47 protein-coding genes, 1 tRNA gene and 1 pseudogene (2 of these 49 cut by a window edge) are annotated in these 57,671 nt (G+C 72.4%); 16 read left to right on the top strand and 33 right to left on the bottom strand.

Annotated features, from left to right (window positions below; genetic code table 11):
* Window positions 1-572: the 5' portion of a response regulator gene (locus AB0D28_RS01260; RefSeq protein ID WP_013287522.1), read on the bottom strand. 49 nt of this gene lie to the left of the window's left edge; 572 of the gene's 621 nt are visible here — the first part of the coding sequence; it begins with the start codon at window positions 570-572; its stop codon lies off the left edge, out of view.
* An 81-nt stretch (window positions 573-653) separates the two neighbouring features.
* On the opposite strand from AB0D28_RS01260, the gene AB0D28_RS01255 reads away from it, so the two are divergent.
* Both AB0D28_RS01255 and AB0D28_RS01250 read left to right on the top strand, forming a co-directional pair.
* Window positions 654-736 (top strand) — tRNA-Leu (locus tag AB0D28_RS01255).
* 98 nt (window positions 737-834) lie between these two features.
* Window positions 835-1,518 carry a transcriptional regulator gene (locus tag AB0D28_RS01250; protein ID WP_357380931.1) on the top strand — a complete coding sequence of 228 codons (684 nt, stop codon included), beginning with the start codon at window positions 835-837 and terminating at the stop codon, window positions 1,516-1,518.
* A 36-nt stretch (window positions 1,519-1,554) separates the two neighbouring features.
* On the opposite strand, the gene AB0D28_RS01245 is transcribed toward AB0D28_RS01250, so the two are convergent.
* Window positions 1,555-2,730 carry a PLP-dependent aspartate aminotransferase family protein gene (locus AB0D28_RS01245; RefSeq protein WP_357380929.1) on the bottom strand — a complete coding sequence of 392 codons (1,176 nt, stop codon included), beginning with the start codon at window positions 2,728-2,730 and terminating at the stop codon, window positions 1,555-1,557.
* Window positions 2,731-2,813: 83 nt separating this feature from the next.
* Between AB0D28_RS01245 and AB0D28_RS01240 the strand changes: the two genes are divergently transcribed.
* Together AB0D28_RS01240 and AB0D28_RS01235 are read left to right on the top strand one after the other, a co-directional pair.
* Window positions 2,814-3,293, top strand: a complete 480-nt coding sequence (locus AB0D28_RS01240) for an Lrp/AsnC family transcriptional regulator (RefSeq protein WP_357380927.1) — start codon at window positions 2,814-2,816, stop codon at window positions 3,291-3,293.
* Between the two features lie 61 nt (window positions 3,294-3,354).
* On the top strand, window positions 3,355-4,350 hold the full coding sequence (locus AB0D28_RS01235; protein ID WP_357380925.1) for an LLM class flavin-dependent oxidoreductase: 996 nt from the start codon (window positions 3,355-3,357) through the stop codon (window positions 4,348-4,350).
* 167 nt (window positions 4,351-4,517) lie between these two features.
* On the opposite strand, the gene AB0D28_RS01230 is transcribed toward AB0D28_RS01235, so the two are convergent.
* The 6 genes and pseudogenes from AB0D28_RS01230 to AB0D28_RS01205 form a co-directional block, all read right to left on the bottom strand.
* Window positions 4,518-6,785, bottom strand: coding sequence for a cellulose binding domain-containing protein (locus tag AB0D28_RS01230; protein ID WP_357380923.1), 2,268 nt, complete (start codon window positions 6,783-6,785; stop codon window positions 4,518-4,520).
* Window positions 6,786-7,380: 595 nt separating this feature from the next.
* Window positions 7,381-8,265: pseudogene (locus AB0D28_RS01225) on the bottom strand (sulfite exporter TauE/SafE family protein); the annotation flags it as partial.
* A gap of 132 nt (window positions 8,266-8,397) precedes the next feature.
* Entirely contained in the window at window positions 8,398-8,868 is a 471-nt protein-coding gene (locus AB0D28_RS01220; RefSeq protein WP_357380921.1) for an Rrf2 family transcriptional regulator, read from the bottom strand.
* Window positions 8,869-8,939: 71 nt separating this feature from the next.
* Window positions 8,940-9,818, bottom strand: a complete 879-nt coding sequence (locus AB0D28_RS01215; RefSeq protein ID WP_151501499.1) for an acyl-CoA thioesterase II — start codon at window positions 9,816-9,818, stop codon at window positions 8,940-8,942.
* Window positions 9,815-11,263: a pyruvate kinase gene (gene pyk / locus AB0D28_RS01210; protein WP_357380918.1), complete on the bottom strand. Its 1,449-nt coding sequence runs from the start codon at window positions 11,261-11,263 to the stop codon at window positions 9,815-9,817. The genes AB0D28_RS01215 and pyk overlap by 4 nt, the downstream gene beginning before the upstream one ends.
* Window positions 11,264-11,541: 278 nt before the next feature.
* A complete protein-coding gene (locus AB0D28_RS01205; RefSeq protein WP_013287532.1) occupies window positions 11,542-11,907 on the bottom strand; it encodes a YciI family protein in 366 nt (121 codons plus the stop codon).
* Between the two features lie 175 nt (window positions 11,908-12,082).
* Between AB0D28_RS01205 and AB0D28_RS01200 the strand changes: the two genes are divergently transcribed.
* Both AB0D28_RS01200 and AB0D28_RS01195 read left to right on the top strand, forming a co-directional pair.
* Window positions 12,083-12,949, top strand: a complete 867-nt coding sequence (locus AB0D28_RS01200; protein WP_357380915.1) for an aldo/keto reductase — start codon at window positions 12,083-12,085, stop codon at window positions 12,947-12,949.
* 90 nt (window positions 12,950-13,039) lie between these two features.
* The gene (locus tag AB0D28_RS01195) at window positions 13,040-14,632 is read left to right on the top strand and encodes a GMC family oxidoreductase N-terminal domain-containing protein (RefSeq protein WP_357380913.1); all 1,593 of its coding nucleotides are present in this window, start codon (window positions 13,040-13,042) and stop codon (window positions 14,630-14,632) included.
* 114 nt (window positions 14,633-14,746) lie between these two features.
* Here the strand turns inward: AB0D28_RS01195 and AB0D28_RS01190 are convergent, their stop codons facing one another.
* The 4 genes from AB0D28_RS01190 to AB0D28_RS01175 all read right to left on the bottom strand — a co-directional run bounded on the left by AB0D28_RS01190 (window position 14,747) and on the right by AB0D28_RS01175 (window position 19,420).
* Window positions 14,747-15,550, bottom strand: coding sequence for an alpha/beta fold hydrolase (locus AB0D28_RS01190; RefSeq protein ID WP_357380911.1), 804 nt, complete (start codon window positions 15,548-15,550; stop codon window positions 14,747-14,749).
* Window positions 15,551-15,718: 168 nt separating this feature from the next.
* Complete coding sequence (locus AB0D28_RS01185) at window positions 15,719-15,982, bottom strand: DUF6244 family protein (protein WP_073830945.1); 264 nt, start codon at window positions 15,980-15,982, stop codon at window positions 15,719-15,721.
* A 148-nt stretch (window positions 15,983-16,130) separates the two neighbouring features.
* Window positions 16,131-16,907: a hypothetical protein gene (locus AB0D28_RS01180; protein WP_357380909.1), complete on the bottom strand. Its 777-nt coding sequence runs from the start codon at window positions 16,905-16,907 to the stop codon at window positions 16,131-16,133.
* Window positions 16,904-19,420: an FtsK/SpoIIIE domain-containing protein gene (locus AB0D28_RS01175; protein WP_357380907.1), complete on the bottom strand. Its 2,517-nt coding sequence runs from the start codon at window positions 19,418-19,420 to the stop codon at window positions 16,904-16,906. The genes AB0D28_RS01180 and AB0D28_RS01175 overlap by 4 nt, the downstream gene beginning before the upstream one ends.
* A 182-nt stretch (window positions 19,421-19,602) precedes the next feature.
* On the opposite strand from AB0D28_RS01175, the gene AB0D28_RS01170 reads away from it, so the two are divergent.
* Window positions 19,603-21,015 carry an alkaline phosphatase PhoX gene (locus AB0D28_RS01170; RefSeq protein ID WP_357380905.1) on the top strand — a complete coding sequence of 471 codons (1,413 nt, stop codon included), beginning with the start codon at window positions 19,603-19,605 and terminating at the stop codon, window positions 21,013-21,015.
* Window positions 21,016-21,308: 293 nt separating this feature from the next.
* Here AB0D28_RS01170 and AB0D28_RS01165 read toward each other — a convergent pair whose 3' ends face one another.
* Complete coding sequence (locus AB0D28_RS01165; protein ID WP_357381174.1) at window positions 21,309-21,509, bottom strand: DUF397 domain-containing protein; 201 nt, start codon at window positions 21,507-21,509, stop codon at window positions 21,309-21,311.
* On the bottom strand, window positions 21,506-22,273 hold the full coding sequence (locus tag AB0D28_RS01160) for a DUF5753 domain-containing protein (RefSeq protein ID WP_357380903.1): 768 nt from the start codon (window positions 22,271-22,273) through the stop codon (window positions 21,506-21,508). The genes AB0D28_RS01165 and AB0D28_RS01160 overlap by 4 nt, the downstream gene beginning before the upstream one ends.
* 124 nt (window positions 22,274-22,397) lie before the next feature.
* On the opposite strand from AB0D28_RS01160, the gene AB0D28_RS01155 reads away from it, so the two are divergent.
* Window positions 22,398-22,745: a hypothetical protein gene (locus AB0D28_RS01155; RefSeq protein ID WP_357380901.1), complete on the top strand. Its 348-nt coding sequence runs from the start codon at window positions 22,398-22,400 to the stop codon at window positions 22,743-22,745.
* Window positions 22,742-23,011: a hypothetical protein gene (locus AB0D28_RS01150; protein ID WP_357380899.1), complete on the top strand. Its 270-nt coding sequence runs from the start codon at window positions 22,742-22,744 to the stop codon at window positions 23,009-23,011. The genes AB0D28_RS01155 and AB0D28_RS01150 overlap by 4 nt, the downstream gene beginning before the upstream one ends.
* Before the next feature lie 420 nt (window positions 23,012-23,431).
* Here the strand turns inward: AB0D28_RS01150 and AB0D28_RS01145 are convergent, their stop codons facing one another.
* From AB0D28_RS01145 to AB0D28_RS01120, 6 genes are all read right to left on the bottom strand, one after another.
* On the bottom strand, window positions 23,432-25,678 hold the full coding sequence (locus AB0D28_RS01145; RefSeq protein ID WP_357380897.1) for a DUF262 domain-containing protein: 2,247 nt from the start codon (window positions 25,676-25,678) through the stop codon (window positions 23,432-23,434).
* Between the two features lie 44 nt (window positions 25,679-25,722).
* On the bottom strand, window positions 25,723-27,195 hold the full coding sequence (locus tag AB0D28_RS01140; protein WP_357381172.1) for a class I SAM-dependent DNA methyltransferase: 1,473 nt from the start codon (window positions 27,193-27,195) through the stop codon (window positions 25,723-25,725).
* Window positions 27,196-27,200: 5 nt separating this feature from the next.
* Window positions 27,201-28,694, bottom strand: coding sequence for a restriction endonuclease subunit S (locus tag AB0D28_RS01135; RefSeq protein WP_357380895.1), 1,494 nt, complete (start codon window positions 28,692-28,694; stop codon window positions 27,201-27,203).
* Complete coding sequence (locus tag AB0D28_RS01130) at window positions 28,691-32,182, bottom strand: DEAD/DEAH box helicase family protein (protein ID WP_357380893.1); 3,492 nt, start codon at window positions 32,180-32,182, stop codon at window positions 28,691-28,693. The genes AB0D28_RS01135 and AB0D28_RS01130 overlap by 4 nt, the downstream gene beginning before the upstream one ends.
* A 176-nt stretch (window positions 32,183-32,358) precedes the next feature.
* Window positions 32,359-35,037, bottom strand: coding sequence for a hypothetical protein (locus tag AB0D28_RS01125; RefSeq protein ID WP_357380891.1), 2,679 nt, complete (start codon window positions 35,035-35,037; stop codon window positions 32,359-32,361).
* Between the two features lie 114 nt (window positions 35,038-35,151).
* Entirely contained in the window at window positions 35,152-35,937 is a 786-nt protein-coding gene (locus tag AB0D28_RS01120) for an SGNH/GDSL hydrolase family protein (protein ID WP_357380889.1), read from the bottom strand.
* Between the two features lie 197 nt (window positions 35,938-36,134).
* Here AB0D28_RS01120 and AB0D28_RS01115 point away from each other — a divergent pair, with 197 nt between their 5' ends.
* Window positions 36,135-37,670 carry a M1 family metallopeptidase gene (locus AB0D28_RS01115; protein ID WP_357380887.1) on the top strand — a complete coding sequence of 512 codons (1,536 nt, stop codon included), beginning with the start codon at window positions 36,135-36,137 and terminating at the stop codon, window positions 37,668-37,670.
* Window positions 37,671-37,722: 52 nt separating this feature from the next.
* On the opposite strand, the gene AB0D28_RS01110 is transcribed toward AB0D28_RS01115, so the two are convergent.
* The 3 genes from AB0D28_RS01110 to gltB all read right to left on the bottom strand — a co-directional run bounded on the left by AB0D28_RS01110 (window position 37,723) and on the right by gltB (window position 44,576).
* Window positions 37,723-38,250 carry a hypothetical protein gene (locus tag AB0D28_RS01110; protein WP_357380885.1) on the bottom strand — a complete coding sequence of 176 codons (528 nt, stop codon included), beginning with the start codon at window positions 38,248-38,250 and terminating at the stop codon, window positions 37,723-37,725.
* Window positions 38,251-38,413: 163 nt separating this feature from the next.
* Window positions 38,414-39,919, bottom strand: a complete 1,506-nt coding sequence (locus AB0D28_RS01105; protein WP_357380883.1) for a glutamate synthase subunit beta — start codon at window positions 39,917-39,919, stop codon at window positions 38,414-38,416.
* Window positions 39,912-44,576 (bottom strand): glutamate synthase large subunit, encoded by a 4,665-nt coding sequence (gltB, locus tag AB0D28_RS01100; protein ID WP_357380881.1) that lies wholly within the window; start codon window positions 44,574-44,576, stop codon window positions 39,912-39,914. Before gltB ends, AB0D28_RS01105 begins: the two co-directional genes overlap by 8 nt.
* A gap of 145 nt (window positions 44,577-44,721) precedes the next feature.
* Between gltB and AB0D28_RS01095 the strand changes: the two genes are divergently transcribed.
* Entirely contained in the window at window positions 44,722-45,564 is an 843-nt protein-coding gene (locus AB0D28_RS01095; protein ID WP_357380879.1) for a GNAT family N-acetyltransferase, read from the top strand.
* A gap of 28 nt (window positions 45,565-45,592) precedes the next feature.
* On the opposite strand, the gene AB0D28_RS01090 is transcribed toward AB0D28_RS01095, so the two are convergent.
* Window positions 45,593-46,780 (bottom strand): NAD(P)/FAD-dependent oxidoreductase, encoded by a 1,188-nt coding sequence (locus AB0D28_RS01090; protein WP_357380877.1) that lies wholly within the window; start codon window positions 46,778-46,780, stop codon window positions 45,593-45,595.
* Between the two features lie 11 nt (window positions 46,781-46,791).
* Window positions 46,792-48,024: a prolipoprotein diacylglyceryl transferase gene (gene lgt, locus AB0D28_RS01085; protein WP_357380875.1), complete on the bottom strand. Its 1,233-nt coding sequence runs from the start codon at window positions 48,022-48,024 to the stop codon at window positions 46,792-46,794.
* Window positions 48,025-48,126: 102 nt separating this feature from the next.
* On the opposite strand from lgt, the gene AB0D28_RS01080 reads away from it, so the two are divergent.
* A complete protein-coding gene (locus AB0D28_RS01080) occupies window positions 48,127-48,663 on the top strand; it encodes an NUDIX hydrolase (protein ID WP_357380873.1) in 537 nt (178 codons plus the stop codon).
* Between the two features lie 110 nt (window positions 48,664-48,773).
* Here AB0D28_RS01080 and trpA read toward each other — a convergent pair whose 3' ends face one another.
* From trpA to trpC, 3 genes are read right to left on the bottom strand one after another with little or no spacing between them, the layout of a single operon-like run.
* Window positions 48,774-49,577: a tryptophan synthase subunit alpha gene (gene trpA / locus AB0D28_RS01075; protein ID WP_013287551.1), complete on the bottom strand. Its 804-nt coding sequence runs from the start codon at window positions 49,575-49,577 to the stop codon at window positions 48,774-48,776.
* A gap of 4 nt (window positions 49,578-49,581) precedes the next feature.
* A complete protein-coding gene (trpB, locus tag AB0D28_RS01070) occupies window positions 49,582-50,808 on the bottom strand; it encodes a tryptophan synthase subunit beta (protein WP_357380870.1) in 1,227 nt (408 codons plus the stop codon).
* A gap of 35 nt (window positions 50,809-50,843) precedes the next feature.
* Window positions 50,844-51,647 (bottom strand): indole-3-glycerol phosphate synthase TrpC, encoded by an 804-nt coding sequence (trpC, locus tag AB0D28_RS01065; protein ID WP_357381170.1) that lies wholly within the window; start codon window positions 51,645-51,647, stop codon window positions 50,844-50,846.
* Window positions 51,648-52,091: 444 nt separating this feature from the next.
* Between trpC and AB0D28_RS01060 the strand changes: the two genes are divergently transcribed.
* On the top strand, window positions 52,092-52,367 hold the full coding sequence (locus tag AB0D28_RS01060) for a hypothetical protein (protein ID WP_357381168.1): 276 nt from the start codon (window positions 52,092-52,094) through the stop codon (window positions 52,365-52,367).
* Here AB0D28_RS01060 and AB0D28_RS01055 read toward each other — a convergent pair.
* The 4 genes from AB0D28_RS01055 to AB0D28_RS01040 form a co-directional block, all read right to left on the bottom strand.
* Window positions 52,360-52,917, bottom strand: coding sequence for a Trp biosynthesis-associated membrane protein (locus AB0D28_RS01055; protein ID WP_357380868.1), 558 nt, complete (start codon window positions 52,915-52,917; stop codon window positions 52,360-52,362). The genes AB0D28_RS01060 and AB0D28_RS01055 overlap by 8 nt on opposite strands.
* Entirely contained in the window at window positions 52,914-54,467 is a 1,554-nt protein-coding gene (locus AB0D28_RS01050) for an anthranilate synthase component I (RefSeq protein WP_357380866.1), read from the bottom strand. The genes AB0D28_RS01055 and AB0D28_RS01050 overlap by 4 nt, the downstream gene beginning before the upstream one ends.
* A complete protein-coding gene (gene hisI, locus AB0D28_RS01045; RefSeq protein WP_357380864.1) occupies window positions 54,464-54,877 on the bottom strand; it encodes a phosphoribosyl-AMP cyclohydrolase in 414 nt (137 codons plus the stop codon). The genes AB0D28_RS01050 and hisI overlap by 4 nt, the downstream gene beginning before the upstream one ends.
* 81 nt (window positions 54,878-54,958) lie before the next feature.
* Entirely contained in the window at window positions 54,959-55,348 is a 390-nt protein-coding gene (locus AB0D28_RS01040; RefSeq protein WP_051611426.1) for a MerR family transcriptional regulator, read from the bottom strand.
* 109 nt (window positions 55,349-55,457) lie between these two features.
* On the opposite strand from AB0D28_RS01040, the gene AB0D28_RS01035 reads away from it, so the two are divergent.
* From AB0D28_RS01035 to AB0D28_RS01025, 3 genes are read left to right on the top strand one after another with little or no spacing between them, the layout of a single operon-like run.
* Window positions 55,458-56,180: an ABC transporter ATP-binding protein gene (locus AB0D28_RS01035; protein ID WP_357380861.1), complete on the top strand. Its 723-nt coding sequence runs from the start codon at window positions 55,458-55,460 to the stop codon at window positions 56,178-56,180.
* Window positions 56,177-56,932: an ABC transporter permease gene (locus AB0D28_RS01030; protein WP_357380859.1), complete on the top strand. Its 756-nt coding sequence runs from the start codon at window positions 56,177-56,179 to the stop codon at window positions 56,930-56,932. Before AB0D28_RS01035 ends, AB0D28_RS01030 begins: the two co-directional genes overlap by 4 nt.
* On the top strand, window positions 56,929-57,525 hold the full coding sequence (locus AB0D28_RS01025) for a TetR family transcriptional regulator (protein WP_357380857.1): 597 nt from the start codon (window positions 56,929-56,931) through the stop codon (window positions 57,523-57,525). The genes AB0D28_RS01030 and AB0D28_RS01025 overlap by 4 nt, the downstream gene beginning before the upstream one ends.
* Window positions 57,526-57,568: 43 nt before the next feature.
* Here AB0D28_RS01025 and AB0D28_RS01020 read toward each other — a convergent pair whose 3' ends face one another.
* Window positions 57,569-57,671, bottom strand: partial view of a DUF2470 domain-containing protein gene (locus tag AB0D28_RS01020; RefSeq protein WP_357380855.1) — the end only. Its footprint extends 629 nt past the window's final position; 103 of the gene's 732 nt are visible here — the last part of the coding sequence; its start codon lies off the right edge, out of view; its stop codon occupies window positions 57,569-57,571.

Raw genomic sequence — 57,671 nt, 5'->3', positions numbered from 1 at the left:
CGCTCGGCGACCTCCTTCATGGTCATCCGGTGGTCCATCGCGGTGCGCTGGATCCACTTGAACGCCTGCGGCTCGGTCATGCCGTACGTGGTCATCAGCGCGCCCTTGGCGCGCTCGACGGTCTTGCGGATCTCCAGCCGGTCGGTGAGGCCGGCGACCTCCGACTCCAGGGCGGCGATCTCCGAGTAGCGGGACAGCGCGATCTCCACCGCCGGCACCAGGTCGCTCTTCTGGAACGGCTTGACCAGGTACGCCATCGCGCCCGCCGCCCGTGCCCGCTCCACCAGGTCACGCTGGCTGAACGCGGTCAGGATGATGACCGGGGCGATGCGCGCGCCGGCGATCCGCTCGGCGGCGGCCAGCCCGTCCATGATCGGCATCTTGATGTCGAGGATGACCAGGTCGGGCTTGAGTTCCTCGGCGAGCTTGACGGCGGTCTCGCCGTCGCCGGCCTCGCCGACCACCTCGTAGCCCTCTTCGACGAGCATCTCGGCCAGGTCCAGCCGGATGAGCGCCTCGTCCTCGGCGATCAGAACGCGCTTGCGCTCGGCGTCCGCCTGCATCTCGCCCACGAGCCACTCCCACCATCGATCCCGGCACGGTCACCACCCATGCTCCCGCATGAGCCTAGTCGGGTACAGTTACCGCACCCCGCCGGGATGGTGGAACGGCATACACGGAAGTCTCAAACACTTCTGCCCGAAAGGGCTTGCGGGTTCGAATCCCGCTCCCGGCACTCTTGTCATACAGGTGTTCGAGGATGTTGCCGTGCATCCTCCCGAAATGCGGGCACGAGCCCGCGCCCTTCGCGCCCAGGGTCACAACATCCGTTCGGTGGCCCGCAGCCTCTCCCTGCCCTACACCACGGTCTGGCACTGGTGCGTCGACCGACCAGAGCCGGCGATCTTCGGAAGCGCCGTCCGCTGCTTCCGGTGCCGCCCCAATCCGGACGCTCCACCCGACCATGCCTCCTACGCCTACCTGCTCGGGCTCTATCTTGGTGACGGACACCTGGTCACCACGGACCGGACGCCGGTGCTCCGCATCTACTGTGCCGACGCCTGGCCGAGCCTGATCGAGAAGTGCGACGCAGCGATGCGGGCGGTGTTGGCCAACAAGGTGCAGCGCATCCAGAAGCGCGGCTGTGTCGCCATACAGAGCACAGCACTCCATTGGCCGTGCCTGTTCCCCCAGCACGGACCGGGCAAGAAACACGAGCGCCCGATCGTCCTGGCCGCCTGGCAGCGGAGCATCGTCGAGGCCCACCCGGGCGACTTCCTGCGGGGACTCTTCCACTCCGACGGCTGCCGCTTCACCAACCGGGTCGTCGTTCGCGGGAAGCAGTACGTCTATCCCCGCTACATGTTCTCCAACCGCTCCACCGACATCATGGCGCTGTGCCAGTGGTCCCTCGACCTGCTCGGCATCGCGTGGCGGATGAATCTGCCGTGGTCCCTGTCAGTCGCCCGCCGGGAGGCGGTCGCCGCCCTCGACCGGCACGTGGGCCCGAAGTCGTGACCGGACGACACCGCGGACGCGCTCTGCCGGGCGACGTCAGATCCGCGACAGTGCCCGCGCGAGGTCCGCCCGCAGGTCCTCCGGGTCCTCCAGGCCCACCGAGACGCGCAGCAGCCCGCCGCAGGGCTTCGCGTCGCCCTCGACCGGCCGGTGGGTGAGCGAGGCCGGGTGCTGGATCAGCGTGTCGACGCCGCCGAGCGACACCGCGTGGGTGATCAGCTCGCAGGCGCCGGCGACCTCGGCCGCGGCGGGAGCACCGCCGCGTACCTCGAAGGCGAGCAGGCTGCCGGTGCCGGACATCTGCCGGCCGACCAGCCCGGCCGGGTCGTGCAGCGACGGGTGGTGGACGCGCTCGACGGCGGGGTGCCCGGCGAGCCAGGCGGCGAGCTTCTCCGCGCCGGCCTGCTGTGCGCGGACGCGCAGCGGGAGGGTCTGGATACCGCGGTGCAGCAGGTACGCGCCGAGCGGGTGCAGGACGGCACCGGTGACGGCGCGGACCTGGCGCAGCCGGGCGGCCCACTCCGGTGCGCAGGCGACGACGCCGGCGAGGACGTCGCCGTGGCCGCCGATGCTCTTGGTGGCGCTGTGCAGCACGAGCGCGGCGCCGTGGCGGGCGGGCTGTTGGAGCACCGGGGTGGCGACGGTGTTGTCGACGAGCAGCGGGACGTCACCGGCGGCGGCGGCGAGCGCGGCGATGTCGACCAGGTCGAGGCTGGGGTTCGCCGGGGTCTCGACCACGACCACTGCGGTGTCGGGCCGGATCGCGGCGGCCACGTCGGCGGTGGTGGCCCAGGTGACCTCCGTGCCGAGCAGGCCGGTGGCGAGGACGTGGTCGGTGCCGCCGTAGAGGGGGCGGACGGCGACGACGTGCCGCTTGCCGTCGCGGGTGGCGGCGAGCAGGGTGGCGGTGAGCGCGGCCATGCCGCTGGCGAACGCGACCGCCTCGGCGGTGCCTTCGAGCTGGGCGAGCGCGGTCTCGAACCGGGCCACAGTGGGGTTCCAGAGGCGCTGGTAGACGGCGCTGCCGCCGGCCGGGAGGGTGCCGCCGGTGGCGAGTGTCTCGTAGTCGTCGCCGCCGCCCGCGACCGAGGGCAGCGGGTTGGTGGTGGACAGGTCGATCGGCGGGACGTGGACGCCGAGCCCGGCGAGGTCGGCGCGCCCGGCGTGTACGGCTGCGGTGTCCACGGAAGTCATGCCGGAAGCGTCGAACATGACGACGGCACAAGGCAATACCAGCGAAGAAGATTCTGGTGATCACGCTTTCGCCCGGGAGCGATTCGGTGAAGGATGGTCACATGCCTGCCGCACCGAATGATCTACGGCCGTTCGCCGGCCTGGACGACACCGACCGCGCGATCCTCACCGAGCTGGCGGCCGACGGCCGGCTGCCGAACAACGCGCTGGCCGAGCGGGTGGGGGTGGCGCCGTCGACGTGCCTGACCCGCACCCGGGCGCTGCGCGAGTGCGGGGCGATCCGCGGGTTCCACGCGGAGGTGGACCCGGCTGCGGTGGGCCTGCCGTTGCAGGCGCTGGTCTCGGTGCGGCTGACCGCGCACGAGCGGGCCGCCGTGGACGCGTTCCGGGCCCGTTCGGTACGGCTGCCGGGGGTGGTGTCGGTGTTCCACGTGGCCGGCGCGGACGACTACGTGCTGCACGTACGGGCGGCCTCCGGGGACGCCCTGCGGGACTTCGTCCTCGATCATCTCGCAGTCGACCCGGCGGTGCAGCACACGCAGACCAGCCTGATCTTCGAGCAGGCCCGGGGTATGGGGTAGCGCACCCGGCGGAACAATTCCGGCACGTGGCCTGTTGCACCACGCTGTGATCGACGTACCCATGTCTGTTCTTGATCTTGCCCCGGTGGCGGCGACCGGCAGTGCCGGTGAGGCGCTGCGGCACACCACGGAGCTGGCCCGCCGCACCGAGGAGCTGGGCTACCGCCGGTTCTGGGTGGCCGAGCACCACAACATGCCCGCCATCGCCAGCTCCGCGCCGGCCGTGCTGCTGGCGCACCTGGCGGCGAACACCAGCACGATCCGGCTCGGCTCGGGCGGGGTGATGCTGCCCAACCACGCGCCGCTGGTGGTGGCCGAGCAGTTCGGCACCCTGGAGGCGCTGCATCCGGGCCGGATCGACCTGGGCATCGGCCGCGCCCCGGGCACCGACCAGGTGACCGCGCTGGCGCTGCGCCGCACCATGGAGGGCCTGTCCGCCGAGCACTTCCCGCGTGAGCTGGCCGACCTGATGAACTACTTCTCCGGCGCCGAGCCCGGCCCGATCACCGCGACGCCGGGGCGGGGCCAGTCGCCGCAGGTGTGGCTGCTCGGGTCCAGTGGCTTCAGCGCGCAGCTGGCCGGCCTGCTCGGGTTGCCGTTCTCGTTCGCGCACCACTTCAGCTCGCAGAACACGATCCCCGCGTTGCGGCTCTACCGGCAGCACTTCCGGCCGTCGCAGTGGCTGGACCGGCCGTACGCGATGGTGGCGGTGAACGCGGTCTGCGCCGAGACCGACGAGCGGGCCGAGTGGCTGGCCGGACCGGCCGGGCTGTCGTTCCTGAAGCTGCGGTCGGGGCGGCCGGAACCGCTGGTCACGCCGGAGGAGGCGGCGGCGTACCCGTACTCGGAGTTCGAGCGGGAGTTCGTCGCCCAGCGCCGCGACGGCCAGGCGACCGGCTCGCCGGAGACGGTGGCCCGGCAGCTCGGTGAGTTGCTGGAGCGCACCGGCGCGGACGAGCTGATGCTCACCACGATGGTGTACGACGTGACCGACCGGATCCGCTCGTTCGAGCTGATCGCCGAGAAGGTGGCCGGCGGGCTGCGCCGGGACGCCTGAAACACGCTCTTCATAGCCACGTCACCGCACCGTCGCGTGGGACGCATAACTTTGTCCCCGGTGGTGGTACGGCATTCCCGGTCGGGACGGGTCGGGAATGCTGCGGTGTGGTGCACCGGGTCGCCGGCGGAGCGGATTCCGCGGCCGGCGACCCGGTGCCTGCCGTTTCAGCGCAGGTAGATGTTCGGGGCGGGCGGTGTGCTCATGCCGTCGCCCAGCTGGAAGCCCGGGTGCGGCGGCTGGTTGTAGGCGGTGTTCTGCCAGGCCACTGCCACGCGGTACTGCGGGTCGTGCATCAGCGTGGGCAGGCGCAGGCCGGTGGTGACGGGCGTGCTGTAGATCCGCAGCGCGGTGCTGTCGGAGGTGCGCCAGACCACCTCCTCGCGCCAGTCACCGAGCAGGTCGGCCGAGAGCGCCGGGGTGGACTTGGTGCCGTTGTTCGAGGCGACGCCGCTGCCGGTGAGCAGCCGGGTCTCCCCGCCGGTGCCGTACTTGTCGATCTTCGTGGCGTCGAGCAGCTCGCGGACCGGGTCGCCGTCCCACCAGATCAGGAAGTTCGCCGACGACGGCTTACGCCCGACGTTCTGCCCCCTGGTGTTCAGTAGCCCGTCGACAGCCGACGACCAGGACTCCGCACCCGGGCTGCCCGCCCAGATGTCGCCGGAGACGCCGCGGCCGTTGTCGCCGTTCGGTGCGGTCTGCCAGATGATCTGCCCGGTCCGCGCGTCGGCCATCCAGGAGCTGGGCTTGCTGCCGTCCTCGTCGACCTTGAACACCTCCAGGCCCGCGCGGGCCGGGTCGAGGTCGCCGACGTGCAGCGCGTCGCCGTGGCCGTTGCCGGTGGAGTAGAGCAGCCGGCCGTTGTCGTCGATGGTGGCGGCGCCGTACACGATCTCCTGGCGGCCGTCGTTGTCCACGTCGGCCACGGAGAGCTGGTGGTTGCCCTGCCCGGCGGCGGCGCCGTTGCCGGAGGCGTTCGAGTCGAACGTCCAGCGCTTGCGCAACGTGCCGTCGCGGAAGTCCCAGGCCGCGATGACGGCCCGGGTGTAGTAGCCGCGCGCCATGATCAGCGAGGGACGCTGCCCGTCCAGGTACGCGGTGCCGGCGAGGAACCGGTCGACCCGGTTGCCGTACGAGTCGCCCCAGGACGAGACGGTGCCGCGCGGCGGGTCGTAGTCGACTGTGGACAGCGCCGCGCCGGTGCGGCCGTCGAACATGGTCAGGTACTCCGGGCCGGCGAGCACGTAGCCGCTGGAGTTGCGGTGGTCGGCCGAGCCGTTGCCGATCACCTGGCCGGTGCCGGAGCGGGTGCCGTCGGCGGTCTTCATGGCCACCTCGGCGTCCCCGTCGCCGTCGTAGTCGTACACCTGGAACTGGGTGTAGTGGGCGCCGGCGCGGATGTTGCGGCCCAGGTCGACGCGCCACAGCCGAGTGCCGGTGAGCGTGTACGCGTCGACGTAGACGTTGCCGGTGTAGCCGGACTGCGAGTTGTCCTTGGCGTTCGACGGGTCCCACTTGAGCACGAACTCGTAGCGGCCGTCACCGTCGAGGTCGCCAACGCTCGCGTCGTTCGCCGAGTAGCTGTAGCCCTCCCCGGCCGGGGTGGTGCCACCGGGCGGCGGCTGGATCGGCACGTCCAGGTAACCGTTGGCGAACTGGAGCGCCGGGGCGGACGCCGCCTGCTCGGCGCCGTTCACCACGGCCCGCACGGTGTACGCCGAGCCGGCCGCCGCGCCGCTGTCCAGGTACGTGGTGGCGCCGGTGATCGGGCTTCCGTTGACCTTGGTGCCGCCCCGGTAGAGGTTGAACGAAACCCCTGTGATCTCGGTGCCGAGCAGCCGCCAGGAGACCAGGTTCCCGTTTCCGGAGCGGACGCTGACCAGCCCTCGGTCGAGGTCCTCCATCTGCTTCGCCCCGGCCGGCGGGGTGGTCGGCGGGGGTGTGGTGGGTGGCGGCGTGGTCGGCGGCGGGGTGGTGGGTGGTGGCGTGGTCGGCGGTGGCGTGGTGGACGGCGCGCCGGTGCAGGCGGTGCCGTTGAGCGTGAACGCGGCCGGGACCGGATTCGACGCGTTGTTCCACGAGCCGTTGAAGCCGAAGTTGGCGGCGCCGCCGGTGCCGAGGGCCGCGTTGTAGCCGGCGTCGCGGGCGCTCACCTGCGTGCCGGACTGGCTGACCGTCGCGTTCCACGCCTGGACGACCTGCTGGCCGGCGGCGAAGCTCCAGCCGAGGGTCCAGCCGTTGACCGGGTCGCCGAGGTTGGTGACTGTCACGTCGGCGCCGAAGCCGCCGCTCCACTGGTTGGTGATCCGGTAGTCGACCCGGCAGGCGACGGCCGCCGCGGCGGCCGTCATCGTGGTGAGCGCGCCCGCCGACAGGGTGACCGCAGAGGCCGCGGCGAGCAGCGCAAGCCGGTGGCGTGGGGTGGTGAGGTGCACGGGAAATGCCTTTCGCGGAGGTCAGGCACGCGGCGACGCCGGTCTGCCCGGACCGGCGGATACGTGCCCTGACGCGAGGGGCGACGCCAACACATCGACGTCGGTGATTAGGCTCCGCGCCCCGTCAGCCTAGGTCACCGCCGGACACCCCCACAAGCGCCGCCCCTCGCCGGGCCCACCGAGGACGTCGCGCGCCCTTCACCCCGGTCGCGCGGTTGGCGCCCGGCGGGCGGCGGCGCGGCCGTCAACAGGGCGACGGCTGGCGGAGCGGCGACCGGCGACCGGCGACCTTTGTCCCGGGCCGCGCCCTCCCGGGAGGAGGTGCGGCCGGGAAACCGCGAGCGGCTCAGCCTTCGACGGCGGCGGCGAGCTTCCGCGACTCCGCGGCCTCGGCGCTCTCGGTGGCGGCCTCCGGCTCCGGGGCCCGCCCCGGCCTCACGGCCTCCGCCGGCTCGACCGCCTCCACCGGCTTGACGACCTCCGCCGGCTCGACGGCTCCCGCTGGCTTGACGGCTTCCGCCGGCTTGACGGACTCCCCCGGCTCCGCCGACGTGGCGAGCTCGGGTTCCCCCGCCTCGGCGGGCGACGTGGCGGCGAGTGCGGCGTCGACAGTGGCGCGGGCCCGGCGGGTACGGCGCAGCGCGCGCACCGCCAGCCCGACGGCGACCAGCCAGGCGACGCCGAGCAGCACGTACACCACCACCGGCAGCGAGCCGCCCACGCCGCCGGCGCTCAGCAGCGTGCGGGCGTTGGTCAGCACGATCACGCCGCCGATCACGGCGCCGAGCAGCTGGGCGGGCACGATGCGGACCAGCCACGCCGCGATCGGGGCGGCGATCAGGCCGCCGATCAGAAGGGCGGCAACAGTGGGCAGCAGGAAGCCCTCGGAGCCCAGGCCGATCAGGAAGCCGATGCTCGCCGCGCCGGCCACCACGAACTCGGAGGTGTCCACCGAGCCGATGACCTTGCGGGGTTCCATCCGGCCGGAGACCAGCAGCGCCGGGGTGGCGACCGGGCCCCAGCCCCCGCCGCCGGTGGCGTCGACGAAGCCGGCAACCAGGCCGAGCGGGGCGAGGAACCGGCTGCGCAAGCGGCCGGCGGCCCGGTTGGCGCGCAGCGGCCGGGAGAACCGCACCAGCAGGTACGCGCCGAGCGTGAACAGGATGGCGGCCATCCAGGGTGCCGCCGCCTCGGTGGAGATGGAGCTGAGGAACGTCGCCCCGGCGAACGCGCCGATGGCGCCGGGGAGCGCGATACGGCCGACCACCCGCCAGTCGACGTTGCCGAACCGCCAGTGCGACACACCCGCCGCCAGCGTGGTGCCGATCTCGGCCAGGTGCACCGAGGCGGACGCGGCAGCGGGCGCGACACCGGCGAACAGGAGCAGGGTCGAGGAGGTCAGCCCGTAGGCCATGCCGAGCGCGCCGTCGACGAGTTGCGCGGCGAGCCCGACGAGGGCGAGGACCAGCAGCTTGCGCACGAGCGCCCCCTGACTTTTCGGTATCTCCTATCGACTTGGTCGACAATGCGGCACGAGGGCGCCCCGGGTCAAGTCCCCCATCCGGTTGGTAGGAGACGCCGGACGGTGTGCCGGAGCGTGCGGAGGCGCCCGTCAGCTCCAGGCGCGCGGGTCGGCGGCCAGCTCGTTGACCCGGCCGGGCAGCGCCCCCGTGGCCACGTCGGCGATGGTGACCAGATCGAGGATCTCCCGCTCGCTGGCCCGCAGCGCGATCCAGACGTCCTGCAACGCGCGGGCCGCGCCCTGGTAGCCGAGCTGTTCCGGCCGCTGCCCGCGCACGTGCGCGAGCGGACCGTCGATGACCCGGATCACCTCGGCCAGGGAGATCTCCCCGGCCGGCCGGGCCAGCCAGTAGCCGCCCTCGGGGCCACGCTGGGCGTGCACGATGCCGCCGCGGCGCAGTTGCAGCAGGATGCTCTCCAGGAACTTCGGCGGGATGTCCTGCGCGCGGGCGATCTGTTCGGCGGTCACCGGCCGGCTCCGCCCGGTGGCCTCCTCGTCCGCTACCGAGGCCAGCTCGGCAGCCGCGCGGAGGGCATAGTCGACCCGGGCGGAGAGACGCATACGGCCAGGTTAGTCCGCTGTGCCGGGAGCTGGCCCGCCGACCCGTGCGGGCGGGTCACCGGGCCGGGCGTTCAGCCGCCCACGCGCCGCAGCAGACCCTCCTGCACGGCGCTGGCGATGTGCCGGCCGTCGGTGGTGAACATCCGGCCCGTGGCCAGGCCACGCGCACCGGACGCGGACGGGCTCCAGCAGTCGTACAGGAACCACTCGTCGGCGCGGAACGACCTGTGGAACCACAGCGCGTGGTCGAGGCTCGCGCCGACCACGCCGCCCGGCCCCCACACCTCGCCGTGCACCGAGAGCACCGAGTCCAGCAGCGTCAGGTCGGAGGCGTACGTGAGCGCGCACGCGTGCAGCAGCGGATCGTCCGGCAGTTTGCCGTCCAGGCGCATCCACACCCGCTGGTGCGGCTCGGCCGGGCGGTCGCCGGGGCGCACCCAGCCGGGCTCGCCGACGTAGCGCACGTCGATCGGGCGCGGGATCATCCCCCAGATGCCCAGGCGCTCCGGGTAGCGGGAGAGCCGGTCGGTCATGGTCGGCACGTCGTCCGGACCAGGCACGTCCGGCGGGAGCGGGGCATGGTGGTCCAGCCCCTCCTCCTGGCGCTGGAACGACGCCGACATGAAGAAGATCGGCTTGTCGTGCTGCAACGCCACCGAACGGCGCACCGAGAAGGAGCGGCCGTCGCGGACGTTCTCCACCTGGTACTCGATCGGCTCGGCCGGGTCGCCGGGGCGCACGAAGTAGCCGTGCAGGGAGTGCACGGCCCGCTCCGCGTCGACGGTGCGGCCGGCCGCCACCAGGGCCTGGCCGGCGACCTGGCCACCGTAGACCCGCTGCGGGCCCACCTGCGGGCTCATCCCCCGGAAGGTCATCTCCCCGGTACGGGCGAGGTCGAGCACCTCCAGTAGCTGGTCGACAGCCGCCTGCCCGGTCGCCACACCACTCATTGGAGGGCTCGTGCCGAGGCCGCGTCGACCAGCGAACCCAGCTGGTGCACGCGCAGGGTGTTGGTGGAGCCGGGCGTGCCGGGCGGGCTGCCCGCCACGATCACCACGTAGTCGCCCGGGTTGGCCCGGTTGAGGCCGAGCAGCGCCTGGTCGACCTGGCGGAACATGTCGTCGGTGTGCTGGACGAACGGCATCAGGAACGTCTCCACGCCCCAGGACAGCGCGAGCTGGTTGCGCACCTCCGGCACCGGTGTGAACGCCAGCAGCGGCAGGTCGCAGTGCAGCCGGGCCAGCCGCTTGACGGTGTCACCGGTCTGCGAGAACGCGACCATGGCCTTGGCGCCGATGGCCCGGGCGATCGACGAGGCGGCGACGGTGAGCGCGCCGCCGTGCGTACGCGGATCGTGCTGCAACCGGGGGACGGCGATGGACCCGGCCTCGGTGGTGGTGACGATCTTGGCCATGGTGCTGACGGTGAGCACCGGGTACTTGCCGACGCTCGTCTCGCCGGAGAGCATCACCGCGTCCGCGCCGTCGAGCACCGCGTTCGCCACGTCGGACGCCTCGGCGCGGGTCGGGCGCGAGTTCTCGATCATCGAGTCGAGCATCTGGGTGGCCACGATGACCGGCTTGGCGTTCTCCCGGCACAGCTGCACGGCGCGCTTCTGCACCAGCGGCACCTGGTCCAGTGGCAGTTCGACGCCGAGGTCGCCGCGGGCGACCATGACCCCGTCGAAGGCGAGCACGATCGCCTCCAGGTGGTCGACCGCCTCCGGCTTCTCGACCTTGGCCAGGACCGGGCGGCGCACGCCCTCCTCGTCCATGATCGAGTGGACGAGCTTGATGTCGTCGGGCGAGCGGACGAAGGAGAGCGCGACCAGGTCGACGCCGAGACCGAGGGCGAAGCGCAGGTCCTGCGCGTCCTTGTCGGACAGGGCCGGGACGCTCACCGCGACGTTCGGCAGCGAGACGCCCTTGTTGTTGGAGACCGGGCCGCCCTCGGTGACCAGGCACCGGATGTCGTTGCCGGTGACGTCGCTGACCTCGACCGCGACCCGGCCGTCGTCGATCAGCAGCCGGTCGCCCGGCTTCACCTCCTGGGGCAGCTTGCGGTAGGTGCAGGAGACCCGCTCCTTGGTGCCCTCCACCTCGTCCCCGGTGATCACCACCGAGTCGCCGGTGCGCCACTCGTGCGGTCCGTCGGCGAACCGGCCCAGGCGGATCTTGGGGCCCTGGAGGTCGGCGAGCACCGCGACCGGCTTGCCGGCCGTCTCGGCCGCCTCGCGGACCAGCCGGTAGACCGACTCGTGGTCGGCGTGACTGCCGTGGCTGAAGTTGAGCCTCGCCACGTTCATGCCCGCTTCGACGAGGCCGCGGATACGCTCCGGGGACGCGGTTGCGGGGCCGAGGGTGCAGACGATCTTCGCGCGGCGTGTCACGCCCATCAGGCTAGTCTCTCCTCCGGGTCGGCCTCCCGGCCGACCCCTTGCGGACTGTGGAACATCTGTCCAACGACGCGCGTCAACCGCTGGGCGGGCGTAGGCGTACCGCACCGGAACGTCGTGTGGCGGGCATCAGCGACCGCGCGGTGAGAAATCGTACCGCTCCCCGTCACCGGCCGGCCGGGGGCACTGTGGCACGGCCGCGCCCGGCCGCTGGGGCCGTGGGCGGGCCGTGGGTACGCGGCGGCCGGCGGGGCCGTCGAAGGTACGCGCGCGGAGTCTCAGCTCTCCGTCTTGACCAGCGGGAACTCCAGCGAGCCGGCCGGGCACAGGAAGGTGAGCACCTCGACGCGGTAGAGCCCGGCCTGCACCGCCGGGTCGGCCTCCATGACGCTGCGGACGTCGTCCACCGAGCCGGTCCGGGCCAGCCCGAAGCCGATCGGCGGGTCGGGTTCCCGGGCCGGGCCGTCCACCGACCCGTCCACGAGCACGATGCCGCGCCGCTGCAGCGCCCGCATGTGCTGAAGGTGCTCGGCCTGCAACCGCTGCACGGTCTCGTCCGGCAGGGCCCGCCCCGAGGGCCCCGGGTAGAGCACGATGCACTCGTACGTGTCGAGCGCGAAGTCGAGCCGTGGCGTCGCGGCCATGCGCACCTCCTGACCACCGTTCCGCCCAGCCTCCCACGGCGGCCCGGCGTGCCGGGGCAGCTCGGCGCAACTGCCAGTGCTTCACCGCCCCGATTCGGGGAATGTCCAGGGGTCGGGGCGCTGCACCACCCCGCGAGGCACGAACGAGCACAGAACGAGCACAGGAGGAGCACGAATGGCCACCAGCACCCAGCCCGCCAAGGCGTCGGGTACCTACCGGATCGGTGGCGACCTGCCGGTCGACCGCCTCGGCTACGGGGCGATGCAGCTCACCGGTCCGGGGGTGTGGGGTGACCCGAAGGATCCGGCCGAGGCGGTACGGGTGCTGCGCCGCGCGTACGAGATGGGCGTCACGTTCATCGACACCGCCGACTCGTACGGGCCGTTCGTCAGCGAGCTGCTGATCCGCGAGGCGCTGCACCCGTACGCCGACGACCTGGTCATCGCGACGAAGGCCGGGCTGACCCGCTCCGGTCCGGACGACTGGCGGCCGGTGGGCCGCCCGGAGTACCTGCGCCAGCAGTGCGAGCTGAGCCTGCGCCACCTGGGCCTGGACTGCATCCCGCTCTACCAGCTGCACCGCATCGACGCGAAGGTCCCGCTGGCCGACCAGCTCGGCGAGCTGGCGCTGCTGCGGCAGGAGGGCAAGATCCGGCACATCGGGCTGTCCCAGGTCAGTGTCGAGGAGATCGAGGCGGCACAGGCGATCGCGCCGATCGTGTCCGTGCAGAACCTCTACAACCTGGCCGACCGCGGCGCGGAGGACGTGCTGGAGCACTGCGAGCGCCACGACCTGGCGTTCATCCCGTGGTTCCCGATCGCCACCGGCAGCCTGGCCCGGCCCGGCGGCCCGCTCGACGCGATCTCGACCGCGCACGGCGCCACCCCGGCGCAACTCGCGCTGGCCTGGTTGCTGCGCCGGTCGCCGGTGATGCTGCCGATTCCGGGCACGTCGTCGGTGGCGCACCTGGAGGAGAACGTGGCGGCGGCCGAGGTGGTGCTGACCGACGACGAGTTCGAGGCGCTGGCAAAGGCTGCCTGAGCGGGTCACGCACCTCCCCCGACCGGCCCCTTTCGCCGAATGTGATCGAACAACTACCGTCAGAAGGATTCTCGCGAGTGGGGGTCCGCTGTGGAGGAGTTCGACTACGTCATCGTGGGCGCCGGGGCGGCGGGGTGCGTGCTGGCCAACCGGCTCACCGAGGATCCGGGCACCCGGGTGCTGCTGCTGGAGGCGGGCGGCTGGGACCGCAGCCCGTACGTGCGCGTACCGAAGGCGTTCTCCCGGCTGATGGACGACGAGCGCACCGCCTGGCACTACCCGGCCACCACCGGGCCGGGCCGCCGGGAGATCTGGCAGCGCGGGCGGATGGTCGGCGGCTCGACGTCGGTGAACGGCATGATCTGGAGCCGCGGCGCGGCCCGGGACTGGGCCGCCCTCGAACCGCTGGGCTGGGGCTGGTCGACCATGCGGCCCGTGTTCCAGCGGTTGGAGGACCACCCCCTCGGGCCCGCGCCGCACCGGGGCACGGGCGGCCCGGTGCGGCTGTCCGTCGCCACCGGCACCGACCCGCTCGCCGAGGAGATGGTGGCCACCGGCGCCGAGCTGGGCTGGCGCCACGCCGACGACCTGGACGCCCACGACGACGAGCGGATCGGCTACCCCACCGCCACCATCCACGGCGGACGCCGGGTCAGCGCCGCCGACGCGTTCCTGCACCCGGTCCGGCGCCGGCCCAACCTGACCGTCGAGGTCGGCGCCGTCGCCCTGCGGGTGCTGGTCGAGGGCGGCCGGGCCACAGGCGTACGGGTGGCGCACGGCGGCCGGGAGGCCGAGCACCGGGCGGCGGGTGAGGTGATCCTCGCCGCGGGCGCCCTGGCCACCCCGCACCTGTTGCAGGTCTCCGGCATCGGCCCGGCGGACACGCTGCGCGCCGCCGGGGTGCCGGTGCTGCTCGACCGGCCCCGGGTCGGCGCGGGGCTGCGCGAGCACCGGTCGATGGTGCTTCAATACCGCCTCGCCGAGCCCGGCGGCCACAACATGACCATCGGCAGCCCGCTCGGGCAGGCCCGGGCGACGCTGCGCTGGCTGCTCACCCGGGGCGGGCCGCTCGCCCTGCCGGTGCTGGACGTGGCCGCCCACCTCAAGTCCCGCCCGGATCTGGACCGCCCGGACGCGCACCTGCTGATGGCGCCGTTCTCGGCCGCCCCGCCGCGGCCCGGCAGGGCGCTGGAACTCGAACGGGAGCCGGGCGTGATGTGCCTGGGCACTGTCACCCGGCCGGACAGCGAGGGCAGCCTGACGATCACCGACGCGGACCCGCGTACGCCGCCGGGCATCGTGGCGAACTACCTCGCCACCGAGCACGACCAGCGGGTGGCGGTGGACCTGTTCCGCCGGATGCGGGAGTTCTTCCGCACCGGGCCGATCGCGCGGCGGATCCAGGCCGAGACGGTGCCCGGAGCGGCGACCACCACCGACGCGGAGATCGTCGAGGCGGCCGTGGCGCGCGGCTACTGCGGTTACCACGCGATCGGCACCTGCGCGATGGGCGCCGGCGACGACCACGTGGTCGACCCGGAGTTGCGGGTACGCGGCGTGGACGGGCTGCGGGTGGTCGACGCGTCGGTGCTGCCGGTGATGGTGGCCGGCTGGACCAGCGCCCCGGTGACCGCGCTGGCCTGGCGGGCCGCCGACCTGATCACGGGACGGGACGCGGGCTGAGCGACCGGCCCGGGCCGGGTTCCGCCCGCGCCGACGCCCGGCGGGACATGCCGGGCCCGCGCGCGAACGGCGGGACGTGCCGGACCCGCGCGAACGGCGGGCCCGGCACGTGGCTCAGACCGCGAAGCAGTTCGGCTGGACCGGGGCACCGGCGAGCACCTGGCGCACCGCCGTGTAGGTGGTGCCGTCCAGCACCAGCCCGAGGTGGCCGACGACCCGCAGCGGGCACCACGCCTGCACCAGGATGTTCGTCGCGCCGTCGGCGAGCACGGCGTTGTCGACCGGCCGGACCAGTTCGTCCTGCCACGTGCGCACCGTGGCCCAGCGCACCGGGCCGGGGGTGTCGTCCCCGGCGTTGAGGTCGGCGAGGAAGCTCGACCCGATGGTCATCTGCTGGCAGGCGATCACCCCGGCGCAGCTGCCCAGCCCGAGGACGGCGACCAGGTTGGCGACGTAGGTGCCGTACTGCGGGCTGCCCAGGCTGACGTACTGGTCGACGGTGGCCGCGCCGCCGAGGTACTTGACGTACCAGCGGCTGACCAGGCCACCCTCGGAGTGGCCGACCAGGTCGACGCGGGCCGCGCCGGTGCTGGCGCGCACCCGGTCCACGTAGGACGACAACGTCCGGGCGGACTCGCGGATGTCGCCGAGACCGAGGTTCGGCAACTGGAAGATCGAGACCCGGTAGCCGTCGGCGCGCAGCCGGGCGGCGATCGGCTCGTACGCGATGGAGATTCCACTCAGGCCGCCGACCACGATCACCGGGTCGGCGGCAGCGGCGGCGGCCCGTTGCGCGGCGGTGGCGACGGTGGCCGTGTTCGACGGGGCGGCGGGTTCGGCGGTGGCGGCCTGGGCGGCGGCCGGGACGAGCAGGACGGTGGCGGCGGTGGTGGCGGCCAGGATCGTTCGGAGCAGCATGGGCTGCACCTCCGGGGGGAGGCATCCGGGCGTACCCGGGGGGGACGGGTGGGATCCGATCGATCGTGGACACGATGATGCGTGTCTGATTTCACACACGTCAATGAAAAGTTACGCGTTGGTAACCCTTGTCGCGCCCTGCGCGCAAACCGGCATGCCGGGCCGGGCTCAGTTGCCCAGCGCCTGGACCTTCGCGATTGTCTCCTGCACGTGCTGCCGGGCCGGCTCCCCGCCCTGCGCGGCCTGCGCCAGCGCCTGCCGGTAGGAGTCGATGGCGCCGATAAGCGGCCCCGCCGTGGCCCCCTCCAGCGCGCCCGCCACCAGCGCCCGCGCCTCGGCCGCGTCCTGCGCGGCGGCGGCGGTGCGCGCCTTGGCCTCGTCCAGCTTCTGTGCCGCCGCCGCCAGCCTGGCGATGATCTCCGCCGCGCTCACACGCCCTCCCCCAGCTCACCGACCCCGCGAGCCTACCGCCCCGCTCCACCCCACCGCCTTCGCGATCTTGCACTTTCCGCCCGCCCGAAAGCCACAATTGCCGCGCCCCCGGGGCCGAAACTCCATGATCGACGGAGCGGGTAGGAGGTCAGCGGAGGAGGCGGAAGAGGAGGAGATAGAGGCAGAAGAAGGACGGGGAGACCAGGGCGCAGATCACGAAACCGAGCGGCACGTACCGCCCGGGCGGCGCGTCGCCCTCCACCGCCGGGCGGCCCCAGCGGGCGAGTACCACCTGACCGGCCACGAAGGACATCAACGGGACGCCCGCGCAGGACAGCGCCGCCACCAGGTCCAGCCCGGCCACCGGCAGCGACGAACCGATGATCGCGATCAGCATCAGCAGCGAGCCGACGAGCGCGCAGCCCGCGTACACCACCACCGCCCGAGCCGGCGCGGACCAGGTGGGCAGCAGCACCGGCGTGCGGGCCAGCGCGTCGGCCTGCCGGCCGTACCCGTCGGCCTCCTCGGCGAGCCGGCCCGCCGCCGCCAGCTCCGCCGCCGGGTCACCCGCTCGCGGCGCGGGCACACCACCCGAGGGGTACGCCCCGACCTCCGGCCGCCCCGGGGCGTCGGCTGCGCCGCCGGTCACCCCGTCCCCCGGAACGGGCGCGGGATCCGGCGCTCCCCCGGCGGCCACCGCCGCCGGCACCGGCGCCTCGGCCGGGACCGAGGTCATCGGCACGCCGATCGCCTGCCCGAGCCGGTCCAGGTGCTGCCCCTGGGCGGAGAGCCGCTGCCCGAGCGAGTCGACAGCGGCCTGGAGGCCACGGCGGCGCTCCGCCTCGGCGGCGATCTCCCGCTCCCCACCCCGCTGCCGGGTGGACAGCTCCCGCAGAAGCGCCGCGTACTCGTCGAATCCGCTCATGGAACATCACTCCCGGCGGCGAACGGCACGATCAGCGCGGTGCGGTGCTCGTGCCGGTCGACGAGCAGGGCGCGGCCCTCGCGCGGGACGTACGCCAGGTCGTGCGCGCCGAGGTGCAGGCACAGGTCGGCGGCAGGCACGTTCAGCGCGACAAGGCCGGTCACGTCGTCACGGTGCCCGCTGCCGCCCAGGTCGTCGGCGAGCCGGCGCAGCCCGCGCCACCAGCCGAGCACGTGCACACCGCGCGCGGGCCCCTGGCGCAGCACGGCGCGCAGGTCGTCGTACCCGGATCGGAACGTGGCCGGGTCGGAGGCGGCGAGCGTCGTGGCGGCGGCGTCCATCCCGAACACCACCAGGTAGGTGCGCCCGGCCGCCGGGGCGTCGCCGGAGGCGGTCTCGGCGAGCTGGGCGCGCAGCGCGGCGGCGTCGAGGCGCCGGACCGGGTGCCCGGCGGCGGCGAGCGTCATGGCCAGGTCGTCGGCGGCGTCGGTGGTGCCCGGCGCCAGCGGCGCGAACAGGAACCGGGCGGTGCCGGGGGCGTGCTGGCGGGCCAGGGACAGGGCGGCCGAGCGGAGCACGTCGGCGCCGGCCGCGGCGGTGCCGACCACCGCCAGGTGCCGGCCCGGACTGGCGTCGAGCGCGAACCCCGCCGGGCTGCCGGCCACGTCGACCACGCGGCCGACGAGCGCGTACGGCGGGTCGGCGCCGGGCGTCAGCGCCACCCAGGCAGGGTCGTCGGTGAGCCGGGGCGTCTCGTGTCCCCGGAAGACGGCCGGCGGGCGTGCCCCGGCCGGGCGGGCGGCGTGCAGCTCGTGGCGCAGCGCCGCCAGGTCGGCCGAGGCGGCGTGCGCGTCCGGGAACCGCACCTCGACGTCCGCGCCGGGCGCGCCCGCGCCGGTGTTCACCACCGCGACGCCGACGGTGAGCCCGCGCGCGGCGTCGTTGCGCGGGTCCAGCACGGCGTCGCCGCCGGGTAGCGCGATCCGCAGCGGGAACTGCCCGAAGATCGCCTCGGCCCGGCCGTAGAGCGCCTCGACGCCGGTGGTGCTCTGGCTCGCCAGGACCAGGTGCAGGCCGTACGAGCGGCCCTTGCGGGCCAGCTCCTCGATCAGGTCGACCGCCTGCCGGGCCAGCGCGTCGTTGCCGGCGAACAGCACGTGGAACTCGTCGACGACAGTGACGATCCGGGGCGGCCGGGCGTTGGGCGGCAGGTCGGCGAGCCGGCTGACGCCGTGCCGCTTGAGCAGGTCGGCGCGGCGGCCCAGTTCGGCGCGCAGCTCGCGCAGGACCGCCACGCCGTACTCGCGGTCCGACTCGATGCCCACCGCGTCGGCGTGCGGCAGCCAGGACGGGTCGCGGTCGGTGGGCACGAACTCGGTGAAGCTGACGCCCTCCTTGAAGTCGAGCAGCATCAGCCGCAGCTCGGCCGGGGAGTAGCGGGCGGCCAGCCCGTAGAGCACGTCGAGCAGCAGGACCGTCTTGCCGGCGCCGGTGCGCCCGCCGACCAGCCAGTGCGGGGTGGCGTCGTCGAACGCCACAGTCAGCGGCCGGCGGCCGGCCCGGCCGAGCACGGTACGCAGCCCGGACGCGGCCGAGTCGGTCCAGCGCTGGGCCGGGAGCAGGTCGGTGAACGTGACGCCGTCCTGGCCGGCGGCCTCGGCGTACCGGCGGGCCAGCGCGGTCACAGTGGCGTGCGACGGGTCGCCGTCGAGCACCACCGGTGCGGCCAGCCCGCTGCCGTCGGCGCTGAACGGGCGGCCGGGCGGGTCTCCGACGAGGGTGTAGCGCTCGGTGACGCGAAGCTGGGTGGTGGCGCCGAGCGGCGGCGCGGCGGTCGGCCCGGCCGGTGGGTGGCCGGCGAGCAGCACGCAGACGGCGGCGGCCGGTCCGGCGTGGGTGAGCGCCGCCAGCCGGGCCAGCTCCCGGGGCGGCGGCGCGGACGCGGCGACCACCACGAGCAGTTCGCGGTCCTCCGGCGCGGACCGCTGGGCGGTACGCGCGTGCCGCTCGGCCAGGTCGAGCAGGGCTGTCGTCTCCGCCTCGGTGGTCGCAGCCGCGGCGAGCACCCCGGCGTCCTGCAGCGGGCGCAGCGGCAGGAACGCCGCGCCGAAGGCGGCCTGGTCGATGCCGGCCACCCGGATCGCGCCGGCCGGGGCGGCGGTCAGCAGCCGTACCACCACCGCCCGCAGCAGCTCGCCGACGCGCGGGTCACGGGCGTCCACGTCGACCGCCAGGTGCGCGCCCGCCCCCACCGGCACGATCACCGGGAACGTGCCGTCGACTGTGGTCGCCGCGCCGAGGCGTACCGGAACGGGGTGGGTCGCGACGCGGGCGGTGCCAGGCACCGCGGCGGCCAGCTCACCGCCGAGGCGGGCCAGCCGCGCGACCAGCTCGGGGCTGCCCACGGGCGCCGGGCCGGCGGCGCCGAGCAGCCGCCGGGCCGCCTCCCAGTGCCGCACCGCCCGTCGATGCCGATCGACCGCCTGCCGGTACGCCGCCGCGAGTCTGCCCACCGTCCGCCCTCCGACGTTTGCGATCGAGGGAACCCTAACGGACGCGCGCCACGGCGGCACGTGGCGCTCCGCACCGGGGATTCGTCCACTGTTCACCCGGCGGCGGACGGCCGCGCCGCCCGCCGTTCCCCCGGCCCGGCTTGCCTTCGGTCAGGCATCCGTGCGCACAGGAAGGCGACGACGTGACCTCCTCACCTCTCCCCCGGCGGTCCCTGCTACGCGGCGGCGTGGCCGGCGGACTCGGCATCGTGGTGGCCGGCAGTCTGGAGGCGATCGCCGGACCGGCGGCGGCCCGGCCCGCGTGCCGCCCCGCCGTCGGCTACGGCGACCTGGTGCCGGACCCGGCCGGTCTGCTGGCGCTGCCGCCCGGCTTCTCCTACACGGTCGTCGCGCAGGCGGGCGCGACGCTGCTGGAGTCCGGGCAGCCCACGCCGAGCGACGCGGACGGCACCGGCTGCTTCCGCGGCCCGCACGGCTCGGTGCTGGTGAACAACCACGAGATCGGCGGCGACGAGCCGTACCCGGTGCCGGCGCTGCCCGGTCTCACCTACGACCCGGGCGCCCGCGGCGGCACCACCACCATCGAGGTGGACCGGCACGGACGGCGGCTGCGCGAGTACGTCAGCGTGGCCGGCACGCACAACAACTGCGCCGGTGGCATCACCCCGTGGGGCACGTGGCTGACCTGCGAGGAGACCGAGCAGCGGGCCGGTGGGCGATACCTCAAGGACCACGGGTACGTCTTCGAGGTCGACCCGCACGACCGGTCCGCGAACACCGACCCGATGCCGCTGACGTTCCTCGGGCGGTACTCCCACGAGGCGGTCGCCGTCGACCCGTACACCCACTCGATCTACCTGACCGAGGACGCGAGCGGGCCGAACGGCCTGTACTTCCGATGGACGCCGCCGCCCGGTTTCCGGGCCGGCAAGGGCGCGCTGCGGGCGCTGGCCCAGCGGCCCGACGGCGGCAGCGCCGGCAGCCTCGCCGCGATGCGCTGCCTGCGCGGCGACACGCACGTCGCCGACCTGTCCGAGGCCACCATCCCGGGCACCCGCTACCGCGTCGAGTGGGTGGAGGTGCCCGACCGGGACGCCCGCACCGTGTCGGTACGCAAGCAGTTCACCGACGCCGAGGTGACCCGCAGCCGCAAGCTGGAGGGCGCCTGGTGGGGCGACGGCGGCGCGTACTTCGTGGCGAGCTACGCGCGGCACGACGACGGCAGCGCCAACGAGCACGACGGGCAGGTGTGGTTCTACGACCCGCGCCGGCAGACCGTCACGCTGAAGACCATCTTCGGGGTGAACACCGACCCGGAGGCCGACCACGGCAACTACGACGGGCCGGACAACATCACCGTCTCGCCGTACGGCGGGGTGATCCTGGCCGAGGACGGCGAGGGCGTGTCGCACCTGGTCGGCGTCACCGAGCAGGGCACTGCGTACCCGCTGGCGCGCAACGAGCTGAACGACAGCGAGTTCACCGGGCCGACGTTCAGTGCGGACGGGAAGACGCTGTTCGCCAACATCCAGTCGCCGGGGTACGTGTTCGCGATCACCGGGCCGTGGGGGCGGCCGAGCAACGGGCACCGCTGAGAAGACGCCGGCCGGCGGTTCCCGGAGAGGGGCCGCCGGACCGCCGCCAAAGCGACACGTGGACGTGACGGCGCCTCTTCAGCAATCAGATCAACTCGGCAGTCAGGGCTGAGTCCACATCTCCTGCGCTGCTTGACGCGAACGCTCGCGCAGCATCACTCGGCGGCCGGGCGGCCACTGCTGCTCCACCTGAACGCGTTGCTTCCGTGCGCGAGCGCAGCCCTGGGCAGAGACGGCCATACCCCTCCGGGCCAGTTCGGCATCGAGATCCTCAGCCAGCGTCGGTGCTGGTGTCATCGGCGCTCGCTCGCGCCGATGACCTTGGCCAGACTGACGAAGCGCTGCCATGCTGCCGGCTCGAAGGCCAAGGTTCCCCCGGCTCGATCTTTAGTGTCCCGGACCAGTACGACCTCCGCGAGATTGTCGGCGACCTCGACACAGGAGCCGCCGTTGTTGCCGCTCTTTGTGCTCTTGCGCCATTGCGCACCGGTCATGTCCATGCTCTAGCCGCTTCCCTGATCAGGTCTAGTGACTGGCTTCGGGAAAGGGAGTCGCCTCTGATGCGCTCCCATCTACGGCTGAGCGTAGCAACGGCCGCAGCCTCATTTAGGAGCTGCGCGGACGCCTGACTGTCGACGTGCGCGACATGTTCACCGGTGGGCAGTTCGGCGAGGATGAAGCCACCACCGAGCCCTGGATACATGCCGATGTCCCTCGGCACGACGTGTATCTGCACACCGGGCAGGGCTGCGCAGCGGACCAAGTGCTCAAGCTGCTCCCGCATCAGCTGACGGTCGCCGTAGGCCGACTGATGCAGCACGCCCTCGAAGATGACCGCGACGACCAGGGGCGGCCGGTCCCGGCGGAGGATCGCCTGTCGTTCGAGCCGCGAGGCGACCAACTCATCGACCTCCACCAAGGTCAGCGCCTCGCCTGTGAGTGTGGCCCGCGCGTACGCCTCCGTCTGCAACAGGCCGGGCACCCACGTGTGCTCGAACCAGCGGATCGCCACGGCATCCCGTTCCCAGTCGACCCACTCACGCAACCACGGCGGCTCGCGGCGCTTGAGGACATCAGGCCAAAGGTCCCCGATGTCCCGGTGGAGGAGCGCGGCCACCTGCGCCCGTCGGCGAGGTTGCGGAACACGTCCCGGAGAGATCCAACGGGCCGCCGTCTTCGAATCCACGCCGGTCTGAGCTGCGAGGCTCTCTGCCGTTTCGCCAGCTTCGGCCATCGCCACTTGGAGCGCGTGATTCATCCTTCCTCCCCTATAGACGTCCAGGACACCCCGACACCATACGACAACGCTGTGTATTGGTCCCGTAGCCGTCGGCAAGGTGGGGCACAGGTTGATGCCGCCGATACCCCAAGGGGGAGAGCCCGTGCCCGACGACAGGCCGAAGGCGAGGCGTGCCGGCGCACCGCCGACCGCGCCGACGAACGCTCGACCAATCAAGGCGGGAGACCTCCTGCGCCTCGACCGTGCGGCGAGCGTGCAGTTCTGCCGCCCGATCACGGTGCGCGTCATTCGGGAGATCGCCGAGCGCCACCCGTACGACGGTTGGGCGTGGATCGAGGCGTACGAGTTGAACGGCAAGGGCGTCGCGGTCGCCAAGCGAGAGCTGTTCGTGCGGCTCGCCGGGCTGCGCTGGCTTAATGCCGACGCCGGGCAGGGGGCGGCCATTGGGCACCGTGTTCGGATCGCCGCCCCGCCACGGGTGCCGGCGTGAGCACCGGCACCCGTCCGCATCTACCGATTCGTCCACTCTGGATCTGCAAGCGCTGCGCTCACCCGTGGCCGTGCGCGGAGGCCCGGCTGGCGCTGCTGACCGAGTACGCAGGTGACCGCCTCGCCCTGTCGGTCTATCTGTGCGGGCAGCTTTACGACGCAGCTCAGGAGCTGCATCGCCTCAACCCGCACGAGGCCCCGAGCCCGCAAGCGCTGTTCGCCCGCTTCGTCGGCTGGGCGCCCTTGCGCTCGCCGCCGTTGCCGTGAGGTCGAGCCCGCTAAACCTCCTAAAGGGCTCGCGCGACGGGCCGAAAAAGTTGCCGCCCCCGGCGGGGAAGCATTTCACGCCCTGTCGCGTGACCGAGCAGGGCAAGGCGTCCCCGCCAGCCCGCAATAAGCTCAATCGACAGCGAGTTCACTGGGCCGAACTCAGCGGGGACGGGAGATCGCCGTCGCCAACACCCACTCCTCCGGGTGGCGCATGTTCGCGATCAACAGACCGTGGGTCTGCCGCGCAACATACACCGTCAAGAACGCGAAGGCCGGCGATTCCTGATTGGAAGCCGCCGCCCCTTGCCAACTCGGACCACTACGGCGGCCTTCGCAGTCGTCCATAACCGCCATAGCTACGGAGCGTTCAAGTCGCCCGCAGCAACGTCATTGGTCTTCAAACTCACAGCAGTGGAGTTAGTTTACGCCCTCCGCCTCGCCGATTTCCTCCAGGAGACCTCGCCTTAACGCATCCGCGCGGATATCGAAGAGAGGCGTCAGGTTACCACCCCGACGCACCTTCCACGCGCTCCAGCCATTCATTGTTGGCTTACCGGTGACTGTCGAACCGGCAGGAGATGGGGATTCGAATACCTCGCCGCTATCCAGCTGAATATTGCCCGCCTGGTTAATTCGCGCCGTGTGCGAAACCCGCTTGTAGGTCAGATGAAGTTGCTCGCCCACGGTTAGTGCGCCGGCGGCGACAAGTCGGGCGACCGTTACACCACCGAAGTGGGCGCGGGTGCGCCTCGCAGCCCGGGACGGCACTTGCCGGACAGGCATAGTCAGCTCCGCCTGGCTGACTTCGACAGCCGTCGCTCTTATTCCGGGCGGCAGGATGAAGCCAAGATCTCCTGGGTTCCAGATGAGTTCACACAGCCGCTCGTAGAGCTGCTGTCGGACCTCAATCTCCGTTCGACCGAAACTGGGCATTGGGCGGAAAAGCCGACCCAATTCATACTTTTTGATAAACCCTGCCGTAAACGGCTTGTTCCGCTGATGCGTGGCCACATGCAGCGAAGCGGCAAGATGGTTCTGGCCGCGGTACCACTCGACTTTCTGTTCGTACGGGGCATCCTGGTAACTTGCGTTGTGCGACTTCCTTAGCAGCAGAAGCGCTCCCACCCGGTTTCGAGCGACACGGAAGGCCGCTTCCGTCTTTACCTCCGGCTGATGGCGCTCGAACTTGTTCGCCCAAATATGCTCGACCTCGAAGGGTTCATCCTTGTCCAAGTATCGCGGCATCTCGTTGGGTCGACCGCTCTCGGTCTCCACGAATGCAGTCAAGCGGGCCAGCAGGTATCTGACCTGAGGCAGGTTGTCCGCACGGAGACCGTAGCCCTTGACCCCGGTGAAATCGACGTCAAGCAGAGCGATCCGACGTCCAAGCGCCTTGGCTACACCGTCGACGTCTCGTGTCGACCGCAGGTCGAGCAGGACGGGTATGCGATCCGCCTCTACTCCGCCTAGTTTAGTAAGACGGTTGTTGACGGCCATGCGCACGAAGACCAAATCGAGATAGGCGGCGACAAGGAACGCCTTGTCCCGGAACTGAGCATCTGTGTCGTCCGGGTCGATCGCCGCCATCAGAAATGGCATCTGGTCAATTTCGTTCTTTGCGTTGTAGAAGACCGGCTCCAAACCTGGTTCGAGAGTGGCAGAGGCCGCCTTCAGCGTTGCATATCGGGTCGATAGCTTAACCAAGTCACGTTCGATGAAGCGAGCGAAGTCCGGTGCATTGATGAGGCCCATGCGGCTTGTGTGGTGCTCCTGCACCCACCCGTGAAAGGACACCGAGATGTCCGCCGCCTCATCCTCATTATGGGCATAACGGCCGATCAACAGCGACTGCAAGAATTTGGCCGCCGCCTGAGGGGCGCGATTGTCAATCCGAGTCAGGACGCGACCCCATGCATCGCCGAGTCGCGGCAGGTTATCCCGGTTACTGGCTCTTCGAAGCAGGAAACTTTTCAGAAGATCTGCGGGGCCGAGTTGCACGCCCCGATCATTCATCGTCTCGAAGATCTCCCAGCCCTGTCGGCGATCGTTGGCATTGATGCCGACGAGGCATACCCGATTCAGTAGCCAATGGATGAAGAGTGGGAGCGCCTCATCCCGGATCGCCTCCGGGAGCAACTCGTACAACTCTTGGCTTCGCTTGTACAGGTTCTCCACCGAGGGCCCAGCATCAGCTGGCGGCACGTAGGGCTTGTCCTCATAGATCGCTTCCAGCACAGGAGCTCGCTTCTCAGAGCGGATGGCATAGGCCCGCTCCCCGTACGAGGTGCCAGCGATCAAGGGCTCCAGGGCGGCGAGGTCGTTCTGATACTCCGGTCGGTCAGCATCTATCGCAAGCCGGCGAAGCTGCAGCAATAAAAGGTGAAGCGTCGTGATACGTTGCTGGCCGTCGACCAAGGCGGCGAGGTCGTCATCGCGGTAGTAGACGAATGGTCCGAGAAAGTACGGGCGGTAATGCCGAACCTCACGACGATCATCGCCCGGAGTCCAGTCCTCAATGAAGTGGCCGGTCAAATCGTCGATGAGCATCTTCACGTCTTCGCGGGCCCAGCTGTACTCCCGCTGGTAGGGGTCGAGCCGAAACTGGAACTGGTTAAACAGCTGCTGGATCGTAAAGCCGTCGCCACGGATCGGCGCTTCCGGCATGCGATCACCCTCCCCAATGCACTCAGCGTTGCCCTAGTCCGCGACTAGCTTCTAGACCGAAGGGTCTCGGCGATGGCGGCAAACTCCGCGAGAGCCGCCTGGAGGTCATCGACGATCTCCTGAGCGATCACCTCGGGCGGCAGCAGCGAGTCGGCGCCCTCCAGTGAGGCGTCCTTGAGCCAGGTGATGTCGAGGTTCACCTTGTCCCTGGCGATCAACTCGCCGTACGAGAACGCGCGGAAGCGCTCGGTCTCCACCCTCTCGGTGCGGTCCTTGCCCGGCAGGTAGCAGTCCACGAAGTCCTGGAGATGCTCGCGTCGCAGCGGGCTCTGCTTGAGCGTGAAGTGCTGGTTGGTACGGAAGTCGTACACCCAGAGCTTCTGGGTCCACGGTTCCTCACGAGCACGCTTGCGCTCGAAGAAGAGCACGTTGGCCTTCACACCGCCCGCGTAGAAGATGCCCGTGGGCAGGCGCAGCAGGGTGTGCAGGTCGTACTGCTTGAGCAGCCGGCGGCGGATGGCCTCCCCCGCGCCGCCCTCGAAGAGCACGTTGTCCGGCAGGACGACGGCAGCGCGACCGTCAATCTCCAGCAGTGAGGCGATGTGCTGGACGAAGTTGAGCTGCTTGTTGGCGGTGGTGGCCCAGAAGTCACCCCGCTCGATCTCGCGTTCTTCGCGACTGGAGCGGCCGTCCTCACCGACGACCCGTATCGAGGAGCTGCGGCCGAACGGCGGGTTGGCCAGCACGAGGCTTACCCGGCGGTCGGGCTCCTTGCCGAGCGCGTCCTTGACCGCGATGAGCGATGACCCGTTCGGGGTGCCGATGCCGTGTAGCAACATGTTCATCGCTGCGAGCCGAGCCGTACCGTCAACCAGTTCGGTGCCGGTGATCGCGCCTTGGGCGAGTCGCCGTCGCTGGTCGGGAGTGAGCGCGCTGCCGTGGTGCCGCTGAATGTGCTCGTAGGCGGCGAGCAGGAAGCCGCCGGTGCCGCAGGCCGGGTCGGTGATCGTGTCGTCCGGCGTGGGCAACATGCAGTCGACCATGGCGGCGGTCAACGCACGGGGCGTGAAGTACTGCCCCGCGCCGGACTTGGCGTCCTCAGCTCCCTTGGCGAGCAGTTCCTCGTAGGCGTCGCCCTTGACGTCGACGCCGGTCCCCGACCAGGACTCCTTGTCGATCAGGTCCACGATCAACCGCTTGAGCTTCGCGGGATCCTGAATCTTGTTCTGCGCCTTGCGGAAGATGGTGCCGAGGGTGCCGCCCTCCTTGCCCAGCCCGGTCAGGATGTGCCGGTACTGCACCTCCAGCGCGTCGCCCTCGGCATCGAGCAGGGTCTGCCAGCTCAACTCGTCGGGCACGATCTTCTCGGGCCGCATGGGCCGACGGGCCCGCTCGTCGGCCATCTTGAGGAACAGCAGATAGGTCAACTGCTCCACGTAGTCGATGGTCGAGACGCCGTCGTCGCGCAGCACGTCGCAGTAGTTCCACAGCTTCTGCACCAGCCGGCGCGAATCCATAGTGCTCACAGCGGCAGTGCCTCCTGCTGATAGTTGTCGCCGGTCACCCTGGTCGGCGGTGCCGCCAGCTCTTTCCGGGTACGCGTAGCGCGTGCTTTCTGCTTCGGCGCAACGGCTTCCCGCTCGGCCCGAATCCGGGCAAGCAACTCTGACGCCGGCTCGTCGTCTGGATCCTGCGGCACGAGCCGCCCCGCAAACGCTTCCGTCAACAGGGATGCACGCAGGCGCGTTGCCTTCTCTCGGGCCGACGACACCGCGCTCTCCATGCTGTCCAACAAGGACAGATACTCTTCCGCCACTTGGACGAGGCGGTCCTGTTCCGGTCTGGGCGGAACCGGAACGGGGAACTTCTTCATCTTGCCAAGACTGATCGATGCCAGGTTCACGCTCTGAAGCCCGTTGACCTCAAACCAACGTCGCCCGAAGCCGTTAGCGTGCCAGGCGAGCAGTTTAGGGTGGAGGACATCGCCCTTTATGCGAGCACGGAAGACATGATTCTGGTGAATGCAGTTCGGCAACTGCCCCTCCCAGATCCAGCCACGGCCCAGCTTGTCCCGATCGCCACCCTCATTCAGCAGCACGTCGCCCGGTTCGAGTCGCAGTTGATCAGCCTTCTTCGGTGACACCTTGATATGTGCCACTTCCGACAAGTCAAGGCGAGCCCGTTGCACGTTCGCCACCCGCAGGTACGGCACCTCAACAAATCCCGGGTCGGATTGACGCTTACTGTCCTTGGTCACCCCGCCGACAACCTCAGCGATCTCATCCAACCGCTTCCATTGCCAAGTATCAGGAATCGACGGCAATTCGCCGTCGTGCACCCCCGCCCACTCGGGCGGCTCAGCCAGTTCACGCGGTTCAGCGCTCCCCAACCCACCCACACCGGCGAGCAACATCACCTGGTCACGGAAACGGCTAATTCGACGGGTGATTCTGAGGAGCTGCGATAGCCCTGACCCCCACGGCGCAAGGGAGCCTTCAAGAGCAGCGATTACGCGCTTTTGCTCGACGAGCGGCGGCAGAGGTATGCGGATGACCTTCAAGCTGGCGCCTGAGATGCCAGACTGGCCCGCGGTCGTGCGTACAACTCTCCTCACGCGCGCCCGCACTAGTGGTGACTGGAAGGCATACAGTACAAATGCAGGGTCAGCAACTCTTGCATCAACCCTTACCCGGATAAGCTTGTCAGGATAGGTAAGAGCAGCAGCAATCGGCGGAACTAGGGCACAAGCTCCGACGTAATCAGCATTTCCGTTGTATCGAGTGAAAAGCAAGTCACCGGGGGCTAGGAGCGAATCGGAAGCCGCCAGATCTTCCTCGCTCATTGCGCTGTAGCGCACGTCATCTAGTTGCAGCGTGCCTGGCCGGACCGCGCTGATACGCAGGACCGGCACACCGTCCGGCTCGACTCCGGGGCGAGATACGAATATGCCGTTCTTCACTGAATCGGCGACCTCCCCGAGGGTCACCTCCGTCCAGCCCGCCGGCAACTCCGTCACGCGGACAGCTCCTCGTTCAGCTCGGTCATCAGTGGTTCGGCGCGTTCGCCGAACGCGCCCGCGTACCCGTCGATCCCACCCCGCTCGGTGAACGGTGCGCCCTCCAGGTCGTCCGGGGTGATCTCCACGCTGACCGCTATCACGTCCTTGATCCTCTCCAGCCACCACGCCTGATCGGCAGTGAACGTAGCGCCCGCCTGCTCCTGTCGGAGCAGCCACCCACGGAAGCGTTCCTCGACCAGGCTGCGGTACGGGCGCAGCTCCTGGTCCAGCCCCAACTCATACCGCACGAGGCTGACAAGATCGGTGATGCCCCGGTTGCCGGGGGCCTCGGCGGTGCGCCCGAGCAGCACGTACGACTTCCACAGCGACTCGGGCGTCCACGCCTGCGGCGGCCGGGCGATCCGCGCGGCCAGTTCCTTGAGCTGCTCGTAGCCGACTCGGCCCCGGCCCTCGTAGAAGACCTGCAAAGCGGTGATCTCGTCGCGGTGCTCCTCCAGGTAGTCGTGCCAGCTCTTGACGGTGACCTGGGCGCGTTCCTCGGCCGGCACTCCCTGCGCCGAGATCAGGCGGTCGGCGTTCACCTCGTCGATGGTGATGTCGTGGGCCCGGCGGATCTCCAGGATGCGTTCCCGCAGCGGCGGGTTCGCGGCGAGCGGGCGCAGCGCGCCGGCCAGCAGGTCCCGCACCGCAGCCGGGCCGGCCTGGGTGGCCGGGTTGAGCTGTTCCGGGGCCACCGCGTCGGTGAGGCCGCGCACGATGTCCCTGAGCGGCTGCCCGGCGAGGTCGGCCAGCTCGGCGCGTTCGTCGTCGGTGAGCTGCTGGTTGAGGCGGGACAGCCGTGAGGCGAGCGTGGCCACCTCGTCGGCGTCGGCGGTCAGCGTGCCGGCCTTGCGGAGCAGGTCGCGCAGCGAGATCTGGCGTTCGGTGTGCCGTTGCAGCGGGACCGCCTCGTCCAGGTCGGCCTCGGTGACGCCGACCGCGTCGACGATGACGAACCGGTCCTTGACCTCGGCGTCCGGCGTGACGGCCTGGAAGTCGGCGGCGTCGATGGTGCGGGCGCCGCGCCCCTTCATCTGCTCGAAGTAGGTGGAGCTGCGCACCGGCCGCAGGAAGAAGACGCACTCCAGGGGCCGGACGTCCGTGCCGGTGGCGATCATGTCCACGGTCACCGCGATCCGCAGCTCAGGGCTGTTGCGGAACGCCTGGATCAGTGTGTCCGGGTTGTCGCCCTCGCGCCGCGAGGCGTACGTGATCTTCTTGACGAAGTCGTTGCCCCGGTTGAAGACGAGCCGGACCATCTGCACGATCTCCTCGGCGTGGTTGTCGTCCCGCGCGAAGATCAGCGTCTTGGGCACTGTCGACCGTCCCGGGAAGATCTCCTCGAAGAGCTTGTCGCGGAACGTCTCCAGCACCAGTTTGAGCTGGCCCTTCGAGATCACCGACCGGCCGACCTGGCTGCCGCCGTACGTGAAGTCGTCCTCCAGCTCCTGGTAGCGCTCGGCCCGGGTGCGCCGGTCCCGCAGCGGCACGACGGTGCCGGCCTCGATGTCCGCGCCTTTCTCCGTGATCTCCGTCTTGATCCGGTAGACGTCGAAGTCGACGTTGACCCCGTCGGCGACGGCCTGCTCGTAGGTGTACTCGGAGACCAGGTTCTGCTGGAAGAAGCCGAGCGTCTGCTTGACCGGCGTGGCGGTCAGCCCGACCACGAACGCGTCGAAGTATTCGATGACCGCCCGCCACTTGCCGTAGATCGAGCGGTGGCACTCGTCCACCACGATCAGGTCGAACGTCTCCGGCGGGAGCTGCGGGTTGTAGGTCACCTCGGCCGGCTCGTCCAGGTCGTAGCTGTCGTAGTCGCGGTCGTCCAGGTCCACGTCGGGCAGCTCGACGCCGCGCAGGGCGCCGTAGAGGCGCTGGATGGTGGAGATGACCACGGCGGACGAGTCGAGCATGCCGGTGCCGGAGAGCCGGTCGACGTTGTAGAGGTCGGTGAACTTACGCCCGTCGTCGGGAGCCTGATAACCGGCGTACTCCCGCAGCGTCTGCTTGCCGAGGTTGTTGCGGTCGACCAGGAAGAGGATCCGGGCGGCGCGGGCGTGCTTGAGGAGCCGGTAGCTGGCGGTCACCGCGGTGAAGGTCTTGCCCGCACCGGTCGCCATCTGGATCAGCGACCGCGGGCGGTCCTCGGCAAGCGATCGCTCCAGTCCTGCGACGGCGTCGACCTGGGCCGGTCGCAGACCGAGCCGGTCCAGCGCCGGCATCCGCCGCAACCGGGCCCGCAGCGTCGGCGCGGCTCGGTGGTCGTCGGCCTCCCGCATCCACCGGGCGAGGGTCGTCGGCTGGTGGAAGGCGAAGACCTCCCGGGTACGCGGAAACGGGTCCAGCCGGTTGACGAAGGCGGTCTCCGTGCCGGTGGCGACGTACCCGAACGGCAACGGCTCGTCCCGCCGCCAGGCGCTGAGCTTCTGCGCCGGGGTCAGCCCGTTCAGGTAGCGGTCGAGCTGCGCCTCCACTCCGCGCGGGGCGGTACCCTCCCGCTTCGCCTCGATCACCCCGACCAGCCGCTGGTCGACGTAGAGCAGGTAGTCGGCTCGCCCGCTGGCGAGCGTCACCTCGCGGACGGCGACGCCGGTGGCCGCGAACAGGTTGATCCGGCTCTCGTCCTGCACCACCCAGCCGGCGGCACGCAACTGCCTGTCGATCTCAACCCGGGTCTGCACCTCGTTCAGCGGTTCGTGGGAGGCACGGCGCGCACGGGCGATGAACTCCTCCCGCCGGGCGGCCGAGACCCGCGCCGGCTTCCGCTGCTCGGCGGCCCGCTGCGCCTCGTGCGCCGCCGGCTCCAGGCTCGCCACCAGGGCGGCGGCCTCGCCCTGGCGGGCGCTCGCCGCGCGGACCGCCCGTTCCGCCGCCGCCTGCGCGTCGGCCTGGGCCTGCACCAGCGACGGCTTGCCGTCGAGCAGCAGCTTGGTCTGCGCCAGCTCGTTCTTGTAGCGCTCAAGCTCGGCCGCAAGCGCGTCGGCGACGCTCTGGGGCACCTGCTGAGGGGGCGGCGTGGGCGGGACGAAGCCGATCGGCGAGCGGTCGCCGGTCAGCGCGCGGTGGAACCAGACGCCCAGCTCGAAGCAGGTCCGCAGCAGCTCCAGCGCGGCGCGCACCTCACCCAGATGATCGTGTACGGCGCGGTTGCCCTGGTCACGAAGCCGATCGAACGCGCGGTAGATCTCCGGAACGAGCGTGCCGTTGGTCTGGAGCGCCTGCACGCGGTGGAAGAACTTGTCACCGTGTGGCCGTGCGTCGGTGCGGCGCACCAGATCCTTCGCCAGTTCGTCGCCGAACGCACGGAGCTTGAACATCGCCGCCTGCGCGTCGACGTACACGAGCAGTTCGGCGCCCGCGCCATACCAGACCAAGAGTGGATGATCCTTGAGGAATCCGAAGTTGGCGGACCGCTCCGCCAGCCGTCGTACCTGTCGCTGATCCACAGCTCTCCACACGCGTCACCGGGGAATGAACACGTCAGGATAGAAACGATCGATGCTTGACGCAGCACAATTGAGCGCCGGAATCAGGTATCCGACAGAATCCGCTGAGCCCTTCGTTCCCATGAATCTTGGTACGCGCACGCCCCTTGCGGGGCGTGCGCGTACCAAGATCTCGCCTAGCGTGGTGCGACGCGGCAGCCGGGGTCGGGTCCGGTGTCGGCCACGCCGCAGTGGAACACCTCGACCGGGGCGGCGTCCACGTCGGGCACCTTCGCCACGGTGAGCAGCGCCAGCCGCTTCGCGACCGGTTCGCCGGAGTCCGGGGCGTACCGGATGAGGCCGGCGACCCCCGGGTAGCCGCCGGCGGCGTTCTGCCGCAGCACCTCGGCGTGCACCCCGACCGGGTTGACCGAGCGGGGCTCCCAGCGGCGGCCGGTGTCGGCGTGGCGCAGGCGGGCGGCGAGGCTCTCCAGCGCGCGTACCGTCATCATGGTGGCGTCGTAGGCCAGGCTGACCCGCTCGCCGACCGGCGGGCCGGTCCCGGCGCGGCATCGGGGCGGGTTGAGCAGGCCGTCCGCGCCGATCCAGGTGAGGAAACTGCCCCGGGCGTCGTCGCGCCCGGCCTGCGCGGCCCGCAGCGACGCGCACGTGGCCAGCGCTGCCTTCGACACGTACGTGACCGGCAGGTTGCCCGGCGCGCTGGCGCGCAGCCCTGGGTTGGCCATGTAGCGGTTCACCGAGTCGTCGGCGACCAGGTGCCGGGGCGGGTTCGCGCCGCACTCCTTGAGCGCGCGCATGAACCCGTCGAACTCCGACCAGCGGCCGGCGAAGAAGAGCATCCCCGGGTAGCCGCACTCCTGGGTGAGCCGCCGCCCGCTGCGCCACTCGTCGAGCCGGGTGATCCGGTCGCCGAAGCGTTCCCGCAGGCCGTCGACGAGGGTGGCGACGTAGAGGTCGTCGGTGAGCGAGCTGCCCTCGCCGGTGGTCCAGTAGACGTGCGCCTCCCCCACCCGCAGCACCTGCCGGGCGTACGCCTCGACCATCCGGGCCTGGTCCCGGTTCGGCGCCGACATGGCCAGGTAGAGGCTGGAGTTGGCGTCCATCCGGTCGGCCGACAGCGTGGGGGCGAGCACCGGCAGGCCGACCCGGTTGAGTTCTCGCAGCGCCGCCGCCGTGCTGGTGCGGCTGTCCACCAGCCCGACCACGCCGAGCACTGTGGGGTCGTCGCGGGCCAGCCCCTCCAGCATCCGTACCGCGTCGTCGGCGTGCCGCATCTGCCGCCCGGCGTTCGCCACCACGATGTGCAGCAGCGCCGCGTCGTCCGCCGCCGCCGACTCCTGGAGCAGGGCGTACTGGGCGGTGGCCATGCCCTCCAGCTCCTCCCGCTCGGAGACGTAGGACTCCTCGTCCGCGCGGGTCCGGTTGCCGGTGAGGCTGCCCAGGTAGACAAGCGTCAGGTAGGGGCGGCGGTGCTCGCTGCGCCGCCACACCTCCTCGGCGGCCCGGTTCTGGGCGAAGATGCGCCGCTGCACGGCGCGCAGCCGGTCCTGCCCGGGTTCGCTGTTGAAGACCTGCCCGGCGGTGTCGCTGTAGCCGACGCACTCCCCGGCCACGAGCCGGACGGCGACCCGGTCGGTGGGCCAGGGGCGGCAGTCCGGCGCCCACCGCCCGTGCGCCCACACGCCCAGCCCGGCGACGAGCGCCAGGGCCACCGCGGCGGGCAGGAACCGCCGCGCCCACCAGGGCGGGTCGGGCGCGGCCAGGGCCGGCGGGACGCCTCCCACCGGGGCGTCGACGTCCCGGTCGTCCGACTCCAGCAGCATCAGCCAGGCGCCGGAGCGACGCAGCCGGCGGTTCTCCGGCAGCGCCTCGGCCCACTCCTCGTACGCCTCCTCGGCCTCGGCCAGCGGCCGGGCCGCGGCCGGTTCCGGCGGCGGGTCGGCGGCGACCGCGACGACGAGCAGCGGGTCGTTGCGGCCGGTCTCGTTGCGCACCTCGTCGACGAGCCGGACCAGCGTGTGCCCGACGTTGTCCGGCCGCGCGCCGTCGAGCACCAGCACCGGATAGGCGGTGCGGCGCCAGTCCCCGGGCCGCCAGAACCGCCGCCGGTACGCCAGGCGCAGGTCCTCCAGGAACGCGTGCAGCAGCAGCTTCTCCACCTGGGCCGGGTGTTCGCCGTCGCGCCAGCCGGCGGTGAGCCGCTCGGCGAAGCCGAGGAACGTCACCGACTGCCGGGGCGCCAGGTACTGCTGGCGCATGAACCAGCGGTACTGCCGTCCGACGAGCGGCACCCGGCCGGAGACGGCGATCCGGAACACGACGCCGGGTACGGCCCGCCACAGCAGCCAGAGCAGCAGGTGCAGCGCGGCGCCGAGGCCGGAGTCGCCGCCGACCTGGGGGTCGTCACCGGTCCGCCGTCCTCGCCAGTCCCGCAGCCGGCGGACCAGCGCGGCCCGGCCGCTGTCGGCGGCGTCCAGGTCCACGGCGAGCGTCTGGTGCATCAGCCAGTCGGCCAGCGGGTAGTGGCGGAACCGCAGCCGGGGCGCGCCGAACGCCTCCACGGAGAGTTGCCGGTGCAGTTCGCGCAGCACGGTTGCGACGTCGTCGCCGGCCGGGCGGCCGGTCAGGTCCAGCACGGCGTGCGGCACCCGCCGCCCGGCCCGGCGCGCCGCGAAACGCCGTAGCAGGGCCGCAATCGCGCCGCCCCCGGTGGGCCGGACCAGCCAGAGCAGCGGGAGCTGGCGGTCACCGCGGCGTGGACGCCGCAGCAGCCGGGCCAGCAGGGTGAGCAGTTCCGGGCCACCGGCCGGGAGTTGCTCGCGTACCGGCCGCGGCCGGGTCGCCGGTTCACGCATGGTCACCTCCGGGTCACATGCGGTGTCGCACCATTGTCGACGTTCGATGCAACCCGGCACGGCGGGTCCCCGCTCGACGGACGGGTGTCGAGCGGGGCCCTCCTCGCGTGCGGATCAGCCGATGGCGGCGGTCAGCGCGGCCAGGTAGCCGTAGCGGTAGCCGTCGGCGTTCGGGTGGTACGCCTCGATGACGCCGCTGACGTCGCGGATCCACGGCTGGGCGGCGCACACGCCGTGCCCGGCGAAGAACGGCCGCGCGTCGACGAAGGTGCCCCCGGCCGCGGCGGCCCGGCCGGAGATGACGCCGTTGAGCGTGTCGGCGGCCTGGTTGAGGATGGTGCGCTTGTAGCTGCTCATGGCGAGCAGGCCGCAGGAGCCGGTCTCGAACAGCCGCGGGTAGCCGAGCACCACCAGCCGGGCGTTCGGGGCCCGGTTGCGGATCGCGGCGTACGTGGCGTCGAGCCGGGCCGGCAGCGTCGCGGTGGTGAACGCCCTGGACTCGTTGACGGCGCTCTCGCAGCTGGACGTGCTGCCGAAGCGGCAACTGGTCATCACGTCGGCGAAACCGGCGTCGTTGCCGCCGATGGTGATGGTGACCAGCGTGGTGCTGCTGCTGAGCTGGCCGACCTGGTTGTTCAGCACGTCGGCGGTGACCGCTCCGCCGCAGGCCGGGAACTTGAAGCTGGTGACCGAGTGGGCGGCGGCCCAGAGCGGGGCGTACGACTTCTGGCTGCGCAGGCAGGTGGACAGGTCGTACGGGGCGGCGCCGACGCCGGAGGAGTAGGAGTCGCCGAGGGCGACGTAGTTGACGGTGGCCGCGCGGGCGGCGCCGGGCAGGAGCACGGCGCCGAGCACGGCCGCCAGGACGGCGGCGAGCACGGTATGGACGCGACGGGACATGCAGAACCTCCACGGGGCAGGGGGTGGTGGAGCCCGTTGACCGCGCGCGTGGCCGAGGGATCGGTGGTGTTACTGGGCGGTAATGCTATCGAAACATTTGCCGAAATTGAATAGCCGAGATCGGCCGGACGGGAGCGATATGCTCACATCTGTCGATTAGGTTGGCGGTGACGACACCCGACGGAGGGAGTCCCACAGTGCGACGCGCACTCACCGCGGCCATCGCCGCCCTGACCCTCACCGCGGCCGGCACCACAGTGACCGGCGCACCCGGTCAGGCCGCACCCACCGGCCGGGGCCGGCCGCAGGTCGCGGCGGCCACCCCGACGCCCGGCGGCCCCGGCCTGGGCGACAGCTACTTCCCCGACTACGGCAACGGCGGCTACGACGTCGGCCACTACGACATCCGGCTGCGCTACGAGCCGGCCACCGACCGGCTCAGCGGCACCACGACGATCCTCGCCACCGCCACGAAGGACCTGTCCCGGTTCAACCTGGACTTCGCGCTCGCCGTCGAGTCGGTGCGGGTGAACGGGTGGGTCGCCGGCTTCACCAGGGCCGGCGACCACGAGCTGGTGATCACCCCGGCCCGGCCGCTGACCACCGGCCAGCAGCTCACCGTCGTGGTGAAGTACGCCGGCGTGCCGTCGCAGACCACCGTCTACGGCTACACCGGCTGGACCCGTACCGCCGACGGGGCGCTCGCCGTCAACGAACCCGAGTCGGCCTGGTGGTGGTTCCCGAGCAACGACCACCCGAAGGACAAGGCCACCTGGGACATCTCCGTCTCGGTGCCGACCGGCGTCGAGGTGATCAGCAACGGCGTGCAGCCGCGCGACCCGCTGCCCGAGGCCGGCAACCGCACCCGGTGGAGCTGGCGCAGCGTCAAGCCCGGCGCCACGTACCAGGCGTTCCTGGCCATCGGCCAGTACGACATCGTCACCGACACCGCGCCGAACGGGCAGCCGGTGGTGAACGCGTACAGCACCACGCTCGGCGAGCGCCTGCCGGCCGCCCGGGCCAGCATCGAGCGCACCGCCGAGATCGTCGACTGGGAGAGCGGGCTGTTCGGCCCGTACCCGTTCGAGGCGCAGGGCGGCGTGGCCGGGCCGGTCGACGGCATCGGCTTCGCGCTGGAGACGCAGACCCGCCCGGTGTACGGCCCCGGCTTCTGGCGACGCGGCGCCAACCCGTACGTGGTGGTGCACGAGAACGCCCACCAGTGGTTCGGCGACTCGGTGTCGGTGGCGGACTGGCGGCACATCTGGCTCAACGAGGGCTTCGCCTCGTACGCCGAGTGGCTCTGGTCCGAGGAGCAGGGCGAGGGCACCGCGCAGGAGCTGTTCGACTTCACCTACGACAGCTACCCGGCCGATTCCGAGTTCTGGCAGGTGCGCCCCGGCGACCCGGGCCCGAGCGGGATCTTCGACGACGCGGTATACGACCGGGGCGCGATGGCACTGCACCAGATCCGGCTCACCGTGGGCGACGCCGCGTTCTTCCGCATCCTGCGTACCTGGACCGCCAAGCGGCAGTACGGCAACGGCACCGTCGCGCAGTTCCAGGCGCTCGCCGAGCGGATCTCCGGGCGGGATCTCGACGCGGTGTTCACCACCTGGCTGTTCACGCCGGGTCGGCCCACCGTGGCCACCGCCGCGCGGACGAGCGCCGCGCCGGCGCAGCCGGCCTCGTGGACGAAGATCCGCGCGGCGCACGACCTGCTCGGCCGCTGACCGGGCGCCGGCCGGGCCGCTCTGCCATCGCGGGAGCGACCCGGCCGGCCGGTCAACGGGCGGTCGGTAGCGGTGCAGCGGCCGACGCCGTCCAGGGCTGCGCCGCCTCGACCGCGCGGATGTGTCGGTAGGCGAACCAGAGCGGCGGGAACGCGCCGACCGCGAACGAGAGGTCGACAAGCGTCCAGAACCAGGGGATGTCCCGGATCGGGCCGCAGATCACCGCCAGAGGCACGATGCCGGCGCAGGCGATCATGCCGACCTGGACCACCCACACGTTGCGGACCGGGTCACGCAGCGGCCCCCAGAACGCCACCGCGAGCACCAGGTGCGCGAAGGCCAGCCAGTCGGTGCCGTACCGCAGGAACGGGTAGTCGTCACCGGCCGCCACCAGTCCGACGTGGACCCGCTCGATCCAGTCGACAAGCGCCGGGAACTGCCCGGCGAGCGGATCGGTCGCCGCCAGCAGCCAGCGCACCTCGACCTCCAGCGGGAACGCGGTCACCCCGCTGAGGAAGAGCCCCGCCACCACCAGCCAGAGCCAGCGGCGGATGCGCCGCAGGCGTACCTCGACGTCCATGGCCGCAGCCTAATGACGGTCGTCGTGCCGTCGGGACCCCGTTCGGCATGACCTGGGCCACCCTCCCGGACGGCCGCGCGGGCGCCGCGCCGCGCGGCGGTGGCGGCGGGTGTTAAGAAGGGCCCCCTCCTCTACCTGAGGCGTTAAAAGGGGGCCCTTCCTTTCACCTGGCGGCGAGCGGCTGGCGGGCCGGGTCGACCGGGGCGGGCAAGTCGCCCACCCCACCCAGGTAGGAGTGGATCGCCGCCGCGGCGGCGCGTCCCTCGGCGATCGCCCAGACGATCAGCGACGCGCCCCGGTGCATGTCACCGGCGACGAAGACACCGTCGGCGGCCTGCCAGTCGGGGCCGGAGTCGATCGCGCCCCGGCCGTTGCGGGTCACCCCGAACTGGGCCAGCAGCGGCTGCTCCTCGGTGCCCTCGAAGCCGATGGCGAGCAGCACCAGGTCGGCCGGGATCTCCCGCTCGGAGCCGGGCAGCGGCGTGACGATGCGCCGGCCGTCCACCTTCTCCACTGTCACCTCGGCGATCCGGACCGCGCGGACCTGGCCGGTGCCGTCGTCCACGAACTCCTGCACGGCGACCGCGAAGACGCGCTCGCCGCCCTCCTCGTGCGCCGGGTAGTTGCGCAGCAGCCACGGCCAGGTCGGCCACGGGTCGCGCTCCGCGTCGCGCTCCGTGGGCGGCTGCGGGTAGAGGTCGAGCTGGTGTACGCCGGCCGCGCCCTGCCGGTGCGCCACGCCGAGGCAGTCCGCGGCGGTGTCGCCACCACCGATGATCACCACGTGCTTGCCGGCGGCGTCGATCGGCGTACCGTCGGGCAGCGTGGCGAGCGCGGGCCGCCCGTCCCCGGCAGCGGCCACCACCCGGTTCGCGGCGACCAGGTGCGACATCGCCTGGTGCACGCCGCGCAGGGCCCGGCCCGCCGTCTCCGGGGTGTCCCGGCCCTGCAACGCGCCGCAGGCGAGCAGCACCGCGTCGTGCTCGGCGCGCATCTGCTCGGCGGTCACGTCGACGCCGACCTCGACGCCGGTCCGGAACCGCACACCCTCGGCGGTGAGCTGGGCCAGCCGCCTGTCGATGTGCTGCTTCTCCAGCTTGAAGTCGGGGATGCCGTAGCGGAGCAGGCCGCCGATCGCGTCGTCGCGCTCGTACACGGTGACCGTGTGACCGGCGCGGGCCAGCTGCTGCGCGGCGGCCAGCCCGGCCGGGCCGGAGCCGACGACCGCCACCGACCGGCCGGTCGGGGCGGAGGCGGGCCGGGGCCGCAGGCCGTCGCGGGCCACCGCCGCGTCGGCGATCTCCACCTCGACCTGCTTGATGGTGACCGGCTGCTGGCCACCCAGGCCGAGCACGCACGCCGCCTCGCACGGCGCCGGGCAGAGCCGCCCGGTGAACTCGGGGAAGTTGTTAGTGGCGTGCAGCGACTCCACAGCGGCGTCCCAGTTGCCGGTACGGACCAGGTCGTTCCAGTCCGGGATGCGGTTGCCCAGCGGGCAGCCGTCGTGGCAGAACGGGATGCCGCAGTCCATGCACCGGGTGGCCTGCTCGCGGATCAGCTCCTCACCGGCCGGCGGGTAGACCTCCCGCCAGTCGGAGATGCGCACCGGCACCGGACGGCGGGCCGGCAGCCGCCGGTCGTAGCGCAGGAAACCGTTCGGGTCAGGCACGAGCCACCTCCTGGGCGACCGCCCGGGGCGCGGGCGGTACCGGCGCGGCCGACGGCACGCTGAGCGCGCTCATCACCGCGTCGTCGACGTCTCGGCCGGCGGCTTCGGCGGCCCGCATGATCTCCATGACCCGGCGGTAGTCCCGGGGCACCACGGCGGTGAACTCCTCCACCGCCTGCGGCCAGCGCTTGAGCAGGTCCTCGGCGACCGCCGAGTCCGTCTCGGCGAAGTGCCGCTGCACCAGCTCGTGCAGCCGGTCGCGCTCCTCGTCGCGCAGCGGCGACAGGTCGACCAGCTCCGCGTTCACCAGCCGCTCGTCGAGCCGGTGCACGAACGCGGTGCCGCCGGACATGCCGGCGGCGAAGTTGCGCCCGGTCGGCCCGAGCACCACGACGGTGCCGCCGGTCATGTACTCGCAGCCGTGGTCGCCGAGGCCCTCGACCACCGCCACCGCGCCGGAGTTGCGCACCGCGAACCGCTCCCCCACCCGGCCGCGCAGGAACACCTCGCCGCCGGTGGCGCCGTACAGGATGGTGTTGCCGGCGATGATCTGGTCCTCGGCGCGGCGGCCCGGCGTGGCGTCCACGCCGACGAACGGCGCGGCGGCGTCCGGGCGCACCACGATCCGCCCGCCGGACAGGCCCTTGCCGACGTAGTCGTTGGCGTCGCCGTACAGGCGCAGCGTGACCCCGCGCGGCAGGAACGCGCCGAACGACTGGCCGGCGGTGCCGCGCAGCCGGAACTCGACTGTGTCGTCGGGCAGGCCGGCGCCGCCGAAGCGGCGGGTCACCTCGCCGCCGAGCATCGCGCCGACGCTGCGGTGCTCGTTGCGGACCTCGACCTCGACCCGGACCGGGGTACGGTCGCGCAGCGCCGGCCCGGCCAGCTCGATGAGCCGGTTGTCCAGCGCCGCGTCGAGGCCGTGGTCCTGCGCGCGTACGCCCCGGCGGGACGCCCCCTCGGGCAGCTCCGGCAGGTGCAGCACGCGGCTCAGATCGAGCCCGTGGCCCTTCCAGTGGTCGATCGCGCCGGCCACGTCGAGCAGCTCGGTGTGGCCGATCGCCTCGTCGATGCTGCGGAAGCCCAGCTCGGCCAGGTAGCCGCGGACCTCCTCGGCGAGGAACAGGAAGAAGTTCTCCACGAACTCCGGCTTGCCGGTGAAGCGCTCGCGCAGCACCGGGTTCTGGGTGGCGATGCCGACCGGACAGGTGTCCAGGTGGCACACGCGCATCATCACGCAGCCCTCGACGATCAGCGGCGCGGTGGCGAAGCCGAACTCCTCGGCGCCGAGCAGCGCCGCGATCAGCACGTCCCGGCCGGTCTTGAGCTGACCGTCGACCTGCACCGTCACCCGGTCACGCAGCTTGTTCAGCAGCAGCGTCTGCTGCGCCTCGGCCAGGCCCAGCTCCCACGGGGTGCCGGCGTGCTTGAGCGAGTTGAGCGGGGACGCGCCGGTGCCGCCGTCGTGTCCGGAGATCAGGATGACGTCGGCCTTGAGCTTGGCCACGCCCGCCGCGACGGTGCCCACGCCCACCTCGCTGACCAGCTTGACGTGCACCCGGGCGGCCGGGTTGACGCACTTCAGGTCGTGGACGAGCTGGGCCAGGTCCTCGATCGAGTAGATGTCGTGGTGCGGCGGCGGGGAGATCAGGCCCACGCCGGGGGTGGCGTGCCGGGTCCGGGCGATCCACGGCCAGACCTTGTTGCCGGGCAGCTGCCCGCCCTCGCCGGGCTTCGCGCCCTGCGCCATCTTGATCTGGAGGTCGTCGGCGTTGACGAGGTATTCGCTCGTCACGCCGAACCGGCCGCTGGCGATCTGCTTGACCGCCGAGCGCCGCGCCGGGTCGTGCAGCCGCTCGACGTCCTCGCCGCCCTCACCGGTGTTGGACTTGCCGCCGAGCCGGTTCATCGCGATGGCGAGCGTCTCGTGCGCCTCCGCCGAGATCGACCCGTACGACATGGCGCCGGTGGCGAAGCGCTTGACGATCTCGGTGGCCGGCTCGACCTCGTCCAGCGGCACCGCCGGGCGGACGCCGGTGCGCAGCGTGAACAGCCCGCGCAGCGAGCCCGCCCGCGCGGCCAGCTCGTCGACCTTGGCGGTGTACTGCCGGAACACGTCGTACTGGCGGCTGCGGGTGGCGTGCTGGAGCAGGAAGACCGTCTCCGGGTTGAACAGGTGCAGCTCACCCTCGCGGCGCCACTGGTACTCGCCGCCGACCTCCAGCCGGTCGGTGGCCTGCGCGCCCGGCGCCGGCCAGGCCCGCGCGTGCCGGGCCGCGACCTCGGCGTGGATCTCGGCCAGGCCGATGCCGCCGATGGTGCTCGGCGTGCCCCGGAAGTATCTGTCGACCAGGCGGGTGTCCAGGCCGACGGCCTCGAAGACCTGCGCGCCGCAGTAGGACGACACGGTCGAGATGCCCATCTTGGACATGATCTTCAGGACGCCCTTGCCGAGCGCCTTGACGTAGTTGCGGACGGCCTTCACCCGATCGACGCCGGCCAGGACGCCGGTGGAGATCATGTCCTCGACCGACTCGAAGGCCAGGTACGGGTTGACCGCCGCCGCGCCGTACCCGATCAGCACCGCCGCGTGGTGCACCTCGCGGCAGTCGCCGGACTCGACGATCAGCGCCACCTGGGTGCGGGTCTGCTCGCGGACCAGGTGCTGGTGCACCGCGGCGGTGAGCAGCAGCGACGGGATCGGCGCCAGGTCGGCGTTGGAGTCCCGGTCGGAGAGCACCAGGATGCGCACGCCGTCCTCGATCGCCTCGGAGACGTGCCGGCAGATCTCGGTCAGCCGGGCCTTGATGCCGGCGCCGCCGTCACGGATCCGGTACAGGCCGGACACCCGGACCGCCTTGAAGCCGGGCAGGTCGCCGTCCTCGTCGATGGACAGGATCTTGGCCAGCTCGTCGTTGTCGATCACCGGGTACGGCAGCACGATCTGCCGGCAGCTCGCCGGCCCCGGGTCGAGCAGGTTTCCCTCCGGCCCGATCGTGGACGCCAGGCTGGTCACCAGCTCCTCCCGGATGGCGTCCAGCGGCGGGTTGGTGACCTGGGCGAAGAGCTGGTGGAAGTAGTCGTAGAGCAGCCGCGGCCGGGTCGACAGCGGGGCGATCGGCGTGTCGGTGCCCATCGAGCCGATCGGCTCCGCGCCGCTGCGGGCCATCGGGCCGAGCAGGATCTTCAGCTCCTCCTCGGTGTAGCCGAACGTCTGCTGGCGGCGGCGTACCGAGTCGTGGGTGTAGACGGTGTGCTCGCGCGGCGGAAGGTCGTCCAGCTCGATCAGGCCGGCGTGCAGCCACTCCTGGTACGGCTGCTCGGCGGCCAGCTCGGTCTTGATCTCGTCGTCGGAGACGATCCGGCCGTTGACGGTGTCGACCAGGAACATCTTGCCCGGCTGGAGCCGGCCCTTCGCGACCACGCTGGCCGGGTCCAGGTCGAGCACACCCGCCTCGCTGCCCAGCACCACCAGGCCGTCGGCGGTGTGCCACCAGCGGCCCGGGCGCAGGCCGTTGCGGTCCAGCACCGCGCCGACGATCTCGCCGTCGGTGAACGCGACGGACGCCGGGCCGTCCCACGGCTCCATCAGGCTGGCGTGGAAGCGGTAGAACGCGCGCTTGTCGGCGCGCATGTCCGGGTCGTTCTCCCACGCCTCGGGGATCATCATGAGCACCGCGTGCGGCAGGCTCCGTCCGGCCAGGTGCAGCAGTTCCAGCACCTCGTCGAAGTTGGCCGAGTCGGACGCCGCCGGGGTGCACACCGGGAAGACCCGGCGGATGTTGCCCGGGATGCTCGGGCTGCGCAGCAGCGCCTCGCGGGCCTGCATCCAGTTCCGGTTGCCCCGGATCGTGTTGATCTCGCCGTTGTGCGCGATGAACCGGTACGGGTGCGCCAGCGGCCAGGACGGGAACGTGTTCGTGGAGAAGCGCGAGTGCACCAGCGCGATGGCGCTGACCACCCGCTCGTCGGTCAGCTCCGGGTAGAACGCCGGGAGCTGGTCCGGGGTGAGCATGCCCTTCCACACCATGGTGCGGCCGGACAGCGACGGGAAGTAGGCCGGCACGCCCCGCTCGGCGGTCTCCCGCTCGACCTGCTTGCGCAGGCAGAACGCCACCCGGTCCAGGTCGAGCCCGGTCAGCGGGGAGCCGGCCGGGCCGGCCGGCGAATCGGTCAGCCGGCGCGCGGCCACGAACAGCTGCCGGACCCGGGGCATCGCCGCGAGCGCGGTCTCCCCCAGGCCGGACGCGTCGGTCGGCACCTCCCGCCAGCCGAGCACGTCGGCGCCCTCGACCAGCGCGTACTTGTCGACCACCCGGCGGGCGCGGGCCTCGGCCGCGTCGTCGTCGGGCAGGAACACCAGACCGGTGGCGTACTGGCCGGCCGGGGGCAGCGGGAAGTCGACGGTGGCGCGCAGGAACGCGTCCGGCACCTGGATCATGATGCCGGCGCCGTCGCCGGTGTTGTGCTCCGCGCCCCGGGCGCCCCGGTGGTCCAGCCGGCACAGCGCCCCGAGGCCGTTCGCGACGACCTGGTGCGAGCGCCGCCCGTGCAGGTCGGCCACGAAGGCCACGCCACAGGCGTCGTGCTCGTACGCGGGGTCGTAGAGCCCGGTCTGCGGGGCCGACTGCGGGCTGTGAGGGTACGGAAAGGCCACCGGGCCTCCTGTCGTCACTCAGGATGGATCATGACGGGGACGACGTCGGCCCTCTGCGGTTTATTGAGTCTACGTTAGGGCTTCCGGCGCAAGGCCAGTTCAGATTGATCACACTTCCAGATGCTGGGACGTGTAGTCTCGCGCGGTGGATCTCGCACGCGCTGACGTACTCGCCCGGTTGGAGCGGTTCTACGACGCGGTGCCCCGCGACGGGGCGCGAACCGAGGAACACGGTGCCCTGGTGCTGTTCGTCCGGGACGGCGCCGGATGGCCGTTCTACGCCCGCCCCCGCCCCGACGCCACCGAGCCGCCGACGCTCGCCGACGTGACAGCCGTCCGCGCCCGGCAGCGGGAGCTGGGCCTGCCGGAGGCGTTCGAATGGGTGCACGAGCACCAGCCGGACCTGCTGGCGGTGGCCCGCTCGGCCGGCCTCGGCGTGCTGGAGGCGCCGCTGATGCTGCTGGAGCCGGAGCGGCTGCCCGAGCCGGGGACGTTCAGTGACGTACCGGTGCGGGTGCTGGACCCCGGCGACCCCGGCTTCGCGACCGACATCGCGCTGCGGCGGGCGGTCGCCGCGGTCGGCTTCGCCAACGGCGGCACCGCGCGCGGCGACGCCGGACCGGCCGAGCGGGACGCCGCCCTCGCCCAGCTGGACATGGCGGCGCTGGAGGAGGAGGCGACGCGGGTCGCCGACGGGCGGCGCGTCTCGGTGCTCGCCGAGCTGCCCGAGGAGGGCGCGGTCGCCAGCGGGATGGCCATGCGGGTGGACGACGTGGCGGAGATCGCCGGCGTGGCCACGCTGCCGTCCGCCCGCCAGCGCGGGCTGGGCGCGGCGGTGACCGCCACCCTGGCGCGGGAACTGCTCGCCGCCGGCACCGGCCTGATCTTCCTGAGCGCCGGCAGCGAGGACATCGCCCGCGTGTATCTGCGGGTCGGGTTCCGCCGGGTGGGCACCGCCTGCGTCGCCGAGCCCGCCGCCGTCATCTGAGCACCGACCCGACGCCGCACGCGGACGGTCAGGACGGCGGCTGCCAGGCGGCGGCGGCCGCGGCGGCGGTGTTGCGCAGTCGCGGGCTGATCGTGCCCAGGGCGGCGTCCCGCGCCCGCAACGCCAGCCGGCCCCGGGCCTGCAGGACCGCCGACATCCGCCGGGTCTGCCGGACCATGGTGGCCGCGCGCGGGCGGCGCAACCTGTCGTACGCGGCCACCGCGTCCGGCAGCCGCGACTCCCGCAGCAGCCCGGCCAGCGTCGCGGCGTCCTCGAACGCCAGGCAGGCGCCCTGCCCGAGGTGCGGCGGCATGGCGTGCGCCGCGTCGCCGAGCAGCACCACGCCGCCCGGGCCGGCCGGGAAGCCGTACGCCTTCGGCAGCGGGCGCAGCTCGCGGATCTCCTGCTGGACCACGTCCTCCGGGTCGGTCGCCTCCAGCAGCGTGCCGATCGGCGCGGGCCAGCCCGCGAACCAGCGTTTGAGCAGCGCGAGCTGGATCTCCGGCGGCTCCGGGCGGGGCGCGCCGGCTGCGGTGGCGACCCAGTAGACGCCACCCCGGCGGGAGGCGCCGGCGGTGCCCCGCTCGCCGAGCGAGGCGGCCAGGAAGCGGTATCCGGCGCCGAGCGTCTCGCCGTGCACCGGCTGGTCATCGGGTAGCTGGGGGGCCCGGTACCAGGGGATGACCGCCCGCCACGCGGCGCACCCCGAGCTGACCACGGCGGTCTCCGGGGCGAGGTGCCGGCGGATCTCGCTGTCCGTGCCGTCGGCGGCCACCACCAGGTCCGCCTCGTAGGTGTGCCGGCCGTCGCCCACCGCCGGACGCTCACCGGAGGCCGCGCGCACCGTCCGCACCGCCACGCCGGTACGCAGCTCGACCCGCTCGCCCAGGCCGGCGATGAGCGCGTCGTGCAGATCCTCCCGGTGCACCACCACCGGCATCCGCTCGGCCGGTGTGGACCGGGGCTGCACCAGCCAGTGGCCGTCCGGGCGGCGCACGCCGCCGTCGGGCAGCGGGGTGGCGATCGCGTCCAGCCCGTCGCCCAGCCCGAGGGCGCGCAACGCGCGTACCCCGTTGGGCCAGAGCACCACGGCGGTCGGCTCCGGGCGGACCCGGTCGGCGCGTTCCAGCAGCGTGACCTGCCAGCCCGACCGGGCCAGCACACCGGCCGCCGCCATTCCGCCGAGGCCGGCGCCGACCACCACCGCGCTGCGCATGACTCCCCCGCTCAGCTGTCCCGGTCCGCCGGGCGCCCGCCGCCGTCGGCCCGGCCGGCGTTCGTGCGCCCGGCGTCCGCCCGTTCCGGGCTCCCGTCGGCCTCGTCCGCACTCCCGGTGGTGGCGGCGTCGGTCGTCGCGCGTCCGGCGTCGTCAGTGGCGTCGTCGTCGGCCTTCGTGACGTCGTCGGAGGCGTCCGGGCGTTCGTCGTCGGCGGCCGGCTCCGCCGGTGGCAGCACGCCGGTCTCCCGGTACGCGTCGAACTGTTCCTCGGTCACCACCCGGTAGCCCTCCGGCGCGACCGGCTGCGCGCCGGCCTCCCGGGCGGAGAGGTCGACCTGGGACACGTCGCCGGCCGGGGCGGCCACGGGAGCGGGCTCGCCCACCGGCACCAGGTATTCGCGGGGCCCGCGGACCCGGATGAAGTAGGCGAGCGCGCCGAGGAAGACCAGCACGGCGGTCCAGACGTTGAGCCGTACGCCGAGGATCAGGTTCGCCTCGTCGGTGCGCATCAGCTCGATCCAGAACCGGCCCGCCGTGTAGCCCATCACGTACAGCGCGAACGCCCGGCCGCGACCGAGCCGCAGGCGCCGGTCGAGGAACAGCACCAGCGCGGCGACGCCGACGTTCCACAGCGCCTCGTAGAGGAACGTCGGGTGGTAGAGCCCGGGCTGGAGCACCGGGTTGCCGGCGTCGTCACGCAGCGCGTGACCCGGATTGTCCGGGTCCATCACGTGCACTTCCAGGCCCCACGGCAGCGTGGTCCGCCCGCCGTACAGCTCGTTGTTGAACCAGTTGCCCAGGCGGCCCACCGCCTGCGCCAGCGGCAGCCCCGGCGCCAGCGCGTCGGCGATCACCGTCAGCGGGATGCCGAGCTGCCGGGCGGCGAGCCACGCGCCGACCGCGCCACCGGCCACCGCACCCCAGATGCCGAGCCCGCCCTCCCAGATGTAGAGCGCCTTGATCGGCTCACCGCCGGCGCCGAAGTATTTCTCCGGCGAGGTGATCACGTGGTAGATCCGCGCGCCGATGATGCCCGCCGGCACGGCCCAGACGGCGATGTCGAGCACCGCGCCCGGCGCCACACCGCGGCGGCGCAGCCGGTACTCGGTGACCACGCAGGCCACCACGATGCCGAGGATGATGCAGAGCGCGTACGCCCGGATCGGAACCGGACCGAGCTGCCAGACGGCGGTGCTGGGGCTGGGCATGGCCGCCAGTGGGGTCATCGGGGCGAGGGTCACGGGTGCACACGGTACCGGTGCGGACTGTGTGCGCGGCACCCCGGGCCGCCTGCCGCGCGGGTCGGATGACATCTGGTTTGCACGGTCGTAGGCTCTTTGTCCATGACCCCGCTCACCTGGGCGGTCGCCGCTGTCGTCACCGACGGCTCCGGCCGGCTGCTGCTCTGCCGCCGGTCCGAGGGAGCCCGGCGCTGGGGCCTGCCGGGCGGGCGGCTGCGTCACGACGAGAGTCCGGCGGACGCCGTCGTCCGGGCGGTCCGCGCCGAGACCGGCTGGGCGGTGGCGCCGGCCGACCTGGTCGGCCTCTACCGGGTCACCGATCCGCAGGCGCCTCCGCCGCCGGCCGGGCGGTGCGGCGGGCGACCGGACGTGCTGGTGCACGTGTTCCGCGCCGCGCCGGCCGGCGTCGGGCCCACGGGCGATCCGGTGGCCGGATGCCTGGTGGAGTGGTGGTCCGCGGAGGGGATGCCCGGCGCGCTGACCCCCACCACGCGCGCGGCGGTCGCGGACGCGCTGGCCGGCCGCTCCGGCGTGCTCCGCCACACCACGGCCGCCGACCCGCTCACGCCACCCGGCGACGGGCAGCCCGCCCCGCCCGGCCAGCGCGCGTCCGAGCAGGCCGACAGCAGCAGCCGCTGACCGTCCTTCCCGCTCGACGCGGGACTCTCTCAAGATCTTGGTAGGTTTCGGCCCCCGGCGCGGTGGGCGGTGTCCCGGTCTCGCCGGGAGCGGGTGGAGCGGACCGGCCGTCAGCGAGCGGGGTTGCGGACGCCCTCGGCCAGCTCGGCGCTGAGCTTGCGCAGGGCGGTCAGGCCGGCGGCCTGGTCCGGGGCGTCCAGCACGCAGCGGACCAGCGCGCTGCCCACGATCACCGCGTCGGCGTACCCGGCGACGGTGGCGGCCTGCGCGCCCGTGCCCACGCCCAGCCCGACACCGACCGGGATGTCGGTGACCTCGCGCAGCCGGGAGACCAGGATCGGGGCCGCCTCGGAGGTCTGCGCCCGGGCGCCGGTGACACCCATGATCGCGGTGGCGTAGACGAAGCCGCGGCAGTGCTCGACAGTCATCCGCAGCCGCGCGTCGGTCGAGGACGGCGAGACCAGGAACGTGCGGTCCAGGCCGTGCGCGTCGGAGGCGGCCAGCCACTCGGCGGCCTCGTCCGGGATCAGGTCCGGCGTGATCAGGCCGGTGCCTCCGGCGGCGGCCATGTCGCGGGCGAACGCGTCCACGCCGTACTGCTCGATCGGGTTCCAGTAGGTCATGGTGACCACGCTCGCCCCGGTCGCGGCGACCGCCTCGACGACGCGCAGCGCGTCCGCGACGCGGACCCCGCCGGCGAGCGCGATGTCGCTGGCCTTCTGGATGACCGGGCCGTCCATCACCGGGTCGGAGTACGGGATCTCCACCTCGATGACGTCCACGCCCGCCTCGACCATCGCCTTCATGGCGGCGATGCTGCCCTCGACGGTCGGGAAGCCGGCCGGCATGCAGCCGACCAGGACGGCCCGTCCGTCCGCCCGCGCCTTGTCGAAGGCGACCCCGATGCGGCTCACGCTGTCACTCCTTGTCGAGGATGCCGAAGTACGCGCCGGCGGTGTGCACGTCCTTGTCACCCCGGCCGGACAGGTTCACCACGATCAACGGTTCCCGGCCCAGTTCCTCGGCGAGCCGGGGGGCGATGGCGCGGGCGCCGGCGAGCGCGTGCGCGCTCTCGATCGCCGGGATCACGCCCTCGGTGCGGCAGAGCAGCTCGAACGCGGCCATCGCGTCGGCGTCGTCGACCGGCAGGTAGGTGGCCCGGCCGGCGTCGTGCAGCCAGGCGTGCTCCGGCCCGACGCCCGGGTAGTCCAGACCGGCCGAGATCGAGTGCGACTCGATGGTCTGCCCGTCGGCGTCCTGGAGGACGTACGTGCGGGTGCCGTGCAGCACGCCGGACGACCCGCCGGTGATGCTGGCCGCGTGCCGGCCGGTGTCGACGCCCTCGCCACCGGCCTCGAAGCCGTAGAGACGGACCCCGGCGTCCGGCACGAACGCGTGGAAGATGCCCAGCGCGTTGGAGCCGCCGCCGACGCAGGCCGCTACCGCGTCCGGCAGCGTGCCGGTCAGGTCCAGGCACTGCTGGCGGGCCTCCACGCCGATGCCGCGCACGAAGTCGCGGACCATCTCCGGGAACGGGTGCGGCCCGGCGGCGGTGCCGATCAGGTAGTGGGTGTCCTCGACGTTGGCGACCCAGTCCCGCATCGCCTCGTTCATCGCGTCCTTGAGCGTGCGCGAGCCGGTGGTCACCGGGACGACAGTGGCGCCGAGCATCCGCATCCGCGCCACGTTCAGCGCCTGCCGCTCGGTGTCCACCTGGCCCATGTAGACGACGCACTCCAGGTCGAACAGCGCGGCGGCGGTGGCGGTGGCCACGCCGTGCTGCCCGGCGCCGGTCTCCGCGATCACCCGCCGCTTGCCCATCCGCCTGGTGAGCAGCGCCTGGCCCAGCACGTTGCGGACCTTGTGCGCACCGGTGTGGTTGAGGTCCTCCCGCTTGAGCAGCACCCGCGCGCCGATCTGCGCGGAGAACCGCCGGGCCTCGTAGAGCAGCGAGGGCGTGCCGGCGTAGTCGCGCAGCAGCGCGTCGAACTCGGCGAGGAACTCCTCGTCGCCCATCGCCTTGCGGTACGCCGCGTCCAGCTCGTCGAGCGCGGCGACGAGCGCCTCGGGGACGAACCGGCCGCCGAACCGGCCGAAGTGACCGGCGGCGTCGGGGACCTGGCCGGCTGCGGGTGCGGCGCTCATCGCGGGCGTCCTCTCGGATCGGGTGGCCCGGCGGCTCAGCGCACCGGGCGGGGCGTGGCCGGGTGGTTACCGGCGTTTACCAGCTCGGCGACGGCTTCGCGTGGGCTCTTCTGGGTGACCAGGCCCTCGCCCACCAGCACGGCGTCGGCGCCGGCGGAGGCGTACCGGATCAGGTCGTGCGGACCGCGCACCCCGGACTCGGCGATCTTGACGACGCTGCTGGGCAGGCCGGGCGCGATCCGCTCGAACACCGAGCGGTCGACCTCAAGCGTACGCAGGTCGCGGGCGTTCACGCCGATGACCTGCGCGCCGGCCTCCAGGGCGCGGTCCGCCTCCTCCTCGGTGTGCACCTCGACCAGCGCGGTCATGCCCAGCGACTCGATCCGCTCCAGCAGGCCGACAAGCGCGTTCTGCTCCAGCGCGGCGACGATCAGCAGCACCATGTCGGCGCCGTGCGCGCGGGCCTCGTGCACCTGGTAGCTGGAGACGACGAAGTCCTTGCGCAGCACCGGCACGTTCACCGCGGCCCGCACCGCCGCCAGGTCGTCGAGCGACCCGCCGAACCAGCGGCCCTCGGTCAGCACGCTGATCGCCCGCGCGCCACCTGCCGCGTAGTCCCCGGCCAGGTCGGCCGGGTCGGCGATCTCGGCCAGCCGCCCCTTGGACGGCGACGAGCGCTTCACCTCGGCGATCACGGCCACGCCGGCCCGGCGCAGGGCCGCGTACGCGTCGAGCGGTGGTGGCGCCGCGGCGGCCAGTTCACGGATCCGCTCCAGCGGAACCTGCTCCTGGCGCCGGGCCACGTCCTCACGTACGCCGGCCAGGATCTCGTCGAGCACCCCTGCGGACGGCGCCGCTCCGGCGTCGTCCCCCTCCGCGTGCGCATGCTCAGCAGTCACCAACGGACTCCCCTCTCCGGGCGTCATGGGCCGATGCTAGGGGGCGCCACCTGGCGACGAGTGCCGGGGGGTATGGCGCACCTCACGACATGGGCTGTGGCATGATGGCCGACTTGCGGTGAACGCCATGTCACGCAGCGCCACCACTGGCATCGACCGTCACCCATCCCTATCTCACCACGATCGTTCCGGGCCCGCAGGACGGGCTCCGGCGGGCGGCTGTGACCAAGGTCAAGGACCTCCGGCCCTGCCCAGGTAGTACCCGGTGCGACACCGTTGACCTGTGCTTCACGACGGCGAAACGTGTGCCCGGAAGCATCGTCGTCGGGCACACTCGACGCCGGCGGCTGCCGACCGTCGCAAACGATCTCGTGTGGGGTGACCATGAACGCCAACGGGCCGACCCAGGGCATCGGCTTGACCACCATCTCCCGTACCGTCGCCTCCCTCGCCGTCGGCGTGGTGGACACGCTGGAGCGCGCGGTGGCCGGGGACGGCCGGACGCGTACCGCCCGGGGCAACGCCTGGGAGGCGGTGTGCGCCGACCGGGCCCGCGCCGAGCAGCGCCGCGAGCTGGAGCGGCTGGTGGCCGAGCTGACCGCCGCGCGCGCCGCGGCCCGGAGGCGCCGCGACGCGCGCGAGGCGCAGCCGGTCAGCTGACCGTCGGGTCCTCGCCCCGGTCCAGCGCGTCCCACGCGTCCCGGGTGCCGCGCTCGACCGCTGGCCGGCCGGGCTCGTCCGCCGGAGCGGGCCGCCGCTCGTACCGGGCGCCCATCGCCGGCCAGCCGTCGCCGCGCAGCGCGGTGAACGCGCCGCCGGCCGCCAGGGCGAGGCCGCCGGCCAGCACAAGTGCCGGCCACTGCCGGCTCACCCCGCCCTCGGTCAGGCCGATCCCGCCGCCGACCGCCACGGCCACGCCGATGCCGGCCAGCAGCACCCCCAGCAGGCGGCGCAGCCGTCCCCGGGTGGCGAGCACCGCGCCACCACCTGCCAGCCCCACGTAGGTCAGCGCCAGCACCCACGGCAGCAGCTCCGTACCGGTGCGCTCGGCCCGCCCGGACGGCAGCGACCCCCGGGCGGTCACCTCCACCGCCCAGGTCCGGGTCACCGCCCAGCAGGCCAGGCCGGCGCCGGCCAGGCAGAGCAGCACCGCGTACGCCAGTTCGCGCCGGCCGCGGGCCGGTGGCGCGGTGGCGCCGGGCGCGCTCACCGGGCCGCCCGCAGCGTCTCGGCGGCCGCGATGGCGGCGAGCACGGCGGCGGCCTTGCTGCGCGTCTCCCGGTCCTCGGCGGCGGGGTCGGAATCGGCCACGATGCCGGCCCCGGCCTGGACGTAGGCGCGGCCGTCGCGGATCAGCGCGGTACGGATCGCGATGGCCATGTCGAGGTCGCCGCCGAAGGCGAAGTAGCCGACGGTGCCGCCGTAGACACCGCGCCGGACCGGCTCCAGCTCCTCGATGATCTCCATGGCACGCACCTTGGGCGCCCCGCTGAGCGTCCCGGCGGGGAACGTCGCGGCCAGCGCGTCGAACGCGGTGCGGTCGTCGCGCAGCTCGCCCACGACAGTGGAGACGATGTGCATGACGTGGCTGTAGCGCTCGATGGTGGCGAACTCGGGCACCTCGACGGTGCCCGGCCGGCACACCCGGCCCAGGTCGTTGCGGCCCAGGTCGACGAGCATCACGTGCTCGGCGCGCTCCTTGGGGTCGGCGAGCAGCTCGGCGGCGAGCCGGGCGTCGCCGTCCGGGGAGCCGCCGCGCGGACGGGTGCCGGCGATCGGGTGCAGCAGCGCCCGTCGCCGCCCGTCCGGGCCGGCGCTGACCTTGAGGTGCGCCTCCGGCGACGAGCCGACGATGTCGAAGCCGTCGAAGCGCAGCAGGTACATGTACGGGCTGGGGTTCGTGGTGCGCAGCACCCGGTAGACGTCGAGCGGGTCGGCGTCGGTGGGGCGCTCGAAGCGCTGGCTGAGCACGATCTGGAAGCACTCGCCGGCCCGGATCGCCTCCTTGGCCGTCTCCACCGCCTTCGGGTAGCCGCCCTCGGGGGTACGGCTGACCACCTCGCCGACGCCGGGCCGGCCCACCGTCGAGACCATGGGCGGAATCGGTCGGGACAGCGCTGTGGTCATCGCGTCGAGGCGACCGACGGCGTGGTGGTACGCGGCCTCGACCCGCTCGTCCCGCCCGGGGGTGTCCAGCGGCGGCAGCACCGCGTTGGCGACCAGGATCGCCGAACCCTCGTAGTGGTCAAGGACCACCAGATCGGTCGCGAGCATCATGCCCAGCTCGGGCACGTCCAGCTCGTCCTCGGTCAGCTCGGGCAGGCGCTCGAAGCGGCGGACCAGGTCGTACGCGAGGTAGCCGACCAGGCCGCCGGTCAGCGGCGGCATGTCGCCGGCCGGGTCCCAGGCCGGCCCGGCCAGCGCCGCGACCGACTCGCGCAGCACGGTGACCGGGTCGCCGGAGGTGGGCACGCCGGCCGGCGGGGTGCCGGTCCAGCTCGCCGCGCCGTCGCGCTCGGTGAGCGTGGCGCTGCTGCGTACGCCGATGAACGAGTAGCGCGACCAGGCCGTGCCCGCCGAGCCGACGCCCTGTTCGGCGGACTCCAGCAGGAACGTGCCGGGGCCGCCGGCCAGCTTGCGGTAGACCCCGACCGGTGTTTCCGCGTCGGCGAGCAGCCGCCGGGTCACCGGTACGACCCGCCAGCGGGCGGCCAGGTCGGCGAAGGTGGACCGGTCCGGGTGGACCGTGCCGTCGGTCACGGGGTCGCCTCCGGGGAGCTGACCGGCAGTTCGGTGAAGAAGCAGGTGCGCTGCCCGGTGTGGCAGGCCGCGCCGACCTGTTCCACGCCGACCAGCAGCGCGTCGCCGTCGCAGTCCAGCGCCACCGAGCGCACGTACTGGTGGTTGCCCGAGGTGGCGCCCTTGACCCAGTACTCGCCGCGGCTGCGCGACCAGTAGGTGGCCCGCCCGGTGGTGAGCGTGCGGTGCAGCGCCTCGTCGTCCATCCAGGCGACCATCAGCACCTCGCCCGTGTCGTGGGCGCGGACCACGGCGGCGACCAGGCCGTCCGGGGTGCGGCGGAGCTTCGCGGCGATGGCCGGGTCGAGCCGGGACGGGCGGGCCGGTCCGGGAGTGGGGGCGCCGGTCAGCGGCGCGTCAGGAGCGGGCACGGTTGACCATTCTCCCGCACGCGGCCCGGGCCGCGCCGACGTGTCCCGGGAGACGGGCGGCTCGCGCCTCCGGCGGGGCGTTCAGCCGGATTCCTCCTCCGCCCGGCGGTACGCGTCGATCTTGTATTCGAGAACCTTCAGGTCCTCCTCCAGCTCGGCCATCCGGGCCAGCACCCGGGCCCGGTGCGCCTCGAACAGCGCCCGCCGCGCGCCGAGCGTGCTGTCCCCGTGCCGGGCCAGTTCGGCGTAGCGGCGCATGTCGCGCACCGGCATCCCGGTGCGCCGCAGCCGGGTGAGCAGGAACAGCCAGTTGACGTCGGACTCGGTGTAGCGCCGGCGGCCGGACGAGTCCCGCCCGACGCGGCCCACCAGGCCCTCCTGCTCGTACCAGCGCAGCGTGTAGGTGGTCAGGCCGACCCGTTCCGCCGCCTCACCCACGGTGAGGCTCATCTCCCGCGTGCTGATGTCCACGCCCTTCAGGCTTCCAGTTCGAGCGCACTCGAAGTCAAGTCCTCATTGCCAGGGACGGTGAATTCACCTACCGTTGAGTTCAACGGGTGATGAATTGACGGAGGCGAGCATGGACTACGCGGTGTCGGTCCGCGAGCTGGTGGTCGACCGGGGCGGACGGCGGGTGCTGCACGGCATCACCTGCGCGGTGCCCCGGGGCAGCGTCACCGGACTGCTCGGGCCCAGCGGCAGCGGCAAGACCACGCTGATGCGCGCGGTGGTCGGCGTGCAGACGATCGGCACCGGCGCCGTCGACGTGCTCGGCCGCCCGGCCGGCTCGGCCGACCTGCGCCGCCGGGTGGGTTACCTGACCCAGGCGCCGAGCGTCTACGCCGACCTGACGGTGCGGGAGAACGCCCGCTACTTCGCGGTACTCCAGGGCCGGGGCCGCGCCGAGGCCGACCGCGCGGTCGCCGACGTCGGCCTGGCGACCGCCGCCGACCAGCTCGTCGGCACGCTCTCCGGCGGCCAGCGCAGCCGCGCCTCGCTGGCCTGCGCGCTCGTCGGCGAACCGGAGCTTGTCGTCCTCGACGAACCCACAGTGGGCCAGGACCCGGTGCTGCGGGCCGACCTGTGGGCCCGGTTCCACGCCATGGCCGCGAACGGCACCACGCTGCTGGTCTCCAGCCACGTGATGGACGAGGCCGCCCGCTGCGACCGGCTACTGCTGATCCGCGAGGGCCGGCTGATCGCCGACGACACCCCGGCGGCGGTCCGCGCCACCACCGGGACCGACGACCTGGAGGAGGCGTTCCTGCGCCTGATCCGCGACGCCGAGGGAGAGGCGCGATGAACGGACGCATCCTGGCCGCCACCACCGGGCGCATCCTGCGCCAGCTCCGGCACGACCGGCGGACCGTGGCGCTGCTCGTGGTGGTGCCGTCGGTGCTGCTCACGCTCGTCTACTTCATGTACGTCGACCAGCCCGCCCCGCCCGGCGCGCCCAGCACGTTCGACCGGGTGGCCCTGATCATGCTGGGCTTCTTCCCGTTCATCATCATGTTCCTGGTGACAAGCATCGCCATGCTGCGCGAGCGCACCACCGGCACGCTGGAGCGCCTGCTCACCACGCCGCTGGGAAAGCTCGACCTGCTCTTCGGGTACGGCATCGCGTTCGGCCTGGCCGGGGTGCTCCAGTCCACAGTGGCATCGGTGGTCGCGTACCGGGTGTTCGGCCTGGAGACCGCGGGCAGCGCGTGGCTGGTCGTGCTGATCGCCGGGGTGAACGCGGTCCTGGCGGTGGCGCTCGGCCTGTTCTGCTCGGCGTTCGCCCGCACCGAGTTCCAGGCGGTCCAGTTCATGCCGGTGGTGGTGGCCCCGCAGCTGCTGTTGTGCGGCCTGTTCGTGCCGCGCGGCGAGATGGCCGGCTGGCTCCAGGCGGTCAGCGACGCGCTGCCGCTGTCGTACGCGGTCGAGGCGTTGCAGGAGGTCGGCGCGCACGCCGAGCCGACCGGGACGATGTGGCGGGACGTGGCGATCGTGGCCGGGGCGGCGGTGGCGGCGCTGGTGCTTGCCGCCGCGACGCTGCGCCGGCGCAGCGGGTGAACGCGCGGCGCACCGGGCGGCGGCCCGGCAACCCGGACACCCGCGAGGCCATCCTCACCGCGGCGCGGGAGGCCTTCGCCGAGCGTGGCTTCGACGCCACGTCGATCCGGGCCGTCGCCACCGCGTCCGGCGTGGACCCGGCTCTCGTGCACCACTACTTCGGTGGCAAGGAGGAGCTGTTCCGGTCCGCGACGGCGTTCCCGGCCGACCCGGGGCGGCTGCTGCCTGTGGTGCTCGACGGCAGCCCGGAAGCGGTGGGCGAGCGGATGGTCCGGGTGTTCCTGGAGGTCTGGGACTCCCCCGCCGGCACCGCCGGGGTGGCGCTGCTGCGTTCGGCGGTGAGCAACGACTGGACCGCCCGGCTGCTGCGCGAGTTCCTGGTCACGCAGGTGCTGCGCCGGGTGCTCGACCATCTCGACGTCGACCCGGCACAGCGCGCGCTGCGCGGCGGGCTGGTCGCCACCCAGCTCGCCGGGCTGGCCATGATGCGGTACGTGCTCCGCCTCGACGCGGTGGCCGGCGCCGAGCCGGCGACGCTGGTGGCCGCCGTCGGCCCGACGGTCCAGCGTTACCTCACCGGCGACATCGCCTGAGCCGCCCCCGTGCCGTGCGGCGCCGACGGCCGGTCCGGCCGGCTCAGGCCGCGGCCCGGGGGCAGAGCATCGGGTGGAGCAGGCGGGACAGCTCCGCCACGTCGGCGACGGGCCGGGCAAAGGCGAGCCGGGCCCGCCGGGTCGCC

The organism is Micromonospora sp. NPDC048169 (genome assembly GCF_040652815.1).
In the GTDB taxonomy this organism is placed as follows: Bacteria; Actinomycetota; Actinomycetes; order Mycobacteriales; family Micromonosporaceae; genus Micromonospora.
Note: the sequence above shows the minus strand (reverse complement) of the source record. Positions and strands in the feature narration are given on the sequence as shown.

Excerpts from the sequence above, each read along its gene's own strand:
- AB0D28_RS01245 (WP_357380929.1), bottom strand. The coding sequence starts at position 2,730 with ATGTTCGACGCTTCCGGCATGACTTCCGTGGACACCGCAGCCGTACAC.
- AB0D28_RS01240 (WP_357380927.1), top strand. The coding sequence starts at position 2,814 with ATGCCTGCCGCACCGAATGATCTACGGCCGTTCGCCGGCCTGGACGAC.
- AB0D28_RS01235 (WP_357380925.1), top strand. The coding sequence starts at position 3,355 with ATGTCTGTTCTTGATCTTGCCCCGGTGGCGGCGACCGGCAGTGCCGGT.
- AB0D28_RS01220 (WP_357380921.1), bottom strand. The coding sequence starts at position 8,868 with ATGCGTCTCTCCGCCCGGGTCGACTATGCCCTCCGCGCGGCTGCCGAG.
- AB0D28_RS01215 (WP_151501499.1), bottom strand. The coding sequence starts at position 9,818 with ATGAGTGGTGTGGCGACCGGGCAGGCGGCTGTCGACCAGCTACTGGAG.
- pyk (WP_357380918.1), bottom strand. The coding sequence starts at position 11,263 with ATGGGCGTGACACGCCGCGCGAAGATCGTCTGCACCCTCGGCCCCGCA.
- AB0D28_RS01205 (WP_013287532.1), bottom strand. The coding sequence starts at position 11,907 with ATGGCCGCGACGCCACGGCTCGACTTCGCGCTCGACACGTACGAGTGC.
- AB0D28_RS01200 (WP_357380915.1), top strand. The coding sequence starts at position 12,083 with ATGGCCACCAGCACCCAGCCCGCCAAGGCGTCGGGTACCTACCGGATC.
- AB0D28_RS01190 (WP_357380911.1), bottom strand. The coding sequence starts at position 15,550 with ATGCTGCTCCGAACGATCCTGGCCGCCACCACCGCCGCCACCGTCCTG.
- AB0D28_RS01180 (WP_357380909.1), bottom strand. The coding sequence starts at position 16,907 with ATGAGCGGATTCGACGAGTACGCGGCGCTTCTGCGGGAGCTGTCCACC.
- AB0D28_RS01165 (WP_357381174.1), bottom strand. The coding sequence starts at position 21,509 with ATGACCGGTGCGCAATGGCGCAAGAGCACAAAGAGCGGCAACAACGGC.
- AB0D28_RS01160 (WP_357380903.1), bottom strand. The coding sequence starts at position 22,273 with ATGAATCACGCGCTCCAAGTGGCGATGGCCGAAGCTGGCGAAACGGCA.
- AB0D28_RS01145 (WP_357380897.1), bottom strand. The coding sequence starts at position 25,678 with ATGCCGGAAGCGCCGATCCGTGGCGACGGCTTTACGATCCAGCAGCTG.
- AB0D28_RS01140 (WP_357381172.1), bottom strand. The coding sequence starts at position 27,195 with ATGGATTCGCGCCGGCTGGTGCAGAAGCTGTGGAACTACTGCGACGTG.
- AB0D28_RS01125 (WP_357380891.1), bottom strand. The coding sequence starts at position 35,037 with ATGCGTGAACCGGCGACCCGGCCGCGGCCGGTACGCGAGCAACTCCCG.
- AB0D28_RS01120 (WP_357380889.1), bottom strand. The coding sequence starts at position 35,937 with ATGTCCCGTCGCGTCCATACCGTGCTCGCCGCCGTCCTGGCGGCCGTG.
- AB0D28_RS01110 (WP_357380885.1), bottom strand. The coding sequence starts at position 38,250 with ATGGACGTCGAGGTACGCCTGCGGCGCATCCGCCGCTGGCTCTGGCTG.
- AB0D28_RS01090 (WP_357380877.1), bottom strand. The coding sequence starts at position 46,780 with ATGCGCAGCGCGGTGGTGGTCGGCGCCGGCCTCGGCGGAATGGCGGCG.
- AB0D28_RS01080 (WP_357380873.1), top strand. The coding sequence starts at position 48,127 with ATGACCCCGCTCACCTGGGCGGTCGCCGCTGTCGTCACCGACGGCTCC.
- trpB (WP_357380870.1), bottom strand. The coding sequence starts at position 50,808 with ATGAGCGCCGCACCCGCAGCCGGCCAGGTCCCCGACGCCGCCGGTCAC.
- AB0D28_RS01060 (WP_357381168.1), top strand. The coding sequence starts at position 52,092 with ATGAACGCCAACGGGCCGACCCAGGGCATCGGCTTGACCACCATCTCC.
- AB0D28_RS01035 (WP_357380861.1), top strand. The coding sequence starts at position 55,458 with ATGGACTACGCGGTGTCGGTCCGCGAGCTGGTGGTCGACCGGGGCGGA.
- AB0D28_RS01030 (WP_357380859.1), top strand. The coding sequence starts at position 56,177 with ATGAACGGACGCATCCTGGCCGCCACCACCGGGCGCATCCTGCGCCAG.